General features: G+C 43.9%; 40 protein-coding genes and 1 tRNA gene. 16 read left to right on the plus strand and 25 right to left on the minus strand.

Going from position 1 to position 44,596, the window contains the following annotated elements; all coding sequences use genetic code 11:
- The first annotated feature begins 108 nt into the window (after positions 1-108).
- The gene (locus JK188_RS02600) at positions 109-537 is read left to right on the plus strand and encodes a hypothetical protein (RefSeq protein WP_211887986.1); all 429 of its coding nucleotides are present in this window, start codon (positions 109-111) and stop codon (positions 535-537) included.
- A gap of 58 nt (positions 538-595) precedes the next feature.
- Here the strand turns inward: JK188_RS02600 and actP are convergent, their stop codons facing one another.
- From actP to acs, 3 genes are all read right to left on the minus strand, one after another.
- Positions 596-2,245: a cation/acetate symporter ActP gene (actP, locus tag JK188_RS02605; protein WP_036950135.1), complete on the minus strand. Its 1,650-nt coding sequence runs from the start codon at positions 2,243-2,245 to the stop codon at positions 596-598.
- Positions 2,242-2,553 (minus strand): DUF485 domain-containing protein, encoded by a 312-nt coding sequence (locus JK188_RS02610; protein ID WP_006663518.1) that lies wholly within the window; start codon positions 2,551-2,553, stop codon positions 2,242-2,244. The genes actP and JK188_RS02610 overlap by 4 nt, the downstream gene beginning before the upstream one ends.
- A gap of 204 nt (positions 2,554-2,757) precedes the next feature.
- Positions 2,758-4,713 (minus strand): acetate--CoA ligase, encoded by a 1,956-nt coding sequence (gene acs, locus JK188_RS02615; protein ID WP_211887985.1) that lies wholly within the window; start codon positions 4,711-4,713, stop codon positions 2,758-2,760.
- A 397-nt stretch (positions 4,714-5,110) separates the two neighbouring features.
- On the opposite strand from acs, the gene sodA reads away from it, so the two are divergent.
- The 3 genes from sodA (at position 5,111) to JK188_RS02630 (ending at position 7,500) form a co-directional block, all read left to right on the plus strand.
- A complete protein-coding gene (gene sodA / locus JK188_RS02620; protein WP_132497200.1) occupies positions 5,111-5,737 on the plus strand; it encodes a superoxide dismutase [Mn] in 627 nt (208 codons plus the stop codon).
- A gap of 140 nt (positions 5,738-5,877) precedes the next feature.
- Positions 5,878-6,558 carry a 6-hydroxyaminopurine reductase gene (yiiM, locus tag JK188_RS02625; RefSeq protein WP_211887988.1) on the plus strand — a complete coding sequence of 227 codons (681 nt, stop codon included), beginning with the start codon at positions 5,878-5,880 and terminating at the stop codon, positions 6,556-6,558.
- A 36-nt stretch (positions 6,559-6,594) separates the two neighbouring features.
- Positions 6,595-7,500, plus strand: coding sequence for a LysR substrate-binding domain-containing protein (locus JK188_RS02630; protein ID WP_211887984.1), 906 nt, complete (start codon positions 6,595-6,597; stop codon positions 7,498-7,500).
- 32 nt (positions 7,501-7,532) lie between these two features.
- Here the strand turns inward: JK188_RS02630 and JK188_RS02635 are convergent, their stop codons facing one another.
- On the minus strand, positions 7,533-8,411 hold the full coding sequence (locus tag JK188_RS02635; protein WP_211887983.1) for a pirin family protein: 879 nt from the start codon (positions 8,409-8,411) through the stop codon (positions 7,533-7,535).
- Between the two features lie 261 nt (positions 8,412-8,672).
- Between JK188_RS02635 and JK188_RS02640 the strand changes: the two genes are divergently transcribed.
- Positions 8,673-9,218 carry a toxin-antitoxin system YwqK family antitoxin gene (locus JK188_RS02640; RefSeq protein WP_211887982.1) on the plus strand — a complete coding sequence of 182 codons (546 nt, stop codon included), beginning with the start codon at positions 8,673-8,675 and terminating at the stop codon, positions 9,216-9,218.
- Between the two features lie 78 nt (positions 9,219-9,296).
- On the opposite strand, the gene trpS is transcribed toward JK188_RS02640, so the two are convergent.
- The 11 genes from trpS to pilM all read right to left on the minus strand — a co-directional run bounded on the left by trpS (position 9,297) and on the right by pilM (position 19,056).
- Positions 9,297-10,340 (minus strand): tryptophan--tRNA ligase, encoded by a 1,044-nt coding sequence (trpS, locus tag JK188_RS02645; RefSeq protein WP_154602131.1) that lies wholly within the window; start codon positions 10,338-10,340, stop codon positions 9,297-9,299.
- A gap of 80 nt (positions 10,341-10,420) precedes the next feature.
- Positions 10,421-11,107 carry a phosphoglycolate phosphatase gene (locus JK188_RS02650; protein WP_211887981.1) on the minus strand — a complete coding sequence of 229 codons (687 nt, stop codon included), beginning with the start codon at positions 11,105-11,107 and terminating at the stop codon, positions 10,421-10,423.
- Positions 11,104-11,778 (minus strand): ribulose-phosphate 3-epimerase, encoded by a 675-nt coding sequence (gene rpe, locus JK188_RS02655; protein WP_108479679.1) that lies wholly within the window; start codon positions 11,776-11,778, stop codon positions 11,104-11,106. Before rpe ends, JK188_RS02650 begins: the two co-directional genes overlap by 4 nt.
- A 36-nt stretch (positions 11,779-11,814) precedes the next feature.
- Positions 11,815-12,651, minus strand: a complete 837-nt coding sequence (gene dam / locus JK188_RS02660; protein WP_211887980.1) for an adenine-specific DNA-methyltransferase — start codon at positions 12,649-12,651, stop codon at positions 11,815-11,817.
- Between the two features lie 83 nt (positions 12,652-12,734).
- On the minus strand, positions 12,735-13,664 hold the full coding sequence (locus JK188_RS02665; RefSeq protein ID WP_211887979.1) for an SPOR domain-containing protein: 930 nt from the start codon (positions 13,662-13,664) through the stop codon (positions 12,735-12,737).
- A 284-nt stretch (positions 13,665-13,948) separates the two neighbouring features.
- Positions 13,949-15,037, minus strand: coding sequence for a 3-dehydroquinate synthase (gene aroB, locus JK188_RS02670; protein ID WP_132497192.1), 1,089 nt, complete (start codon positions 15,035-15,037; stop codon positions 13,949-13,951).
- 40 nt (positions 15,038-15,077) lie between these two features.
- Positions 15,078-15,599 carry a shikimate kinase AroK gene (aroK, locus tag JK188_RS02675; protein ID WP_036950109.1) on the minus strand — a complete coding sequence of 174 codons (522 nt, stop codon included), beginning with the start codon at positions 15,597-15,599 and terminating at the stop codon, positions 15,078-15,080.
- 505 nt (positions 15,600-16,104) lie between these two features.
- Positions 16,105-17,148 (minus strand): transporter, encoded by a 1,044-nt coding sequence (locus JK188_RS02680; RefSeq protein ID WP_211887978.1) that lies wholly within the window; start codon positions 17,146-17,148, stop codon positions 16,105-16,107.
- On the minus strand, positions 17,135-17,677 hold the full coding sequence (locus JK188_RS02685; RefSeq protein WP_211887977.1) for a hypothetical protein: 543 nt from the start codon (positions 17,675-17,677) through the stop codon (positions 17,135-17,137). Before JK188_RS02685 ends, JK188_RS02680 begins: the two co-directional genes overlap by 14 nt.
- Positions 17,670-18,209, minus strand: coding sequence for a PilN domain-containing protein (locus JK188_RS02690; protein ID WP_211887976.1), 540 nt, complete (start codon positions 18,207-18,209; stop codon positions 17,670-17,672). Before JK188_RS02690 ends, JK188_RS02685 begins: the two co-directional genes overlap by 8 nt.
- A 1-nt stretch (position 18,210) precedes the next feature.
- A complete protein-coding gene (gene pilM, locus JK188_RS02695) occupies positions 18,211-19,056 on the minus strand; it encodes a pilus assembly protein PilM (RefSeq protein WP_211887975.1) in 846 nt (281 codons plus the stop codon).
- A 116-nt stretch (positions 19,057-19,172) separates the two neighbouring features.
- Between pilM and mrcA the strand changes: the two genes are divergently transcribed.
- Positions 19,173-21,713 (plus strand): peptidoglycan glycosyltransferase/peptidoglycan DD-transpeptidase MrcA, encoded by a 2,541-nt coding sequence (gene mrcA / locus JK188_RS02700; protein WP_211887974.1) that lies wholly within the window; start codon positions 19,173-19,175, stop codon positions 21,711-21,713.
- Between the two features lie 95 nt (positions 21,714-21,808).
- Here mrcA and nudE read toward each other — a convergent pair whose 3' ends face one another.
- On the minus strand, positions 21,809-22,363 hold the full coding sequence (gene nudE / locus JK188_RS02705; RefSeq protein ID WP_132497187.1) for an ADP compounds hydrolase NudE: 555 nt from the start codon (positions 22,361-22,363) through the stop codon (positions 21,809-21,811).
- A gap of 277 nt (positions 22,364-22,640) precedes the next feature.
- Between nudE and JK188_RS02710 the strand changes: the two genes are divergently transcribed.
- From JK188_RS02710 to pckA, 4 genes are all read left to right on the plus strand, one after another.
- The gene (locus JK188_RS02710) at positions 22,641-24,740 is read left to right on the plus strand and encodes an IgaA/UmoB family intracellular growth attenuator (protein WP_211887973.1); all 2,100 of its coding nucleotides are present in this window, start codon (positions 22,641-22,643) and stop codon (positions 24,738-24,740) included.
- A 67-nt stretch (positions 24,741-24,807) separates the two neighbouring features.
- Positions 24,808-25,248 (plus strand): ribosome-associated heat shock protein Hsp15, encoded by a 441-nt coding sequence (hslR, locus tag JK188_RS02715; RefSeq protein ID WP_211887972.1) that lies wholly within the window; start codon positions 24,808-24,810, stop codon positions 25,246-25,248.
- Positions 25,249-25,276: 28 nt separating this feature from the next.
- On the plus strand, positions 25,277-26,149 hold the full coding sequence (gene hslO / locus JK188_RS02720; RefSeq protein ID WP_211887971.1) for an Hsp33 family molecular chaperone HslO: 873 nt from the start codon (positions 25,277-25,279) through the stop codon (positions 26,147-26,149).
- A gap of 203 nt (positions 26,150-26,352) precedes the next feature.
- Positions 26,353-27,972, plus strand: coding sequence for a phosphoenolpyruvate carboxykinase (ATP) (pckA, locus tag JK188_RS02725; RefSeq protein ID WP_036950089.1), 1,620 nt, complete (start codon positions 26,353-26,355; stop codon positions 27,970-27,972).
- Between the two features lie 100 nt (positions 27,973-28,072).
- Here pckA and JK188_RS02730 read toward each other — a convergent pair whose 3' ends face one another.
- Together JK188_RS02730 and JK188_RS02735 are read right to left on the minus strand one after the other, a co-directional pair.
- Positions 28,073-28,771 carry a pirin family protein gene (locus JK188_RS02730; RefSeq protein ID WP_211887970.1) on the minus strand — a complete coding sequence of 233 codons (699 nt, stop codon included), beginning with the start codon at positions 28,769-28,771 and terminating at the stop codon, positions 28,073-28,075.
- Between the two features lie 483 nt (positions 28,772-29,254).
- Entirely contained in the window at positions 29,255-30,451 is a 1,197-nt protein-coding gene (locus JK188_RS02735) for an NAD(P)/FAD-dependent oxidoreductase (protein WP_211887969.1), read from the minus strand.
- Between the two features lie 378 nt (positions 30,452-30,829).
- Between JK188_RS02735 and pitA the strand changes: the two genes are divergently transcribed.
- Complete coding sequence (gene pitA / locus JK188_RS02740; RefSeq protein ID WP_036950148.1) at positions 30,830-32,317, plus strand: inorganic phosphate transporter PitA; 1,488 nt, start codon at positions 30,830-30,832, stop codon at positions 32,315-32,317.
- A gap of 99 nt (positions 32,318-32,416) precedes the next feature.
- On the opposite strand, the gene uspB is transcribed toward pitA, so the two are convergent.
- A complete protein-coding gene (uspB, locus tag JK188_RS02745; protein ID WP_036950083.1) occupies positions 32,417-32,752 on the minus strand; it encodes a universal stress protein UspB in 336 nt (111 codons plus the stop codon).
- Between the two features lie 433 nt (positions 32,753-33,185).
- On the opposite strand from uspB, the gene uspA reads away from it, so the two are divergent.
- Both uspA and gdhA read left to right on the plus strand, forming a co-directional pair.
- Positions 33,186-33,620, plus strand: coding sequence for a universal stress protein UspA (gene uspA / locus JK188_RS02750; RefSeq protein WP_036950081.1), 435 nt, complete (start codon positions 33,186-33,188; stop codon positions 33,618-33,620).
- Between the two features lie 268 nt (positions 33,621-33,888).
- Complete coding sequence (gene gdhA / locus JK188_RS02755) at positions 33,889-35,223, plus strand: NADP-specific glutamate dehydrogenase (protein ID WP_006663503.1); 1,335 nt, start codon at positions 33,889-33,891, stop codon at positions 35,221-35,223.
- Between the two features lie 83 nt (positions 35,224-35,306).
- Here the strand turns inward: gdhA and rsmJ are convergent, their stop codons facing one another.
- Both rsmJ and prlC read right to left on the minus strand, forming a co-directional pair.
- The gene (gene rsmJ, locus JK188_RS02760) at positions 35,307-36,077 is read right to left on the minus strand and encodes a 16S rRNA (guanine(1516)-N(2))-methyltransferase RsmJ (protein WP_211887968.1); all 771 of its coding nucleotides are present in this window, start codon (positions 36,075-36,077) and stop codon (positions 35,307-35,309) included.
- The gene (prlC, locus tag JK188_RS02765) at positions 36,070-38,112 is read right to left on the minus strand and encodes an oligopeptidase A (protein ID WP_211887967.1); all 2,043 of its coding nucleotides are present in this window, start codon (positions 38,110-38,112) and stop codon (positions 36,070-36,072) included. Before prlC ends, rsmJ begins: the two co-directional genes overlap by 8 nt.
- Positions 38,113-38,398: 286 nt before the next feature.
- Here prlC and JK188_RS02770 point away from each other — a divergent pair.
- Positions 38,399-38,493 (plus strand) — tRNA-Sec (locus tag JK188_RS02770).
- 282 nt (positions 38,494-38,775) lie between these two features.
- On the opposite strand, the gene JK188_RS02780 is transcribed toward JK188_RS02770, so the two are convergent.
- Entirely contained in the window at positions 38,776-39,138 is a 363-nt protein-coding gene (locus tag JK188_RS02780; RefSeq protein WP_211887987.1) for a YibL family ribosome-associated protein, read from the minus strand.
- 180 nt (positions 39,139-39,318) lie between these two features.
- Here JK188_RS02780 and JK188_RS02785 point away from each other — a divergent pair, with 180 nt between their 5' ends.
- Both JK188_RS02785 and JK188_RS02790 read left to right on the plus strand, forming a co-directional pair.
- A complete protein-coding gene (locus tag JK188_RS02785; protein WP_211887966.1) occupies positions 39,319-39,663 on the plus strand; it encodes a DUF7079 family protein in 345 nt (114 codons plus the stop codon).
- Between the two features lie 25 nt (positions 39,664-39,688).
- Entirely contained in the window at positions 39,689-40,012 is a 324-nt protein-coding gene (locus tag JK188_RS02790) for a hypothetical protein (protein WP_211887965.1), read from the plus strand.
- A 143-nt stretch (positions 40,013-40,155) separates the two neighbouring features.
- On the opposite strand, the gene JK188_RS02795 is transcribed toward JK188_RS02790, so the two are convergent.
- The 3 genes from JK188_RS02795 to JK188_RS02805 form a co-directional block, all read right to left on the minus strand.
- Positions 40,156-41,271 (minus strand): hypothetical protein, encoded by a 1,116-nt coding sequence (locus JK188_RS02795; protein ID WP_211887964.1) that lies wholly within the window; start codon positions 41,269-41,271, stop codon positions 40,156-40,158.
- Entirely contained in the window at positions 41,268-44,024 is a 2,757-nt protein-coding gene (locus JK188_RS02800; RefSeq protein WP_211887963.1) for a fimbria/pilus outer membrane usher protein, read from the minus strand. The genes JK188_RS02795 and JK188_RS02800 overlap by 4 nt, the downstream gene beginning before the upstream one ends.
- A gap of 81 nt (positions 44,025-44,105) precedes the next feature.
- Positions 44,106-44,596: fimbrial biogenesis chaperone (locus tag JK188_RS02805; RefSeq protein ID WP_211888624.1), on the minus strand; the 491-nt coding region annotated here is incomplete at its 5' end.

The following is a 44,596-nucleotide window of genomic DNA, read 5'->3' on the forward strand; positions in this document are numbered from 1 at the left end:
ATTTTATTATTCGTATACTATTAAAAATGGTTATTTTTAACCAATTAAGATGTTGAATTGTTAAATTTAGCTGAAAGAAGATGAGCATTCATCAAATAGGTGGGTTATATGAATAAAATGAAAAGTAACAATAGCCAGATTTTTGAGCAGATTATTTCTGTGAATAAACAGCAAGAGAATGAATTTAACAATGGACAAGATGGCGCCATTATCCTTTCACTGTTAGTGATGTTTTTTGTGCCCTTCTCTTTACTCGTGATGGTGAAAAATCACCTTGGGTTAGAGAACAATGCCATGGCAATTGTTTCAGTGGTTGTTCTTAGTATTGGGATTGCCGCTGGTTTATATAAAAGCTTTAGAATCGGGGCTAAGTTTGTTGATAAACGCCCTATGTTGGAGCAATTGCTTTCGCGTTATACCCCTAAAGATAAAGTGGAATATCAAACGTTACTGGCTGAAAAACAAAGTAACCCTCAAAGCTTTTACTCTTTAGTGGAAGATTGGCTAGCAATAGAAAAACGCGCTTACGCCAATTAAGTCTAAGCATTAAAAAAAGCGACTCATTTGAGTCGCTTTTTTGTTTCTATCGATGAATTTAGTGAGATTTGCCTTGCTCAATACCTAAGCCAATTTGTGAGCGTACAAACTGCTCTTTAAAGCGGGCTCTTTCCATTTTACCTCTCTCTGAATTATCGGTGACTGAGAATAGCCAAGATGCCGTAAACGCGACAATCAACGAGAAGAATGCTGGGTATTCATAAGGGTAAATCGGTTTTTCATGATGCAGAATAGTCACCCAGATTGTTGGGCCTAAAATCATCAGAACAACCGCTGTAATCAAGCCTAACCAACCACCTGCAAGAGCACCTCGCGTGGTTAACTTGCTCCAATACATTGATAGCAAGATAATAGGGAAGTTACAGCTTGCCGCAATAGAGAAGGCTAAGCCCACCATGAAGGCAATATTTTGTTTCTCGAACAAAATTCCTAAACCAATCGCTACGAAGCCGAGGATCACCACGGTAATTTTTGATACGCGCAATTCATCGCGTTCATCGGCTTTACCATTTTTAATCGCCATCGCATACAGGTCGTGGGAAACCGCAGACGCACCCGCCAACGTTAAACCAGCAACAACCGCGAGAATGGTGGCGAAAGCAACCGCAGAGATAAACCCAAGGAAGAAGTTTCCACCTACAGCATCGGCGAGGTGTACCGCTGCCATGTTGGTACCACCGATTAAGGCGCCAGCTGCATCTTTAAAGTCAGGGTTTGAGCTAACCAGAACGATAGCCCCGAAACCGATGATAAATGTCAGAATGTAGAAGTAACCGATAAACCCAGTCGCGTAGAACACGCTCTTACGGGCTTCTTTTGCATCGCTAACAGTGAAGAAGCGCATAATGATGTGAGGTAAACCTGCGGTACCGAACATCAAGGCCAGCCCAAGCGACAAGGCGGATATTGGGTCGGAAACCAGTCCTCCGGGGCTCATAATGGCGATACCATTTTTATGTACTTCAACGGCTTCTTTAAATAACGTATTGAAGTTGAAGCCGACATGTTTCATGACCATAACAGCCATAAAGGTTGCGCCTGCGAGTAACAAAATGGCTTTGATGATCTGTACCCATGTGGTTGCGAGCATCCCACCGAATAGCACATACAGCACCATCAATATCCCAACAATCACGACAGCAATATGATAGTTAAGCCCAAATAACAGCTCTATCAGCTTTCCTGCCCCAACCATCTGAGCGATTAGATACAGTGCCACAACCACTAAGGAGCCCATTGCAGACAGAATGCGGATAGGTCTTTGTTGTAATCGATATGATGCGACATCCGCGAAAGTATAGCGACCTAAATTTCGTAAGCGCTCGGCAATTAAGAACAGAATAATTGGCCAGCCAATTAAGAAGCCGATGGAATAGATAAGCCCATCGTATCCCGAAGTATAAACCAGAGCCGAGATCCCTAAGAATGAAGCTGCGGACATAAAGTCACCCGCAATTGCCATTCCATTTTGGAAACCCGTAATTTTTCCGCCGGCAGTATAGTAATCAGAGCGAGAGCGAGTTCTTTTTGAAGCCCAGTAAGTGATATAAAGCGTAAAACCCACAAACAGCAAGAACATCACAATGGCTTGAATATTGACAGGTTGACGCTCAACATCGCCTGTCAGGGCATCAGCGAACGCCATTGACGAGGTAAAAAACAGAATAAGTGAGAGCAAGACTTTCATTTTTCTACCTCTTTTAAGATTTCGGCGGTTAAGCGGTCAAATTCACTGTTAGCACGGATGACATATAAACCCGTTAAGATAAACGAGATCACAATCAGCCCAACGCCTACAGGAATACCGCGGGTGATATAGGAACCTTCAGTTATTGGGGTTCCTAGCCAGCTTGGATCAAACGCGATAAGAAAGATAAAACCAACATACAGAACTAACGTTATTGCAGATAACAACCATGAAAAGCGACTACGTTTTCTCACTAATTCTTGAAAGAGAGGGTTCGCCTCGACCTTTTCGTAAGCAGTAGCATTCATCAGAGTTCTCCTCTGTTATTGTATTATTGGCATACTCTGATAGCTCAAAGGCGGATTTTAGGGCGACACATGGCTACCCAAGGAATTAACTGGGTATTCGGTCAGACTCTATTTTCTGCTGATTGAGTGATGCTGAGTATTAATTTTAGGTCGCCCGAAGGCGACCTGTAGTGCCATGAGCTATCTACACAACTATTTATATAGCTACGAGATACTCATTGACTGTTTTTCTTCGAGCAGTTTTTCGACAACACCTGGATCTGCCAGTGTGGAAGTATCTCCAAAATTACTGGTATCACCTGATGCAATTTTTCGTAGGATACGGCGCATAATCTTACCGGAACGCGTTTTCGGTAAAGAATCTGTCCAATGCAAAACGTCTGGCGTGGCAATCGGACCAATTTCTTTACGAACCCAATTACGCACTTCAGTGTACAACTCTGGGGATGGTTCCTCGCCAGAAATCAACGTGACATAGGCATAGATTGCCTGCCCTTTGATGCTATGAGGAATACCCACGACAGCAGCTTCAGCAACCTTCGGATGTGAAACGAGGGCAGATTCAATTTCTGCTGTCCCTAAACGGTGACCTGAAATATTCAGGACGTCATCAACACGACCGGTGATCCAGTAATAGCCATCTTCATCACGACGCGCACCATCACCACTAAAGTACATTCCTTTAAAGGTGGAGAAATAGGTTTGTTCGAAACGTTCATGGTCTCCGAACAGGGTACGAGCTTGACCCGGCCAAGAATCCACAATGACTAAGTTACCTTCCGTTGAGCCATCGAGCGGCTCACCAAGGTTATCAACCAATGCAGGGCGAACGCCAAAGAATGGCAGTGTTGCTGAACCTGGTTTTAACATCGTTGCACCCGGCAGTGGTGTGATCATGAAACCACCGGTTTCCGTTTGCCACCATGTATCAACCACTGGGCAGTGGCTGTTCCCCATTTTCTTGTAGAACCATTCCCACGCTTCTGGGTTGATTGGCTCACCGACCGATCCCAAAATACGTAGAGAATCGCGCTGGGTACCTTCAATCGCTTTATCACCTTCCGCCATCAGTGCACGAATAGCAGTTGGTGCGGTATATAGGATATTGACTTGGTGCTTATCAACGACTTGAGCCATGCGGTTAACTGCTGGATAATTTGGCACACCTTCGAACATTAAGGTTTTTGCACCATTAGATAACGGTCCATAAAGCAGATAGCTATGACCCGTTACCCAGCCCACATCCGCCGTACACCAGTAGACTTCATTTTCATGATAATCAAAGGTGTATTTGAATGTCAGCGTTGCATAGACCAGATAACCGCCCGTGGTGTGGAGAACCCCTTTAGGTTTACCTGTGGAGCCGGAAGTGTAGAGAATAAACAGCGGATCTTCTGCATTAATCTCTTCCGGTGGGCAATCTGCGCTTACGCCTTGGATAACGTCGTGCCACCAAAGGTCACGGCCTTCAACCCAGCTTGGTGCATTACCTGTACGGCGATAAACAATCACATTCGCGACGGTAGTGACTTGTGGGTTTTGCAGTGCATCGTCCACGTTCTTTTTCAGTGGAATAGCGCGACCTGCACGCAAGCCTTCATCAGAGGTGATGATAAGCTTAGCTTTACAGTCAATAACGCGCCCAGAGACTGCCTCAGGGGAGAATCCCGCAAAGATGACGGTATGGATAGCACCGATACGCGCACATGCCAGCATCGCGACAGCGGCTTCAACCACCATTGGCATATAGATAGCGACGACATCCCCTTTGCGGATGCCTTGCTTCTTAAGAACGTTTGCGAACTGGCACACATCATGGTGCAGCTCACGGTAAGTGATATTTTTTGATTGGGTTGGGTCATCACCTTCCCAGATGATAGCGGTTTGGTCGCCACGAGTGGCTAGGTGACGGTCTAAACAGTTAGCACTCAGGTTTAAGGTGCCATCTTCGAACCAGCGGATATTGACATGCCCTGGGTCGAATGAGGTGTTCTTAACGCGAGTGTAAGGTTTAATCCAATCAACGATTTTCCCTTTTTCGCCCCAAAATCCTTCGGGGTCTTGAATCGAGCGTTGGTACTCATCGTTATACTGTTGTTCGTTTATCAGGGCATTTTTAGCAATATTAGCAGGAACGGGATGTTTAGTTATTTGTGTCATATTATTATCTCCTTGCAGATGTTAATAGTATGTCAAAAAACAGTTAACTGAAGTATGGATGGTTACTTTGTTTTTCTTTTGAGCGGAAGATCACGTATTAATAGTAATGGGATTTGCAGTATGATCATTTGATGCTAAATCCATGATTGAAATAAAAATTCAAAAATATAACTAACATTAGAATTAAAGAAAAACAAAGGCGAATTATAGTGGTATTAGTTACTGAATAATCTATTGATGATAGTTGTTGGAAAAATCCACAGAATTCACATGGATATGATAATGATTTTCATTAACACTAAAATAACTATAATGGGTGCGTGGTTAAAAACACGCAGTTACTGAAATCCTAATTCAGTCTGTGAGGTAGAAAGATAAGTCACTGGAGACAAACAATATGAGTTATACATTACCTGCTTTACCTTATGCTTACGATGCGCTGGAACCTCATTTTGATAAACAAACCATGGAAATCCATCACACCAAGCACCACCAAACCTACGTGAATAACACCAATACTGCCTTAGAAAAACTGCCTGAACTGGCGGGGTTAGATATTGATGTGTTAATCCAAAAATTAGACCAAATCCCAGCAGATCAACGTACTTTTGTTCGTAACAACGCGGGTGGCCACTCAAACCATAGTCTGTTCTGGAAAGGATTAAAATTAGGTACTGAACTGCAAGGCGAACTGAAAGCCGCCATTGAGCGTGACTTTGGTAGCGTTGATGCCTTTAAAGATCTGTTCGAAAAAGCTGCAGCTTCCCGTTTTGGTTCTGGTTGGGCATGGCTGGTATTAAAAGCCGATGGCAAACTGGCAGTGGTCTCTACTGCAAACCAAGACAGCCCATTAATGGGTGAAGCGATTTCTGGCGCTTCAGGTTACCCAATCCTTGGTTTAGATGTTTGGGAGCACGCTTACTACCTGAAATATCAAAACCGTCGCCCTGACTACATCAAAGCCTTCTGGTCAGTTGTGAACTGGGATGAAGCAGCAAAACGCTTCGCAGAAAAAACCAAATAATTTTTTGCAAACTGATTTTTTAATAAGCGCGGTTCTTAGGAGTCGCGTTTTTTGTTTTTACCGTCCGTATAACGTTGTTATCTCTATGGTCATTCTTTATGATGAAAACTCTTTCTGGCGGGGTTATCGGGAGCAAAACGGTGAAAATACATCCTCAAGTTTTTATTGGTACCATTCAAAGCACAACCCATTGTGGCGTGAGTGCGATTCATAAGCGAGCAGTGGATGGGGTACTCACCTTAAATAGCTTAGGAATTGAAGGGGATGAACAAGCAGAAACGCGTTTTCACGGTGGGCCTGATAGAGCGCTATGTCATTACCCGCAGGAACATTATGAATTTTGGCGACAACGATACCCGCAATTAGAGGATTTATTCCTTCCTTCCGCTTTTGGTGAAAACCTGTCAACTCAAGGAATGACCGAAGAAAACGTTTTTATCGGTGATATTTATGCTTGGGGTGACGCACGTATTCAAGTCACTCAGCCGCGTTCCCCTTGCTATAAACTCAATGGGTTAACGGGTGTAGAAAATTTTGCTCAAGTGATGCAGGACGAAGGTCGTTGCGGCTGGTTGTACCGAGTGATTAAAGGCGGCAGTGTCGGTGCGGATACCCCACTTAAACTACTGAGCCGTAATAGTGATGTCTCGATGCAAGAAGCGATTATGATAGCTTTCCATGCGCCGTATGATGAAGAATTGTACCGTCGATTATTGTCTGCGGCGGGGCTATCGGCGAGTTGGAGCCTGACGATGCAAAATCGGCTAGAGCATCATAAAATTGAAGAATTTAGCCACCGCTTATTTGGTCGACGCGGCTGATGGTTTATCACTGTCATTAGGATTGAGGAAAACAGCATGCAGTACGATTTAAATGACCTCTATTATTTCGTTAAAGTCGTTGAACATGGTGGTTTTTCTCAGGCTGGTGCGGCGCTTGGGATCCCAAAATCAAAACTCAGTCGTCGTATTGCCGACTTAGAACAAAAACTAAATGTCTCATTGATTTATCGCTCCACAAGGCAATTTCATGTTACGGAGATCGGACAGGTTTTTTATCAGCAATGTAAGAATGTCGTGGAAGAAGCAGATATTGCCCATGAACTGATTTGCTCAGTACAAACACATCCCAAAGGTACTATTAAGCTCTCTTGCCCCGTTACTTTATTGCAAGTGTATTTGCAGGATTTACTGATTGATTTTATGGAGAAATACCCTGATATCGATGTGCAAATTCTGGCAGTTAACCGCCCCGTCGATGTGATCAGTGAAGGGTTAGATTTAGCATTACGAGTGCGTTCATTACCCCTTGATGATTCAGGGATGATGATGAAAGTGCTAGGGTATTCTCGGCGGATATTAGTTGCAAATCCAAGCGTATTCCGTGAAAAAGGGGAACCATCAACCCCTGAACAGCTGGTGGATTACCCAGTTCTTGCCAATACGGAGCATTCACAGCGTTACACTCTATCTTTAAAAAACAGTGATGAGCTGAGTGTAACTGTGCATGTCACTCCCAAGCTAGCCACCACCGATATTTTAACGTTATACCGTGCTGCGGTAAGAGGGCTAGGGATCGCCCGTATACCCCGAGGTGTGGTAGAAAATGAGTTAAAAAGTGGTGAATTGGTGGAAGTGTTGCCAGATTGGCAATTTCCAGAAGATATCATTCATGCCGTGTACCCTTCCCGTAAAGGGTTGTTACCCGCAGTTCAGTTATTTCTCACTTATTTGGCTGAGAATATGGCGGCAGGGAAAAAATAAAGTCCCCTGAAAAAATTCAGAGGACTTTATGGTTAGCTGGCATTCGGGATCCGACCAAATTTACCGCTATTAAAATCATTTACGGCTTCGTTGATTTCTTGGCTCGTATTCATGACAAATGGGCCATATCCCACCACTGGCTCATCGATAGGATCACCGCTGAGCAGCAGCACTAAAGCCTCATCGGTGGTGGCTTCTAACAGCACATTGCTATCAGTAGCATCAAGGATCATCAACTCACCTTCATTCAATGCGGTATGGCCATCCACAAATAGGCTGCCTTTCAACATCACTAGCCCAACATTGCGACCAGTCTTAGTTGGTAATCCCACGACTTTTCCTTTATTCAGACGCAGATCCCAAACATCAAGGGCGGTAAATGTGCGTGCGGCGCCTGTGTTGCCTAGATAGTCGCCCGCTATGACCCGCAGTGTTCCCGCCTCATTCGGCAAGCTAATGGTTGGGATAGCATCGCGAGTCAGCAATTGGTAACCCGGCGCTGCCAGTTTATCTTTGGCGGGCAAGTTGACCCACAGTTGCACCATGTCCAAAGTACCGCCATTTTTCATAAAGTTATCAGACTGATATTCTTGATGAAGTATTCCTGATGCCGCTGTCATCCACTGCACATCACCCGGTCCGATAACCCCACCTTCTCCGGTAGAGTCGTGGTGAGCCACTTCGCCGTCATACACGATGGTGACGGTTTCAAAGCCTTTATGTGGATGCTCGCCAACCCCACGATTATCCCCTTCTGATGCTGGGAATGGGTGTGGCCCCGCTCTGTCCAACAGTAAGAATGGGTTCAGGTATTTCCCGTGGTTGCTATAACTAAACATGGAGCGAACAGGGAAACCATCACCAACCCAGTGGCTACGTGGGGATTGATAAATACCAATAATCTTTTTCATGGTGTGACTCCAAACTGGTTTTATAAACTGATCAGTTTTATGCACTAATCGTTTCGATGAACCAATAATAGAAGAGACAAAGCAGGGTGAGTAGAGGCAAAAATAGGTTTGATTGTTCTATAAATAGAACAATGGTCAGTGTTGAGTTCGCTAAAATCAGAGCGTTCCGCTTCATTTATTCATCTTAAACATGAACGATCAGGAATACTAAATAGGTATGATGCCTTCGAGTGAACCTGTGATTCCGTTAAAAGGATTGTTATGAAAACTATTAATATCGCTATGGCATTTTCCGTTGCCTTCATGTTGTCTGGCTGCCTTTCTCAGCCAGCACCTCAGTATGACAACAATGGCATCCAGTTAGAAGAGTTTAAAGAGCTAGAAAGCTTGAGAATGCCAGAGCTGAACATTCCTGAAGGGGCACCGGACGGGGACTATATCGAGCGTTATGGAAATGGTGCCATTCAGTTTAAATCGTGGGTGAAAAATAACTGCTTAGATAAGAGCATCACGGTTTATTATAAAAATGGTCAGCCAAAAATGTTTATTCCTATAAAAAATTGCAAAGTGGATGGCGTCATTAAGTCTTACCATCCTAATGGGAATTTAGATACCGAGATAGGATACAGCAATGACCGACTCAATGGCGATTATAAATCCTACTATGATACACCGAAAAATAATCTGCATCTTAAAACGAGTTTTGTGAATGGAGTCGCGGAAGGTGTTCTTGAAGAGCGTGGACAGGATGGCGAGCTATTAAAGCAGGGTCTGATTAAAGACGGTAAGTTATACACCGCGAAGTAAGTGGACTACAGATAAAATAAAAGCCAATTAACCGTGAGAAAGTTAATTGGCTTTTTGCTATTGAATAGCGATGTAAGATTACAGTTGTGGACGTTTTACAAAGCCGATCGCATCGTAAACCTTGTCTAAGGTTTCTTGAGCGCGAGCCGCTGCTTTGGTGGCGCCTTCATCCATAATTTGGTTCAGTAGCGCTTCATTGTTGCGGAACTCATGGTAACGGGCTTGTAAGTTAGTCAGCATGTCAGAAACTGCTTCAGCCACAGCGCCTTTCAGATGACCGTACATTTGGCCTTCAAACTCAGCTTCCAGCGTTTTCACGCTTTTGCCTGTCACGCCAGCAAGAATATCTAGCAGGTTAGAAACACCCGCTTTGTTTTCAACATCGTAGCAAATACGTGGTGGCTCTTCAGAGTCGGTCATTGCACGTTTGATTTTCTTCACAACGGATTTCGGGTCTTCTAACAGCGCAATCACGTTATTGCGGTTGTCATCAGACTTAGACATTTTCTTGGTTGGCTCTTGTAATGCCATCACGCGTGCGCCGCCATCGGTTGGGATAAATGGCTCTGGTACGGTGAAAATATCTCCGTAAATGGCATTGAAGCGCTGAGCAATATCGCGGCTCAGTTCAAGATGTTGTTTCTGGTCAATACCCACAGGAACTTGGTTAGTTTGGTAAACCAGAATATCGGCAGCCATCAGAACTGGATAGTCAAACAGACCGGCGTTGATGTTTTCTGAGTGGCGAGCAGATTTGTCTTTGAACTGGGTCATGCGGCTCAGTTCACCGAAATAGGTGTAGCAGTTTAGTGCCCAGCTCAGTTGTGCATGTTGTGGCACATGTGACTGAACAAAAATGGTGCTTTTCTTCGGATCAATACCGCAAGCTAAGTAGAGCGCTAATGTATCAAGGGTTCTTTTACGTAGTTCAACAGGGTCTTGGCGAACGGTGATAGCGTGTTGGTCAACGATACAGTAGATGCAATCATAATCATCTTGCATCTTAACCCACTGACGTAACGCACCCATGTAGTTACCGATGGTTAATTCACCGGAAGGCTGTGCGCCGCTGAATACAATAGGTTTCTGGGTTTGTTTAGATTTTTCAGTGGGTGTACTCATTTCTTTGTATGTCCTTGTAGTATTTTTATACCCTGTTAAGTTTCGAGCCACACCGTTGGTGACTCGAATTATTGGGGATTTTATTTTGATAAATCAATAACGGAGAGTAGCTCAGAAAAGTGGCTTAACACGTAGTCGGGCTCGGTAATTGCGATTGATTCACCATAGTTGTAGCCGTAGGTTAACCCTACGCTTGGGCAGCCTGCATTGTGGGCTGCGATAATATCATTACGGGAATCGCCGACAAAAAGCAATTCTTCTTTGCGTAAACCGAACTGACCCATTGTTAAATAGAGTGGCGCTGGGTGCGGTTTAGTTTTTACTACATCATCGCCACCAAGTACTAATGAAAAGTAGCTATCGATGCCCAGCTTTTCCAGTAATGGCGCCACAAATGGGGTTGGTTTGTTGGTCACAATCGCCATAGGCAAGTTGTGTTTCGCAATGGTTGCGAGGGTCTCTTTGACCTCAGGGAACAGCTGGCTACCAGTATTAACGGTCGTCGCATAATGCTCATCGAAGCGGATACGAGCTTGCTTTTTCAGCTCTGGCGTGACCGTCATACCCGCCCATTCTAGCGCACGCTCTACGAGCATATCCGCGCCGTTACCTACCCAGATGGAGACACGCTCTTTGCCTGCTGGTGGTAGGTTTAGCTCTTCAAGGGTTTTGTCGATGGCGTCGGCTAAACCGCCGGCACTGTCAACAAGGGTTCCATCCAAATCAAACGCAATCGCTTTAATACTCTCTAAAACCGCATATGTCATTGAGATACCTTTTTCAATTCTTGGCGCATTTCATCGATGACTTTTTTGTAATCAGGCTGATCAAAAATCGCGGAGCCTGCAACGAAGGTGTCTGCACCTGCTGCGGCAATTTCTGCAATGTTATTGACCTTCACGCCACCATCGACTTCTAAACGAATATCATAACCACTTTCGTCAATTAATTTACGAACTTGGCGCAATTTGTTCAGGGTTTGTGGGATAAAAGATTGACCGCCGAATCCTGGGTTAACGGACATCAGTAGGATCATATCAACTTTATCCATCACATAATCGAGATAGCTAAGCGGGGTTGCTGGGTTAAATACCAGACCTGCGGTACAACCATTCTCTTTGATGAGTTGTAAAGTTCTATCGATGTGCTCGCTGGCTTCTGGGTGGAAACTGATGTGAGTCGCACCCGCTTTAGCGAAATCTGGAATAATGCGATCGACCGGTTTAACCATTAAGTGAACATCAATCGGGGCGGTGATACCGTAATTGCGCAGGGCTTTACAGATTGGTGCACCGAACGTGAGGTTCGGTACATAGTGGTTGTCCATCACGTCGAAATGGACAATGTCTGCGCCCGCAGCAAGAACTTTGGCGGTATCTTCGCCTAAACGTGCAAAGTCAGCAGATAAAATAGATGGGGCAATGAGAAAATCTTTCATAATTGTCTCCGATTATTCGTCGTTATCTGACAGCACCTATGATTTTTTAGATGCTCCCGCTCCCGCATATAAAGCCAAAAGCTCGTTGACTTTGGCACGGTTCAAAATATTTCTACTAATGGTGCGACGCACTTTTACGATATGTAACTGTGCTTGATAATACCACTCTCGAGTCACCGGGGTCTCATGATTTGAGATAAGAACTGGGATCTTGCGCTCAGATGACAACTTATGTGCCAAAAAAGCCAGGTTCTGCTGTTCTTGCGCACTAAAGGCATTGGTGTGATAGGCCGTAAAGTTAGCGGTCTCAGACAGCGGAGCATAAGGCGGATCGCAATAGATGACTGAGCCATTCTGCGCATCGAGTAATGTTTTGCTGTAAGATTGCGTCACAAAGGTCGCTTTCTGGGCTTTTTCAGCAAACCACAGTAATTCGTCTCTCGGAAAATAGGGTTTCTTGTAGCGTCCGAAAGGCACATTGAATTCACCACTTAGGTTATAGCGGCATAATCCGTTATAACAGTGGCGGTTAAGATACAAAAAGAGAATGCTACGTTTAGCAGGGTCATCTGATTTGTTAAATGCTTGGCGCATTAAATAATACTGCTCAGAGGTATTAAATTCAGGTGTGAACAGTTGCTGAGCTTCTTCGATGAAAGCATCAGAGCGATATTTAACCGTGTTGTAGAGGTTGATAAGATCGCTGTTAATATCCGCAAGTACGTACGAATCGTAGTTGGTATTTAAAAACACCGATCCTGCACCAACAAAAGGTTCTATTAAGCAATCTCCTTGTGGAAGATACTTTTTGATCTCGTCCACAAGCGGGTATTTACCCCCAGCCCATTTTAAAAAAGCGCGTTTTTTTTTCATGCCGTCTTATTATTACAATCGTTTAAAAGCCGCCACTTGGCGGCTCTTTCAGGACAACATTATGCGCCCGGGGAAAAACGTTGTTATTTTTGATCCTGTTTAACTTGTTTCATATTACGCACCCACGGTTTTTTCGCTTGTACTGCGGCAGGTAAGGTCGCAATTGCACTTTTTGCTTCGCTCACTGAGCTGTAATTTCCGTGGATCAATACATACCAAGTTTGGCCATTACGAATGGTTTTATACACTTGATAGTTAGCAAGTTTATTCTCTTTTGCGAAAGCTTCCAGTGTATCTGAACGACTTGCGCTACTTAACTGCAATGTATAGCTTCCAGAGGGTGCTGCAACGGTACTACCACTTTGGCTTGTGCTAGTTGCTGGCTTAGTGGTTGTTTTTGGCTGAGCAGGTTGTTTTTGTTCAACAGGCTTAGTCGCTTTTGGTTGCGTTTTTTCTGGGGTGACAGGTTTAACTGTTGGCTGTTTTTCCACAGGTTTGACTTGTGGTGGCGTCAACGGTGTCACATTTTGTGGTGGCGTAGTGGTGCTTTCAGACGGCAGGCTTTGACCTTGGTTGAGAGCGTCGGCAACATCACCCGGAATTTCAATGCGTTCACCAAGACCATTTTGTTGAGTCTGAGTGTCTGCTTGAGTTGGCATTGGGTTAATTTGCTGACCATTTAACTCTTGCGCTTGACCTGTTTGAGGTTGCGTTGTGGATTGAGTATCTGAGTTGGTCAGTGATGAAGAACCTGATAAATCGATATTACGCTGATTAGCGCTATCATTTTGTAATTTCTCATGTTCTGTTGGTGCTTTTAATGCGGAACTGATTGCAATGATCAGCAGAAGCAGCACTAAAACGCCGACACCGATCATGATGTGTTGACGTGATAACGCAATTTTTGGCTTAGCTGCCGCAGCAGGACGCGCACGTCCGGTTGGTCTATCTGATGTATCAGGCCTTAAATCATTCTGCACTTGAGGCTGATTGTCTGGTTTAAATTCGTCCATTTTCCTCTCCCGAAATTAGTTCGCCTGTATAGAGATAAAATGTCTCTTATCATTACGACCTGTTCACGACTAAGCAATTGCTTCTGCTCACTTTTAAAGAATAGATTGTTTAGCAATTTCATTCCAATTTCAATGAGATTGCGACCACCTTACTTCGTTACTCGTTATAGGTGCTAGGCGTGCGTATAATTTAACGGCTTTAGTTGATATCTGCCAGTAACATTTTAAAACCCCTGAAAATATTCAGGAGCCAATTAATGATTTTTACTTAGTTCAGTAATGATTTATGGCATACAAGCCGAAATAGCGGCAATGACTGTTGAGGCATCCACATCGGAACGCATTTCTGAACTGCCGATAGTGGTTGGAAGGATAAGATGCAATTTGCCTCCCATGACTTTTTTATCTCGCATCATGTGAGGTAAATAGTCATCAGGTTGCATTTTTGCAGGACCAGTAACAGGTAGCTCGGCGCGTTTTAAAAGGGCGATGATGCGTTCTGTTTGTTCTGGGGTAAATTGGCCAATCAGCTCAGCGGTTTTTGCCGCCATCACCATACCAGCAGCAACAGCTTCTCCATGGAGCCATACGCCGTAGCCCATTTCAGCTTCGATAGCATGACCAAAGGTATGCCCTAAATTTAATAGTGCACGTAGCCCGCTGGTTTCTTTTTCATCGGCAGCGACCACTTGCGCTTTCAGTTCGCAACAACGGCGAATGCAGTACGCCATGGCTTGGTTATCTAATGCCATTAAGGCATCGATATTTTTTTCCAACCAGCTAAAAAATTCACCATCAAGAATGATGCCGTATTTAATAACTTCAGCCAGGCCAGAAGAGAGTTCGCGCTTAGGTAAGGTTTTTAAACAATCGAGGTCAATCACGACGGATGCCGGTTGATAAAATGCCCCAATCATATTTTTCCCCAATGGGTGGTTAACGGCGGTTTTTCCACCAACCGAAGAGTCCACTTGGGAGAGTAATGTAGTAGGAACTTGAATAAAGCGTACGCCACGTTGATAGCTAGCTGCTGCGAATCCAGTTAAGTCACCAATTACTCCCCCACCAAGGGCGATGAGGGTTGTGTCACGGTTATGGTGCTTTTCGAGTAATGCCGTAAAAACATCATTCATGATGAATAAAGATTTGTACTGCTCGCCATCAGGTAAGACGATGGAATCGACTTTGACACCTGAGGCTTCAAGAACGGCTTGAATCTTATGTAGGTAAAGCGGAGCGAGAGTTTCGTTAGTCACTATCATTGCTCGCTGACCCGCAGTTAGTGGCCAAAATGCATCCTTTCCTTGGTACAAACCAGGTGCAATATTGATTGGATAACTGCGTTCATCCAGAGTAACAGTGACTTTTTCCATCTTGCTTTACCTTGAATTCATGACTTCTGATGTATAAAAATTAGTTTTTTTCTAACATTTCAATGATTTGATTGGCAACAACTTTTGCGCTTTGCTCATCAGTATGAATTGTTATATCCGCTATCTCTTCATACATAGGATTGCGTTCATCGGCTAATTTTTCTAAAACTTCGCGAGCAGGCTCATCCACCTGTAAAAGAGGACGTTTTTTATCGCGTTGTGTGCGGGATAATTGCTTCTCAATGGTGGTTTCGAGATACACGACAACCCCACGAGCGGACAAGCGGTTACGTGTCTCTTTAGATTTAACAGAGCCACCACCTGTCGCTAAGACAATGCCTTGCTTTTCAGTGAGTTCATTGATGACTTTCTCTTCGCGATCGCGAAAGCCTTCTTCACCTTCTAGGTCGAATACCCAACCTACATCTGCGCCAGTGCGTTTTTCAATCTCGTGATCGGAGTCAAAGAACTCCATATTAAGCTGTTGAGCTAACTGACGACCAATAGTGCTTTTTCCGGCTCCCATTGGTCCAACCAGAAAGATATTGCGTTTCTCTGCCATGTTTTTTGGTATTACTACGATTATTCGTTAATGATCACCCGCCCCGCCAATCGAATTAGCGGCGGGACCTAAACTGAAACCTCATAAGTGATGATGTGAGATCAGATAAGAAAATTATCTCAATACATCAACCTGAATTGCAACTATATAAATATGGCACTTAGAAAACAAAGTGCCATATTCTTCGTTGCGGGTTTCTATATATTTGAGCCGTCTACATTACATAATGCACTGTTTAGCGAGCTTATTAACAGGTTGTTTATTCCACTAAATGAATGGAAGCTGTTAATTATAAAGCAAAATTTCTGTAGCTATTTTATAAGCGGCTGATAGTTTGTTCTTTCATCTACCGATAGTTAGAACACTCAATGGATAACCTTGTATGCTAAAACGACCTCAGCGTCAAATTTATCCGGTATGTTTATGGCACAAAAAGTAATAATTCCACGGTACTTTGAGGAATTAAACATTCAACTAATTGAATGTATAGGCGTTATTTTTTACGCTAAATCTTAATAAGTTTTGGTGTAATAAATACCAGTAAAACACGCTTATCAACGTGTTGTGTCTTATTGATAAATAAACTTCCTAATAGTGGGATTTGTGAAAGAAATGGGATACCTGAATCCGTTTTTTCTTGCTTCTGTTGAAAAATACCACCCAATATTAGGGTGTTATTATTTTTGATAGTCACTGACGTCGCAATTTCTTGTTTGTTGATGGCAAGATGTTGGTTTGGATTGACGGTGAGAGCGGTATCTGGGGAGTTATGGCTGATTTTTAATATCATTTCGACTCTGTCATCTCGGGCAATGGTTGGCGTAACTTCCATACCTAACACCGCATCTTTAAATTGAACGTGGCTTTTCTTATCGGAGGTAGTGACATAGGGAATTTCGCTGCCTTGTTGGATGCTGGCGGGCTGTTTATGGGATGCCACCAAACGGGGGCTCGCAATAATTGACAATAAATTTTCTTTTTCTAGTGCGTTAAGCTTCATTTCAAGTAAGCCTTCTCCGAGCCGTAATACATTTAATGCCATCTGTCCTGATTGGCTGCTGTAACGGTTATAGCGGCTATGGTGCCCATCAGTTGCTGACTCACCTAGCATTCCCCACTCTAAACCTAACGCTTGTAAAGCGGTGCGTGAACTGCTGATGATGTGGGCAGTGATTTGTACTTGCTGCTGGGGAATATCTTTTTGAACAAGCCATGTTTCAATTAATGCCAAGCGTTCTTTGGTGTCCGTAATGATCAAACTGTTGGTGGTGGCATCAAAGTGGGCTATGCCTTTATCGGATAGGAGGCGCATGTCAGGCTCCGTGATCTGTTGATGAACAGTTTGAGCGCCGATAGAGACTAATGGAAAAATTTTTTCAGTGAGAATTATTTCCGGTGCTTTAGGTGGAATGATGGTGTCTAAGAGCTGGGTATCTTCTTCTGTTGGGGATATGGGTTCAAAAGGGTCTCGGGGTGTTTGGGCATACCCGAAGAAAGCACTGCATAGCATTAACATTAATATGGGAACGAAAAAATTAGTGTTGCTCATTAGGTTGTTCATCCTTGATAAATGTGAGCGATAAATTGGCGGTCAGTTGCTGGTTTTTGGTAGTCAAAATGACATCAGAAAATTGCCAATGTTGCTGTGGGAGCGTATGGGTGAGTGATTGCATAAATTCGAGGAGATCCTTAAATTTCCCTTGGATCTCAAGTTGGTAATGAGAATTCAACGGATCCGATGGCTGAAGCTGATTTAAGACAATATTGTTATTCGCAAGCAGCTGCTGTAAGTGAAGAACAAAGAAATGAGGGTCTAAGGGCGTTTCCTCATTAGAAGGGAACGAAGCGAGTTCCTGTTCTAGCCAAACGCGAGTCGGATTTTGGGCGAAAAATTGGCTACTGGCTTGGTTTTGTAGGTGCAAGGCAGAGCTGTTTTGTTGTAAATCTGCCCATTGATTTCGCTTGTCTTGCCAAATGAAGGTATAGCTAGCGGCAATGCCCACCACCAAAATCAGCGGTATCGTTAGATATTGCTGCCAAAGGGGGCGATACCAAAAAGCGGCAAAGTGGTTATTCATCAATGACACCTCGATAATCGGCAATAAGGTGTAGTTGGTTAACGGCAGCAACCCGCCGTAACGTGCGCAGTTGCACGTTATCGACCTGAGGTGTTTGGCTAAATTGAGTTAACAGCAAATTCAGGTCTTGAAAGCGATAACTGAGTGCTTTGATTTCTAAACGCCCTTCACGTAGCTGAAAGGTGGATAGCCAACTTTTAGGTGGCGTGAGATTGGATAGCGACCTTAATAGGCTGAGTAAGGCATGGTTATGTTGCGCATAGGATTGACGCTGATTTTGCTGAAATGTGAATTTTTCTAGCTGTTGTTGCTGCGCTTGTAATTGTGTTTTTAGCTGTTCAATGTGCTGTTGATGTTTCTGTTGAGCCGCAAGGTATAAGTGGGCTTGCGATATATCCTCTAGAAGCAAACTGATTAAATAACCAAAGATAACGATAACAAAAATACAGCTGAGCCCCGTCACCATTAAAAAATAGCGTCGCTGGCGAGTGAGCTTATCGGTTCGCCATGGTAGGAAGTTAACCTGATACATATTAAAGATCCCCATGACGCAGGGCCAGCCCTGCGGCAATCACAAAACTCCCCAATTGGCGGGGTAATTTGATGGGGTATTGATGAAAAGCTTGCAGTAAATCCCATCGATACTCTACGCCTTGAATATCGTGGTCACTAATGCAGTAAATCGGTAATTTTAAGGCTTCAGGATCGTCCGTTAATAAGGATTGAATTTGGTTAATGTGCACTGATTGATTATCTTGGGTCGGGTTATCGCTTTGAATATGACTATAACTTGCAGGTTGGCTGATAGGCCCTGACCAGAACCATTCGTTTTGGCGATAGTAAACAAGCCAACATTCGTTAGGCAACTGAGCATGTCGAGCAAGGTAACGCAGTGCGATGGGGGCAATATCTACAGCTAGTAGGTGATAACCACTCTCCAGTAATAAATCTTGCCAGAAGGTAATATCAGATTGGCGTGCGGCATTGAAGTAAACTTGTTGCCCAATGATCCGATAATCTACAGCAAGCTCTTGGGCTTGCATGGGAAAAAGTTGGTCAACTTGCGCTTGTAAATACCAACTTAGCTCGGGTTGTTGCAAGCTCATTTGGTTGGGAAGAGTGACCTGTTTTTGGAGCGACCTTAGTGAGGGTAATGCGATAGAAACAGAGCAGTTTTTAGGTAATTTCTGACGCCATTGTCGCAAAATATTGCGTAAAATTACGCGGTGTTCATCAAGGGTATGTGATGCGCTGTCAAAAGGTAGCGCTTGTTGCCAACATTCACATAACGACCAGAGTTTGCGATGTTTTTTTGCTGCAACTAACTGAATGTGGTGCTGAGATAGCTCAATTCCGATGTGCCATTTTGGTGAATACATACATAATATCCTTATCATTAACAATTAAATTACGTTTTCTATTGTGCTGTATAAGCTTTATACTATGCAGCAGTGATATCTAAACCCGCCTGTCAGTTGCATATGGGAATTCTTCGGTGAAGTTCGTAAAATATTTTTTAATTCTGGTTTTCTGTTGCATTTTTTTGGGAAGCGCCTCGATTTATGGCATGTACAAATATGTCGAAGGTGAGCTGCCTGATGTCGCAACAATGAAAGACATTCGTCTGCAAACGCCAATGCAGGTATTCAGTGCAGATAATGAACTGATCGCCCAATATGGTGAAAAGCGCCGTATTCCATTGCCATTAACTGACATTCCTCCAATGTTAGTGCATGCCTTTATTGCAACAGAAGATAGCCGCTTCTATGAGCACCATGGTATTGATCCAATTGGTATTTTCCGTGCTGTGACTGTGATGGCTTCATCGGGTCATGCATCGCAAGGGGCGAGTACCATTACTCAGCAGCTGGCGAGAAACTTCTATTTAAGTCCAGAAAAAACCTTGATGCGTAAAGCAAAAGAGGCATTTTTGGCGATTCGTATCGAACAGTTATTTACCAAAGATGAAATTATGGAGCTGTACCTGAATAAAATTTATTTAGGTAACCGTGCTTATGGTGTGGGTGCAGCCGCTTATGTTTATTTTGGTAAAACAGTCAATGAGTTAACGCTAAGTGAAATGGCAATGATTGCCGGCTTACCGAAAGCGCCATCAACATTCAACCCGCTTTACTCTTATGACCGTGCGGTTAACCGCCGTAACGTCGTATTAATGCGGATGTTAGAAGAAAAATACATCACGCAAGATCAGTACGAGCAAGCGAAAAGTGAAAAAATTGTCGCTTCTTATCACGCACCAAAAGTGGATTTTTCTGCGCCTTATTTAGCGGAAATGGCACGCCAAACGATGTATGAAAAATACGGTGAAGATGCCTATACCGATGGTTATAAGGTGTACACCACGGTTGTGCGTAAAGACCAGTTAGCGGCGACCGAAGCCGTACGTAATAATTTGATAGATTACGATATTCGCCATGGTTATCGCGGTCCTGCAGAAGTGTTATGGAGCGGTAGCCAAGCCGCATGGGATAAAGAACAAATCGTTGAGAAACTGAAAAAATTACCAAACTATGGTTCATTGGTTCCAGCCGTTGTCACGTCTGCGAGTAGCAGCGATGCGAAAGTGATGCTGGCGGATGGCTCGGACATCCAAATTACGATGGCGGGTGTGCGCTGGGCGCGTAAATTTATTTCAGATACTCAGCAAGGTGGTACGCCATCTGCCGTGAATAAAGTTGTGCAGCCCGGTGAGCAGATTTGGGTTCGTCAGGTTAAAGATAGCTGGTGGTTAGCCCAAGTCCCTGATGTGAACGCAGCATTTGTTGCATTGAATCCGAATGATGGGGCGGTGATAGCCCTTGTGGGTGGTTTTGATTTTAATATGAGTGAATTTAACCGCGTGACGCAATCATTGCGCCAAGTGGGCTCAAATATTAAGCCATTCTTGTACACGGCTGCGATGGATAAAGGCTTAACGTTATCGTCATTACTCAATGATGTGCCGATTAGCCGTTGGGATGCGGGAGCTGGTTCAGACTGGCGTCCGAAGAACTCACCACCGCGCTATGATGGTCCTATCCGTTTACGTCAAGGTTTAGGTCAGTCGAAAAACGTGGTGATGGTGCGTGCGATGCGCGCCATGGGTGTGGATTATGCAGCGGATTATTTAACGCGTTTTGGTTTCCCGAAAGAGAATATTAACCGTACAGAAGCGTTGGCGCTGGGTGCTCCATCATTTACCCCAATGCAAATGGTGCGTGGTTACGCCGTGATGGTGAACGGGGGATACCTTGTTGATCCTTACTATATTTTGAAGATTGAGAATCACAGCGATGAAGTGATTTTCGAAGCGAAACCAAAAATTGCATGCCCTGAGTGTACAAATATTCCGGTCATTTATGGGGATACGGCGCGTACGATTGCGCTGAGTGACTCTGAAGGCGAAGATGCAACAGAGGAAGTGACTCAATCGAATAATAATGTGGTGGAACAAGAGCCAACAATGGCACTGTCTACAACCGCAGAACAGCAGAGCCCTGAAGACCAATATGCCCCGCATGTTATTAGCACACCGCTGGCGTTCTTAATTCGCGATGCGATGGTGACAAATATTTATGGCGAGCCAGGTTGGTCAGGTACCGGTTGGCGTGCGGGTCGTGATCTGGGCGGTCGTCGTGACATTGGCGGGAAAACAGGAACCACGAATAGCTCGAAAGATGCGTGGTTCTCCGGTTATGGCCCTGATATTGTTGCCTCAGCATGGATTGGCTTTGATGATAACAAGCGTACATTAGGCCGTACAGGAATAAGCGGTGGTGAAGCAGGTGCGAAGAGTGCTCAGCCGATTTGGGATGACTTTATGAAAGCCGCCCTTGACGGCGTTCCAGTGAAAACTATGCAACCACCAAAAGGAATTATTTCAGTCTCTATCGATACCCGTACAGGTAAACTCTCATCCGGTGGACCTTCTCGTAGTGAATACTTTATCGAAGGAACTGAGCCGAAAGAGCGCGCGGTACAAGAGGTTGGAACGACCATTTCAACGGAAAATGGAGCCAGCCAAGAGCTATTCTAATGAGCTGTTTTGAGTGTAAATAAACTGCACCCCATCGCCGTTTGGCATGGGGTGTACTTATTTAGGGTATTGGATAGATTGAATATCGAGTGGCGTTATTTCGCGTTATTTTTTAAGTAACGTTCCACATAAAACAACGCGCTAATATTGCGGGCTTCATTGAAGTCAGGGTGGTCGAGGAGCTCCATCATACGTGCAATCGGCCATTTGACTTGTTGGAGCGGTTCTGGCTCATCCCCCTCAAGTTTTTCGCTAAATAGGTCGTTAGCTATAAGTATGTTCATCTTGCTGGAAAAGTAAGATGGGGACATGGTGAGTTTTGCCAAAGGGGTAATTTGGCGAGCCCCATAACCGATTTCTTCTTTGAGTTCTCGCTGAGCTGCCTCAAGAGGGGCTTCTCCTGGGTCTACGGCTCCTTTAGGGAAGCCTAGCTCATAGTTTTCGATACCCACGGCGTATTCACGGATCAAAATCAGGTGATCATCAATGATGGGGACGATAAGAACTGCTTCACGCTTTGCGGGGCGCATTCTTTCATAAACACGTTTTTCGCCATTACTAAATTCGAGGTCAACAGATTGGATACTGAATAGTTTAGATTGAGCAACATCTTGAATATTCAGGATTTTTGGTTTTTTTAACTCTGTCATAACGATTTCCGAATCAGGTGAATGGGATCCATGAGGGCAAGCATACATTGTCTTTAACTATGACGCATATCAAAAAAAAATGATAGAGATTATAGGGTGGAGAAAATGCTGTTAGTATAATCTACTTATGAAAATCGCACTGATTAATAAGTAAAACATTTTATTTACAACATATTGTAAAATAAAACAAAAACTGAAAGAGAATAGGAATTGGCTTATATAGTGAATAGCATTACGTTGCTATGCTTTTTAAGTAGACAATTCTGTTGAGAAAAAAATGCTAAACACCGTCATTATACTGGCTCTGATAATAGCTAGCCTAATTATAATGGTTTCCGTTCTGTTCTTCCGGCGGGGACGGCGTTCTAGTGTCTATCAAATACCCTCTCTAGCAACACCCGCGTTTAAAAAAATGATTGAGTCTGATTTCCAGACTATCACCCAGTATCTTAATCACAGTGCATCTAAAAACCTTCATTCGCCTTCCCAAGCTGTATGGCAAATACGAAAAAATGCCACTGTTGCCACTATCTGTAATGCGATTACGCGATTTAATTTGCGTCAGGAGCAAGGGCAGGGTTGGCGCTATTTTATTGATACGATTGAAGTTCAGTTACCTTCTCAACTAGAACCGTTCTTACAACGACAAAATGCCATGGAAATTGTAGAAACGGATCATCTGCCTTTAATTGTGGCTCTCAATGGTCACTCATTGAAGGAATTTAGCTATGAATGGGAAGTCCCTTCAGAGGAGCCTAGGACTCAACCTGAGGCTGATATCCATGAAGGTGAACCGAACACCATTCAATTGCTGAAGATGCGTAAGGAAAGTAAAGAGGAGCATCGACTCCATAATTCTTCCGGGTGGTTAGGGGCGATTGTGGTGAGCCTCAGTTTTTTTATCGGCTATCTGACGATTGTTTCTATTCCCATTTTTCAAGGATGGGGGCTGACATTAGCTGCGGTGGTTTTTATCCTCGGAATGTTTTTATTATTCCGTTTACGTCTTTTTCCTAGACCCTATCAAGATGTGCAATGTATTTATGGGCAAGCCAAACGCTGGGAATTGTACGGAGAGTTAGATAAAAAATACTCATCCACCATTTCGATAGGGGGCGTAGATTTGCACTACCCCACCTATTGGCTCCCTTACCTAAAATATGAGCTAAACCATCCTACGAATATTGACCTCTATTCGACGGGAGAAGTGCTACGGTATGGTCGATATCTCTCAGTTCATGAAGAGGAACGCTATTACCCCTATAAACGATTTAAAAAGAATGTGCTGATGTTTTTCAGTGCATTGCTCGTTTTGGCGATGGTGTTTTCTTATCAATCGATTAGTTTGCCAGTAAAATTAGGTTTTGCGTGGATTGAAGGTGCGAAAAAAGTCAGTGTTGTTGACCCTTCAGATTTAACAGCGCGTAAAATTAGAGTTGGAGATACATTATCAGCGAAGGGAATGGGGATGTGTTATCGCCCACCTAATTTGAACGATGCCAACCAAGCGTTGTTTGTGCCTTTCGATTGTTCGGGTGTGTATTGGAATAATATTAACCTGATTACTGAGCCACAATCCGAGATTGTGAATCGAGCAATCGATTTATTGAATAGCATAAAAAATCAATTACATCCAGATAAAGACGCCCCAGGAATTAACCCAAGATTACAGCGTGAAATCATGAAATCGGGAATGAATATTATTTTCGATTTTTCAGAAATCGTATTAAAAACCAACGCATTGTGTGATCAACAAGATCATTGCATTAAACTCAAAAGCGCATTGTCTAACTTGGGTGGTAGTGTGGATGATTGGCCGGGGTTGGTAAATAAAGCGTCTTCAGGAAAATTAAGTGGTGCGCATGTTTTATTACGTGCAGGAAGTGCTGATGCCTTGGAAAACTTAGTTGAAGACACCACATATGATTTCATCAAGAAAGAACTTGAGAAGGAAGTTCGTAAACTCAATAGTCCACCACCGGGTGGGGTATTGTTGATCAGCGATGAAAACCACCCGCTGGTAGACATAATGCCAGTAAGTTCACTGAGCGAAATGAACCAAGTTCAGCGATGGTATGAGTTAAAGCGCTTATCTAGCATTCTGATTAATACCCCATTTGATGTTGAAGGGGTTATCACGAACATTTCGACAGATGCCAATGGCACATTGCAAGTGGTGGTTCATGAACGCTTGGATGACGATGTGTTATCAGAATATGTCTGCCGTTCAATGTTGGTTTTCTTCTTAATCATTTGTACCTTGATAAATGGAACATTAATTATTATTCGAGTTTTGAATAACAAACGGCGTTTGCGTAAAATCACTGAATATTACGATAAATGCTATGAGGCAGATAATCCTTCCGAGTCTAGATAGTATTATCCTTCCCTGACCATGGAGCCTCATTTTGGTTTGGCATTCAAACTAAGTGTGAGGAGGCACCATGAAGCCGTTATCGATAAATCAATCTTCAACAAAGCCATCATCCGCTGAACAAGTTCGCCTTGATAAATGGCTATGGGTTGCACGTTTTTATAAAACACGTTCAATTGCTCGTGAGATGATTGATGGCGGAAAAGTCCATTACAATGGGCAAAGAAGTAAGCCGGGCAAAATTGTTGAACTGGGTGCGATGATAAAAGTACGTCAAGGAAATGATGAGCGGATTATCGAAGTACTCGAGATCAGCAATCAACGTAAAGGCGCACCAGAAGCTCAATTACTCTACCGTGAAACCGTAGAAAGCCTTGAACAACGTGAAAAGATGGCGATGGCGCGTAAGATGAATGCACTCACGATGCCACATCCTGACAGACGTCCCGATAAAAAAGAGCGTCGGACTCTGCTAAAATTTAAACACACGAATTCCCATGAATCGTCTTAATAGACTGCCTGAGTAATAGAGAGAAATTATGGCTAAACAAGACCAACTCCACCGTTTCCTGTTCGAACAGCATGCGGTACGTGGAGAAATGATTACTGTCGATGAGACTTTTCATCATATTCTAGAAAATCATGATTACCCAGAAGCCGTCAAAATGCTGCTGGGCGAACTGCTGGTTGCGACCAGCTTACTTACTGCTACCTTAAAATTTGATGGTGATATTACCGTTCAAATCCAAGGTGATGGCCCCGTTAAGTTAGCTGTGATTAATGGTAATAACCTACAACAAATGCGCGGCGTTGCTCGTGTTGAGGGTCCTGTTGTCGCGGGAAGTACGTTACAGCAAATGATTGGTAACGGATTTATTGTTATCACGATTACACCAAAACAAGGTGAGCGTTATCAAGGTATTGTGGCGATTGAAGGCAACAGCATTGAAGAGAGCATTGATGCCTATTTCCGCCAATCTGAACAGTTACCAACCCGCCTGTTTATCCGTGTTAGTGAACAAGATGGCAAAGCGATTGCTGGCGGGATGTTGCTGCAAGTTTTACCTGCTGCAGGAGAGACTAGCCACGAGTTTTTTGATCACTTAGTGCAACTGACTGCGACTATCAAAGGCAAAGAGCTTAGCGAATTAGATGTGAAAGAGGTACTTCATCGTCTGTATCATGAAGAAGATGTCACGCTGTATGACCCGCAATCTGTTGAGTTCCGTTGCACTTGTTCACGTGAACGTTGTGAAGCGTCTTTAGCGACATTAACCCATGAAGATGTTATGGATATTTTGCACAAAGATGGGAAAATTGATATGGAGTGTGAATATTGTGGCTCGCACTATGTATTTATTGAATCCGATATCGTCGGGTTAAATAATGAGCAAAATCAGCAACTTCACTGATACGATTTAGCAACCTAATTATGTGACGAGGGTGCAATTTTGCACCCTTTTTTTATAATTTTAAAGGATTATAACGTGCTCTAAGTCTCATTATGAATTAAAAAAAATTATACATTTTCAATTCTTTGATAACTATCGCTGTTAATTAGTCGTAAAGATTTATGATCGTCGGCAGAATAGCTATGTTTACCAGGAGCAATATAATGAGCGCTAAAAGCATTACCCTGAAGGATCTCGAAAAGTACGGCATTCATGACGTCGCTGAAGTTGTTTATAACCCAAGTTATGAGCTGTTATTTCAGGAAGAAACCAAGCCAGGTCTTGAAGGTTATGAACGCGGTACCGTTACTACATTAGGTGCTGTTGCTGTTGATACCGGTATTTTTACAGGACGTTCCCCAAAAGATAAATATATCGTTCGCGATGATGTCACCCGTGATACCGTTTGGTGGGCTGACCAAGGTAAAGGTAAAAACGATAACAAACCAATGAGCCAAGAGGTTTGGAGCAGCCTGAAACACTTAGTGACTGAGCAGCTATCAGGCAAACGTTTGTTTGTTGTAGATGCATTCTGTGGTGCGAACGCAGATACTCGTCTGAAAGTCCGTTTTATCACTGAGGTTGCATGGCAAGCTCACTTCGTGAAAAACATGTTCATTCGTCCATCTGATGAAGAGTTAGTTGGTTTTGAACCAGACTTTATCGTGATGAACGGTGCAAAATGCACTAACCCGAATTGGAAAGAGCAAGGTTTGAACTCAGAAAACTTTGTTGCTTTCAACTTAACTGAGCGTATGCAGTTAATCGGCGGTTCTTGGTACGGCGGCGAAATGAAGAAAGGTATGTTCTCTATGATGAACTACCTGCTGCCATTAAAAGGCATCGCATCAATGCACTGCTCTGCAAACGTTGGTGAAAAAGGCGACGTTGCAATTTTCTTCGGCCTGTCTGGTACAGGTAAAACCACATTGTCTACAGATCCAAAACGTAAGTTAATTGGTGATGATGAGCATGGTTGGGATGATGACGGTGTATTCAACTTCGAAGGCGGTTGCTACGCGAAGACTATCAACCTGTCTAAAGAAGCTGAGCCAGACATCTATGGCGCCATCAAACGTGATGCGTTATTAGAAAACGTCATGGTATTGGCTGACGGTTCAGTTGATTTCAATGACGGTTCTAAAACTGAGAACACGCGTGTTTCTTACCCTATCTATCACATCGAAAACATCGTAAAACCAGTTTCTAAAGCGGGTCATGCGACAAAAGTTATCTTCCTAACGGCAGATGCATTCGGTGTGTTACCACCAGTTTCTCGCTTAACGCCAGAACAAACTCAGTACCACTTCCTGTCTGGTTTCACGGCGAAGTTAGCAGGTACAGAGCGTGGTGTGACTGAACCAACTCCAACATTCTCTGCATGTTTCGGCGCAGCATTCTTATCTCTGCACCCAACTCAATACGCGGAAGTATTAGTGAAGCGTATGGAAGCCGCAGGCGCGAAAGCATACTTAGTCAATACTGGTTGGAACGGTACAGGCAAACGTATCTCTATTAAAGATACGCGTGCAATCATCGATGCAATCTTAAGTGGCGATATCGAAAAAGCGGATACCATCAAGCTGCCAGTGTTTGATTTAGAAGTCCCAACAGCATTACCGGGTGTGGATACTAATATCCTTGACCCACGTAATACTTACGCTGATAAATCTCAGTGGGATGAAAAATCTAAAGACTTAGCGGATCGTTTCGTGAAAAACTTCGATAAGTACACGGATACCCCAGCAGGTGCAGCACTGGTTAAAGCCGGTCCTAAACTGTAATTTCGGGTAGTACAGATAAAAAAAGGCTCTACAACGATTGAAGATAACATCATCGTGTAGAGCCTTTCCCATTGGTGTTAGCGTTTACTTACCTGAAAAGTTATTCCGCAGCAGGCAAGTCAAAAACTAAAATTTCACTGTCTTCATCAGCTTTTATCGTTAGTTGATTTTCTTGCCAAATGGCTAAACCATCGCTAGTCGTTGCTTTCTGCCCATTAACTTCAATGTTGCCTTTAACGACTTGGATCCAAACAACGCGCTTTTCTGCGATGTCATAGGTGCTTTGCTCATTAGCTGGCAATGCCCAGCGCCATAAGGTCATGTCTTGGTTAACTTTGAGCGAACCATCGCGTGCATCTGGTGATAACACCAATTGCTTACCACTTGTCGAATCAAAGCGTTTTTGCTCGTAACGTGGTTCGATGCCATTTTTATCTGGAATGATCCAGATTTGATATAAACGCAGCTCTTTTTCATTGCTTGGGTTGTATTCAGAGTGACGAACACCTGTTCCCGCGCTCATGATTTGGAACTCACCCGCAGGGATCTGTTCCATATTGCCCATGCTGTCTTTGTGCTCAACGGCACCATCCAGCACGTAGGTTAATATTTCCATGTCTTTATGAGGGTGAGTACCAAACCCTTGTCCCGCAGCGATGTAGTCTTCATTGATGACTCTTAACGCTGAGAAACCCATAAATTTTTCATCGTAATAGTTAGCGAACGAGAAAGTGTGCCAGCTGTCCAGCCAACCGTGGTTTGCGTGTCCACGTTCATTTGCTTGGCGTAAATAGATCATTGAGTCATCTCCTTAAAAGCGGATATCCAATTTTCATTGGGCTCTTGCTTAACTTGTTGATGACAGTTTAGCCAAATTGTAGAAAGAGAAAAGTAGGCGGTATTAACCATAGGATCCAAAAAATTTGAATAAGATTCTGGGGTATCACCAAGATGATTTACGGTATGAAATGGTAAGTTTGGGCGGGTGAGAATATGTGCATCAATAGCGAGGGGTAGATAAAAAAATAGCCAGCATACGCTGGCTAAAGTAAACACTGGAAGCAATGTGAGCAATGTCGTACCTCCTACAAGAGACTGACTAAGTTAAGTCGCCTGCGGAAGATGTGATAATGATAATAGTTATCACTATCGTTTGTAAAGAGTTATTTTTAACCAATTTTAGATTTATTTAAACTCAATGCTCAACTGCCTGATTTGGTTGAAATTAAATAATATCCATTATTTTTCAATGGATTAAATAATTTCATAAAAGTATGTGCGATTAAGCTTGATGGGGTAAGTTTTCCGCACAAGCAGAAGCGGAACTCCACGCCCATTGGAAATTGTATCCCCCTAACCAACCTGTCACATCCATAACCTCTCCAATAAAATAGAGTCCAGAAGACTTGAGCGACTCCATGGTTTTGGATGAAATTTCATGGGTATCAACGCCGCCAAGGGTGACTTCCGCAGTACGATAACCCTCTGTGCCGTTGGGTTGTACTTGCCAGTTATGCAATAAGTCATCGAGAGCATCAATCTGTGCGTGGGTGAGTTGCTTGAGTGGACAATCTGGAATCTGTCCAAGTTGTTGTAAGATCTCAATTAAGCGTTTAGGTAACAGTGTCGCTAAGGTATTTCTGAGTGATTGATTAGGGCGCTGTTGTTTCTCATTGGTCAGAAATTCCCCCAATGAAAGCTCTGGAAGTAAGTTAATACTCACATACTCGCCGGGTTGCCAGTAATTCGAAATTTGTAAAATTGCCGGGCCTGATAGCCCCCTGTGGGTGAACAGGATATTTTCTTTAAATAGCACACCGCTGGCGGATGTGACGGTTGTCGCCACGGAAACCCCGGAAAGGGCTTGCAGTGCCTCAAGTAGAGGTTTGTGTAAGGTAAAAGGAACGAGTGCAGCACGGGTAGGGATGATGCTGTGCCCAAATTGCTCGGCAAGTCGATAACCAAACGGAGTTGCTCCTAAGCCTGGCATTGAAAGTCCGCCAGTTGCAACCACCAATAAGCGAGTATTTACTTGATCTCCGTTCACCGTGACAACATAGCCGTCATCCGTTTTGTCGACTTGGGTGACTTCACTGCGTAGCTTGATAGTGACATTGGGCTGATCACACTCACTTTTCAGCATATCGACGATATCTTGCGCACTATTATCGCAAAATAGCTGTCCTAGGGTCTTTTCGTGATAAGGAATCTGATATTTGCCAACAAGCTCAATAAAATCCCATTGTGTATAGCGAGCAAGTGCTGACTTACAAAAATGAGGGTTAGTCGAGAGATAGTTATTGTGATCGGCGTACATATTGGTGAAATTACAGCGTCCACCGCCGGACATCAAAATTTTACGCCCTAATTTTTTACCGTTATCCAGTACAAGGGTATTTAAACCGCGCTTACCAGCGAGTGAAGCGCAAAATAATCCGGCCGCGCCTGCACCTAAAATAATAACGTCAATATTTCTCACAATCAGGGTTCTCTATATATATTTGATTTTTATCGTAATTACGAATATTTGTGCCGCTATTTTACGCGATTTAACGTAGGTTGTAATGCAGCGGATCATCGAAGAATTAATGAAAAGTATGGTAGACGTATTATAATTAGGAAAAATCGCGAAAAAAGACTATTTCCCCCAGATTTTCACAAATTATCATAAAAAAAGTTTCAAAAATTCAGAATAACTTTAATTGTGGTAACTGGATGATATTAAAGGGATAGTTTGTATTTGATGATTTTTTGATTGGTATTTAAATCAAAAAAAGGTCAGATTTCGCTTCCACCGCTAGCGTTTGTCACTGATAATGCGCCGCGTTCATGTCCAACCAATAATGGCTTAACGTCTATGCTACATCTTTTTACAGGTTTAGAATTTTACACAGGTCTATTGTTAGTTCTAGCACTGTTATTTGTGCTGTTCTATGAGGCGATTAACGGATTCCATGATACTGCTAACGCGGTCGCAACGGTGATTTACACCCGAGCAATGCGCGCTCAGTTCGCGGTTGTCATGGCCGGGGTATTTAACTTTTTCGGTGTCTTGCTGGGAGGGCTGAGCGTGGCATATGCCATTGTTCATCTTTTACCAACAGACCTTCTCCTTAACGTGAGCTCTGCTCACGGCCTTGCAATGGTCTTTTCATTGCTACTGGCTGCTATCATCTGGAACCTTGGAACCTGGTATTTAGGTATTCCAGCATCAAGTTCTCACACGCTGATCGGTGCCATTATCGGTGTTGGTTTAACCAATGCGATAGTGACTGATACATCGGTGGTTGATGCGCTGAATATTCCTAAAATGATCAGTATTTTCATGTCCTTAATTCTTTCTCCGGCTATCGGTTTTGTGATTGCAGGACTGATGATTTTCATGTTACGCCGTTATTGGAGCGGAACGAAAAAACGTCGCCGTATTCACTTAACGCCAGCTGAGCGTGAGAAGAAAGATGGTAAACGCAAACCACCATTTTGGACGCGTACTGCATTGATCCTGTCTGCTGTCGGCGTGAGCTTCTCTCACGGCGCGAATGATGGGCAAAAAGGTATCGGTCTGATTATGCTGGTGTTAATTGGTGTTGCACCAGCAGGCTTCGTCGTTAACATGAATTCAAACGGTTATGATATCGCGAGAACACATGATGCGGTGGTTCATCTGCAACAATACTATGAAACACATAAACCAGCCTTAAACCACGCAATTGAAAATACGCCTATGATGGCGGAGAACAAGCCAGAAGAAGGCGAGTTCCATTGTGACAGTTCGCGTACGCCAATTATCTTAAATCAAGCTCAGAAGATGCTCAGCGGCATTCAGAGCTATGATGAGTTAACACCTGACCAGCGCAACCAAACTCGTCGCCTGTTAATGTGTATCTCCGATACTGCGAATGCCGTGGCGAAGTTACCAGAAACTAGCGCAAAAGATGCGAGCTTACTGAAAAAGCTGAGTAATGACCTGCTGTATACTGTTGAGTATGCACCGTTATGGATTATCGTTGCCGTTGCGTTAGCACTGGCACTGGGTACCATGTTCGGTTGGCAGCGTGTTGCGGTGACTATCGGTGAGAAAATCGGTAAGAAAGGTATGACTTACGCACAAGGCGTATCGGCTCAGGTCACTGCGGCGGTATCTATCGGTGTGGCAAGTTATACAGGTATGCCTGTTTCAACAACCCAAGTTCTCTCTTCTGCGGTAGCGGGTACGATGGTGGTTGATGGTGGTGGTGTTCAGAGTAAAACGATTAAGAGCATTGCGCTTGCATGGTTACTGACGCTTCCTGTTTCCATCATTCTGTCTGGTGTACTGTACTGGATTGCGTTGAAGATTATCTAATCAACGTTAGATAAGACAAAAGCATTCTAGAATAGTGATGATCGGTTTCCGGTCATCACTATTTTTTTGCCTTGAATAAAGGGGATAACAAACGTGAGGTTAATTGGCTATCACCATATAGACCAAACTCACAACGACTAAAATGCTTAATCGGCTGATCAACATAAACTGCTTGCGAATACGTTCACAACGGAATATCACATCAGGATCGTAGTGCTCAAGATATTGTTTGGTATTGATATAGCGGACAAGGCGTAATTGCTTGTTAAGCTGGCCGTGAGTCGTGAAAAAGCCATTACCATCAACGGATTGATAAAGTAGAGGATCCGAATCCCTCAGAATAGATAATAAAACGCGAATAGAAGAAAAATAGCGCATCATATTTAAGATGCACAAAATGCAGAGTGCCCAAAATAATGCAATTACACTGAACATAATCCCCTCCTTAGAACGAACCTAAATTGCCCCGTTGTCACTAAAGGAAATACCGCCAAAATATTGCACTAACATCATTTATTTTCATTGTAGGGCATGTCGTTACTTAAACACAATTCATTGCTTAAAAAAAGTGCAGATGGTTCAAATTTTGACTTCAAAAAAGTGGGCATCATAAACTGTTAATTTACAGATTGTTGATTACACTTACTGGCATTGCGGTAATTCGAATTTTGAACCGATATATATTAATATTGAATGAATGATGTTATTGTTTTATCAAATGTTCTGTCTTCTAATCCTTAAAAATTAATCTGCTAGATGTGATCAAAACGACACTTAGTTATCGCGATTAGCAGGTATAGTATATTCATAAGATATTGGTGAACGTCGTTAACCACCAGTTAAATCAGCATTTGGAAGGAGTTTACTTATGGCTTATAAACATATTCTTGTCGCGGTTGATTTATCACCTGAAAGTAAAGTTTTACTGGATAAAGCAGTTTCTATGGCGAAACCGTACGGAGCCAAAGTCTCTATGATCCATGTTGATGTTAATTACTCGGATCTGTACACCGGCCTTATCGATGTGAATTTAGGTGATATGCAACAACGCATCACTGACGAAACTCGTAATTCACTAAGAGACCTTTCCGCAGGTGCGGGTTATGACATCCAAGAAACCCTTAGCGGTAGTGGTGATTTAGGTCAGGTGTTAGTGGATGCTATCAAAAAATACGATATGGACTTAGTTGTTTGCGGACATCACCAAGATTTCTGGAGCAAGCTGATGTCTTCGGCTCGCCAGTTAATCAATACCGTTCATGTGGATATGCTGATTGTGCCACTGAATGACGAAGAAGAATAATTCGTCACAGGTAAATTGAAATATTATTCACTGAAAACGCCTGCTTATGCAGGCGTTTTTTTTGTGACAAAATAATCGTCTGAAGGGAGTGATTGGCAGGTCAAGCAATTTTTTTTTCAAATGAGTAAAAAAAAACCTTGAATTGAGAATATAAACTAATGATATATTCAATAGGCAAACACAAATCGACCTCACATTTCCTAAAAAAAAAGATAAGAAATAGTGAGGCACCTCACAACAATATCCACATTGAAAAAGGAAGACAAAGATGGCGCAAACACTATCTTCATTCTTGGAGTCTGTCCAAAAAAGAGATCCTTCACAGCCTGAATTCCTACAAGCAGTGCGTGAAGTATTCACTTCTCTTTGGCCTTTCATTGAACAAAATTCAAAATATCGCGATCAAGCACTTCTCGAACGCTTCGTTGAGCCAGAAAGAGTGATCCAGTTCCGCGTATGTTGGATGGACGATCAAGGAAAGGTGCAAGTTAACCGCGCATGGCGTGTTCAATTCAGCTCTGCGATTGGTCCATTCAAAGGCGGCATGCGTTTCCACCCATCCGTTAACTTATCCATCCTGAAATTCTTAGGCTTCGAACAAACCCTCAAAAATGCACTCACAACCCTACCAATGGGCGGAGCAAAAGGCGGTTCTGACTTTGATCCTAAAGGAAAAAGCCATGGTGAAGTGATGCGTTTCTGCCAAGCATTAATGACAGAACTTTATCGCCACTTAGGGGCTGATACTGACGTTCCTGCTGGTGACATCGGTGTGGGCGGTCGTGAAGTTGGCTTTATGACTGGGATGATGAAAAAATTGTCTAATGACACCTCTTGCGTTTTCACCGGTAAAGGTCTGTCATTTGGTGGTAGCTTAATTCGTCCAGAAGCAACCGGTTACGGTCTTGTTTACTTCACTGACGCGATGCTCAAACGCCACGGTTTAGGCTTTGAAGGCATGCGAGTAGCCGTTTCAGGTTCGGGTAACGTTGCTCAATACACCATTGAAAAATGTATGGAATTAGGCGCGAAGGTTATCACTGCATCTGACTCTAGCGGTACTGTAGTCGATGAAGCCGGTTTCACCCCTGAAAAACTAGCACGCTTAGAAGCTATCAAAAACAACTACGGCCGTGTTGAAGAATACGCGAAAGAGTTTGGTTTGACTTACTTAGCAGGCAAGCAACCTTGGGGCGTTCCAGTGGATATCGCACTGCCATGTGCAACACAGAACGAACTGGATGTAGAAGCGGCTAAAGTGCTGATCCAAAACGGCGTTAAAGCTGTCGCGGAAGGCGCAAACATGCCAACCACTATTCCTGCAACTGAGCTATTCCTTGAAGCAGGTGTTCTATTTGCTCCAGGTAAAGCAGCTAACGCTGGCGGTGTTGCAACTTCCGGTCTGGAAATGGCGCAGAATGCAGCACGCTTAAGCTGGAAAGCAGAAAAAGTGGATACGCGTTTACACCACATCATGTTGGACATTCACCACCACTGTGTTGAATTCGGTGGCGAAGCCAAACAAACCAACTACGTCCAAGGCGCGAACATTGCTGGCTTTGTTAAAGTCGCTGACGCTATGTTTGCACAAGGCGTTGTGTAAGGTTTAACTCAAAACGTAAGCGAAAGGGCGGTCGTGCAAGTTTGTCTGTGATAAACCGTACAAACGCCCTTCGCCGTTACGTTTTAACCGCTGTGTTTAATACAGGGATAGATATCAAATCGATGGCTTTTGGTTGTGACTGCTGAAGGTGCTTTTTGCCCCGCAAGCGGTTCGGCGTAATCCGGTCGCTTAACCACAACACGGCGTTTTGCCAGCGCAATGGCTGGTGCCAGTAAAGAATCTGCATCATCATCAGCCCCGACCAATGACTGAAACACCCGCATCTCTTTTTTCACTAATGCACTTTTTTGCCGATGTGGGTACATCGGGTCGAGATAAATCACGTCCGGCGCTTCAGTAATTTCGGCTAATGCCGTAATGCTCGATGCGTGGATCAATGACATGCGTGATTGTAGCCATTCCCCAATTTCAGGGTCTTGATAACCACGTTGTAAACCATCATCAAGCAGTGCAGCTACCACTGGATGACGCTCTAACATTCGCACTTTACAGCCCAAAGCCGCCAGTACAAAAGCATCGCGCCCTAAACCTGCTGTCGCATCAATCACATCGGGCAGATACTCTTTTTTGATCCCCACCGCTTTAGCAACCGCCTCACCGCGTCCACCACCAAATTTACGGCGATGTGCCATCGCGCCCGAGACAAAATCCACAAAGATACCGCCTAATTTGGGCTCATCCATTTTGCGTAATTGCAGGTTTTCGGGGGTCAACACCAATGCCATCAAGGCGTCAGGTGTATGTGTGAGTTGCCATTTTTCAGCAAGTTGGTTGAGGATACCGATATCGGCACCCTCTTCACAGATTAATTGGATAGCAATCTTATCAGCCATGAATACCGTAGCTCTTCAACATCGCATCTAACTCTGGTTTACGACCACGGAAACGCTCGAACAGTACCATAGGCGCTTCAGAACCCCCGCGACTTAAAATATTGTCGAGGAAGGACTGGCCAGTTTGGCGATTAAAAATGCCTTCTTCAGAGAAGCGAGAGAACGCATCAGCAGCCAACACATCCGCCCATAAATAGCTGTAATAACCCGCTGCGTAGCCGCCGGCAAAAATGTGACTAAATGCGTGCGGGAAACGTCCCCATTTTGGTGATGGTACCACGGCAACTTTTTCTTTGATGGCGTACAGCGTTGGCATCACTTGCGCGCCTTTTGCTGGGTCATATTCCGCGTGTAAGGTGAAATCAAACAGACCAAACTCAAGCTGGCGCAGTACAAACATCGCCGACTGGTAGTTTTTCGCGGCTAACATGCTTTGTAGCATATCGGCTGGTAAGGATTCACCAGTTTCATAGTGACCAGAGATAAACTCAAGGGCTTCAGGTTCCCAGCACCAGTTCTCCATAAATTGGCTTGGTAATTCAACGGCATCCCATGGAACCCCATTGATACCCGCCACATCGGCCACATCAACCTGGGTCAGCATATGGTGCAGACCATGACCAAATTCGTGGAACAGGGTGATGACTTCATCGTGGGTAAATAAAGCAGGCTTATCCCCTAGCGGCTTATTAAAGTTACAAGTTAAATAAGCCACAGGATTTTGCAGCGCACCATCTTTATGCACCATACGGCCCACGCAATCATCCATCCATGCACCGCCGCGTTTGTGCTCGCGAGCATATAAATCGAGATAGAAGCTACCGCGCAGGGTATTAGTATCATCATACAGCTCGAAGAAACGGACATCATTGTGCCAAGTTTCAACATCATGGCGTTCTTTAGCCGTTAAACCATAAATACGGTGAACCACTTCAAACAGCCCATTTAATACGCGCTGCTCTGGGAAATAAGGGCGTAATTGCTCATCATTAAGTGAGAATTTATGCTGTTTTTGTTTTTCGCTGTAATAGGCTAAATCCCAAGATTCGAGGGTTTCAACACCATAATTTTCTTTCGCGAATGCGGTCAGTTCCGCGAGTTCTTCTTTACCTTGCTGATGAGCGCGGTTAGCTAAATCATTCAGGAAACCTAAAACTTGCTCAGGGGATTCTGCCATTTTGGTGGCGAGGGATTTTTCGGCAAAGTTTTTAAAACCAAGCAGTTGAGCCAGTTCATGGCGTAACGCCATTAACTCATCGATAAGTTCGCTGTTATCCCATTTACCTGCATTAGGGCCTTGGTCTGAGGCGCGAGTGCTATAGGCATAGCTCATTTCGCGGCGTAGCTCTGCATTATCGGCGTAGGTCATGACTGGCAGGTAGCTTGGCATATCTAAAGTCAGTAAATAACCTTCTTCACCTTTAGATTCCGCCATGGCTTTTGCTGCGGCGATGGCGCTTTCTGGCATACCTGCCAGTTCGCTTTCATTTTTAATGAGTTTTGACCAACCCATTGTGGAATCTAGGACGTTGTTACCAAACTTAGAGGCGATCTCCGATAAACGTGCGACGATTTCACCATAACGTTGCTGTTTTTCAGCAGGTAAACCAATACCGGACAGCTCAAAATCACGCAGGGTATTCTCAATAGATTTACGTTGAGCTTGGCTTAATTGATTAAATCCAGCGTCTTCTTTGAGGGATTTATAAGCTTGATACAGTGGCTCATGTTGTCCCATCCATGTACTGAATTCGGACAGTAATGGGAGGCATTGCTCATAAGCTTCACGTAGTTCAGGGCTATTTTTAACAGAATGCAGATGGCTTATTGGGGACCAAACGCGGGAGAGTTTATCGCTCGCTTCTTCTAATGGTTGGCACAGGTTGTCCCAAGTATAGTGGCTGTTGGCTGCCAGAATATTTTCAACGGTTTGGCGATATTCGCCTAAAACATGCTCAACTGCCGGGAAAATATGTGCAGGTTCAATATGTTCAAAACGGGGTAATGCGGAATCGGCTAATAATGAGTTTGTCATAAAAAAACATCCTTGAATGCAGGCTTGCGCTCGGGAGCCAAGGCTTACTGTGCTGACAATGAAAGTGTTGGCGGGGTGACTATTTGTGAAATCAGCGCGCCGTATGTAGACATGAATAAGTATATGGGGGCAATTGTACAAACCTCAATATCACATTTGTGCTTTTTGTTATCAGTTTTTGAGAATGGTTGGCATTATTGGCGTGCATCAATAATTTGAATGGTTGTTCTCACAATACCTTGGAAAATAAATAATTCAGTTTATAATCGAACACCTACCAAATAGAGGAAGATCGTCGTCTCCGGTGAGGCGGCTGGATTTCAAATCCAGTTGGGGCTGCCAGCAGTCCCGGGCAGGTTCGACTCCTGTGATCTTCCGCCACTTTTCTCCCTTCGTATTAATACCATTTTTTGTAGTTTGTCTTAATCTATAAAGACTTGCTCAAAACTCAATCATCCTGAAGTTCCGGATAGTTTGATTAGAGGGAAATGGCCAGGTTTCCAGAGAGGTCGATTGCTATAGTTTACTTGCCATTCTTATGGTTGGTTATCGCGTCCGTTCTGTTCGCAGCACACAATTTGTCAGAGAACTGCACGCTTTCCAATATAGAAACCGCGCATTTTTTAATCTAGGCAAAACACGATCTAAGACAAATTTTTCTTATTAAAAATCAGTCTTAGAAAAACCGGTCATAGTATCCAACTCCATTTCGCGACCTAATGCTGTCATTGGGTGGACAATAACGAGGCCTCGTACGGATTTCTTCAGTTTGCCCATATCCGCTTGCTCTTTCTTTGTGATAGGGCGCTTGAATGGCATATCCATCAATTTCTGTGCTTCTTTACTTAGCTTCTTGTTACGCGTTTCTTTCAGACGAGCGATTTCAACTTCCAGCGTCGCTTTTTCTTTCTCGAGCTCGGCGTATTTTTCCGCTTGGGTCGACAGTTGCATACTTGCCATTTGGTGACGAATAAGGTCTAAGCGGTCGCTCAGCGTTTTAATTTGTGTTTTTTCAGTTTCTTTCATCATTAATTAACCGTGAATAAATTTCCTGCCGGCAAGTATACATCATTCTGGATTAGAGGGGGAAAGGGATACTATTTGCTGATTATCTTATCTTTGAGTTCAACATAGTATATGGTGGGATTAAAACTCTTCTCAGTCAGTTCAAACAAAGGCAATTTGGCGATAGCGAAAACAATCATCATGAATAGACAGTTTACCGACAAAGACCTCTGCGCCGCTTTATCGGACATATTTGTGGATAACCTGACGGATTATCAACATATCGCCTCTGTCGCAAAACACTTTCCAATTGAATATGTTGAACGCATGCTGACCCGATATGTTGCACCTGTCTGTTACACTAATATGCTAACGCCAGTGCCGCCCGTTTGGCTCTATTTTGATGAAGATGAACTGTGGAATGATATCTGCGTATTAAAAGTAAAAGAATGCGGTTTCTTGGGAAGATTTAAGAGAGATCTTTGTGCGTTATATTTTAAAAATAATCTTAAACACGAATGGCGGGAGTTAGTACAGTTTTTGTGAAATCAGCCTGTTTAGGGATAACCCAATGAAATATAAAATTATCAACAAAGATCAAATTATTGGGATGAGCGAACTTGAAAAAAGTGACCCGCCAATGGGATTTGTCTTTGGTGAATTAGTACCAACACCGTTTTATAAATCCAATATCAGTACCGTGAGCTGCAAACTGTATTGCAGTGATGCCCATGAAGAGATCCTTTGTAAATCTATCATGATTGAAGATCATTCAGACAAGTTTGGTGAGCAATGTATCGAGGTAACGGTTTTAGTCGAGTCAGCAGAAGAGTTCGAGAAATTTTTTAAGCATCATCTAGACGCTTATGAAGAACAATTTATCTCAGAAAAATAGTGGAGAATGAACGTAACCATCTCTTTAGATGCAATTTAAAGAGATGGTTAATTTTTAAAGGGAAGGAAAATAATTTAAGTGATGATCAGCCGCTTTAGTTATTATTTAGAATAATCACTGTTTGACCAGAAAACTCACCTGGGTTATTCCCAGTCAATGGTGACGGTAGCAGTGGCGGAGGCTGCGCCAATTTTAAAACCTTCTCCAAGCGCACAGAGGCTAAAACGGTAAGGGACTTGATGTGAACCAGTGGTGAGGTCACCTAGATCAACGACATTTCCTGGCTCAGTGTTTGTGCTGGGATCAAAATATATTCCGTCGGAGCTGCATGCTGATTTGATTGATTTAATTGACGCTCGTACGGTTGCAGGAGCAACTTCACCAGTGGCATCCATCGTCATTTTTAAGTCATTTGAATAACCTTGATAGGTTCCCTTAAGTGTTAATTTAGCGGGAGAATGAGCGCCATTATCTCCAGTGCAGTTGATCATGAAATTCCCATCAGCTACCCCTAAAACATCCTTACGATTCCCCCCTGGTGTACCGGAGGTATTGCCTTCCCAATCCCAAACATTCACTTTGCCGAAATCAATCTTAGGTGGTGTAGAAATAGAGCAGGATAACGGCGTTTTTACTGTGATAAATCCTGCTGAAGAAAGGGGGATCCCAGTTTCCATATATAGGCCAGCATAGAAAGCAGGGACACTATACTTCCCTGGCTGTGCATTAGGCCCCACATAAATAGCAACAGTTCCATTAAAAGAGAGGCTTCTTCCTGCCCCCATCGGGTTAGGAAAACTATTATAAGATGTCCCTGTAACACAATATGTAAATGGGGATTTTTGGATCACTGCTCTACCCGTCGCAGTCGTCTTTCCATAAGAATTAAACGTGGCTCCACCATTATCCCCTCCTCCTCCATAAGTATTAGCAGTCGCATCCTTTACAATAAAAAGAATGTCTTCAGCAATTTTTAAGCCTGTATATTTACCATCTGAGGATGTATATGTTGTGCTTGCACTATTAAACACAGAATTATTATCTGCACTGCGAATATTAAAGGCAAAACAGCTTTGATCCATCAGAGTTTGGTACCCCCAACCAGTTGCTGAACGATATGTATCATTAACAGCATCGCTCCATACTAAACCACCTCCTATATCATATTCACCAGAAGGCCCGCTAAGAGATAACGCTTGAGGCTGACCTAGCAAAAAGAAACAAATACTCCCAATTAATTTATAAAAATAATATTTCATATTTTATTAATCCTTTTATTACTCATAGTTTGTCCATTGTGAAAATGGAGATTTTCTTCATTCGCTAGGTCTTCTAATGTCTGTATTTCTGAAGTAAAGCTAACGGGCTCTTTCGCTGGTAACACCGTTTCTGTTTTACTTTCAGTACCGCAGGTATATGTCACTTGGCGGATTGGCATATCGGTGGAAACGTCAACATGGCGTAAATCGAACTTCACCTGACATTGCTGTGCGGCTGTTTCTCCCCATTTCACTAACAATTCCCCGGTTTCAGGTAAACCTGTGAGGTACACTTGTCCTGCATCCCCCACAATGCTGCTGATATTTTCAGTGCTGTTATCGGAAGTTAAGGTGGTAATCGCCCCAAATGGCACATATTTGGCACCCTGTTTTAAGGTCATCAACACTTGGTAGCCGATACGGGTACGGAAACTGGCTTTCACCACCGCGCCTTTGGTTGGGTAAACGTTGGTATTGGATTGCGGTAAATCGACGTTTTCAGGCAGTGTGCTTGGGTCTAAGCCAATGCTGTTTTTGTTATAGTCGGAAAGATAAGGCGCCACCGCATAGCCGCGCCAATCGGTCACGGCGGTTCCGCCATTAACACTGACCCCTTCGGCGCCCGGCGCACTGATCAGCGCGACTGAATCCCCCATGGAGCGGCTTAAAGTCAGGCCTTCGGAATGGAGTAATGCACCGCCGCTGGCGTTCATATTGATTGACTGAGAATTATTGCTGTAGCTATAACCCGTACTGATGCTGCCTTTATCACCTTGGTAGCCCGCATTCAGGTTGGTGTTGGCGATTTGCCCTTTATTTCCCCAGCTTTGTGATGCGCCATAAGACAGCTTGCCATCCATAATGCTGCCGCTCAGGCCGCTATTATTTTGCGTGCGCCCATTTTGGTCATGGCTCATGGAGTAAGTGGCATAAATGGACTGCAAATCACGGTCTTGGGTAAACACACTAAACGGCACGCTTAAGTTAAAAGAGAGCTGGCGGTTTTCCGGCCAGTGATTGCGGCTGTCTTTTACGCGGTCGATATTGTAGTTCACACCGTAACTGACCCCTTTAAAGCTGTTGCTGTAGCCCATGGATAAACCCGTTAAGGTTCGGCTGCTGCCCCAGTAATCATCACGGTTAGCGCGAAAATGCAGTGAGCCATACTGTTGCATCTGTTGGCTGAGTTGGGTTTGGAAGCTGCTACGACGACGCTGTAACGTCCACGGGCTAAGACCCTCTTCAAGGCGATAACCTTGGCTGTTAAATTCGCTGAAATTATAGAAATGCTCTGTGGAGTAACGTAATGCGGTTAAATCCACCGACGTGCCTGTTGCCATTAAGCTTTTTGAGTAACGGATACGGTAAGATTGCCCCGTTTTTCGCTCACTGGCGCTGGCCACTGGGTTGGAATAAGTAAATTTAGCCGATGAGTGAGTGACGTCCGTGGAGACGGCACCGAAGTCACCTAAAGAGACCCCCGTTCCCAAACTCAGAGATTGATAATCTTTTGCCAGCAAGGCGCCGCCATACACCGTGACATCGTTATGCAGCCCATAAACAGCGGTACCGAGAATAAAGTCAGAACGACGCGAGCTGGTGGTCAAGTTACCGTTATAACGACCGGAGGCCACTTCGTATTTCCAGCCGCCGGGGCGCAGCATCACGGGTAAAGATGAGTAGGGCACCACAAACTGGCGTTCAGCGCCATCGGCTTCGGTGACCGTGACGTCATAATCTCCGGATAAGCCTGCTTGTTGGATATCATTGATATAAAAGGGACCCGGAGCCACATAAGCTTCATACACGATATTGCCATTTTGGCGAATAGTGACGCGGGCGTTGCTGTTGGCAACACCACTGATCGCCGGCGCATAGCCGCGTAATTGGCTTGGCAGCATCTGCTCGTTGGAGGTTAGCTGCACGCCCTTAAAGGGCACACCATCAAACACATCGCTGCCCGTGCTGCTTTCGCCGACTAACAATGTTGAGCGCAATGCACGAATATCCCGTGATAGGGTGGTATTGGAAAAGTAGGTTTGGGTATTGGTTGTCGCCGATTGGTTCTCGCTTCCGCTGTATTCGAAACGCGAATGGGTGAGGTTACTGCGCAGACGCCACGGCCCCGCATTGGCACCCAATCGTGCGGACGCAAATACGTTGGTATTTTGATTTTTTTTGCCGTGATCATAGCGGCTCGTGGTGCGACCCGCACTGACGTTATAGTTCGCCATGAGTGCAGGAATACCATCATCCCATAATGACGGATCGGCATTACGATTGACTTGAGATTGCATCGCCACTTGCGGCACGCTGATGTTTAATCGTAATCGTGACAAATCTAATCGCGTTGTCGCTTGTGGGATCAGCGCGCCTAAATCTGAAATAAACTCGCCGTTAGGTAAGTCTTTCAGGACAGGAATTTGCGGCACATTGACCCCAAATGTGTCGAGTTGCTCAGGGGTTAATTCCGGTGCGATTTCACCGTGGGCATTTTTGATAAAATTCAGCGTAAATTGCCCCACGTCCTGTTGGTTAACAAACACGGACACCGTGTATTCCCCTTCGGCAACACCACCGGCTTGTGAGAAGGCGGATAAATCCACGTCTGTGTTTTCACCCACTACCCCTAAAAAACTGGGATCAAAGTAATCTTCGGCCTGTGTTGGAGCGACCGCCAATAGCAATACACACGCCAGCGGGTGATAACGGAAAAAAGGGGTTTTTGGCTGAATATTATGGGCTTTTTTCATGATCTTCCTTTATCTTGCGAACGCAAGAATCCCCCCGTTGCCAATGCGCATCGGGTGAATATGTTTATCTGTCGGTTGTGGTTACATTGCTGAGAGTTGGCGTGTTCTCATTTTGTCGGTTCCGCCATCGTCGTCCATGAGCTGCCAATGAATGTCGTTTGCGACATAACTGGCCTCAAGGGGCCATTGCGCCTCTCCAAAGGGAGGGATCATTCGTGAGGAACTTAAATTTAGGGCATTCTTCCCCACCGACAGTGACGCTAACGTGACATAAAAAGGCGTTGGGTTTTTCAGGGTTAGCGTGTTTTTTGTACGCTGAAATTGCAGCTGCTCAGCGATATTGTCGAGATGATGTTCTGGTAATCCCGCAGGGCGATAAAACAGCTTCAGATTATTTTGTACGGCAAGGATCATTTGCGCGCCTTCAGCCGCCTCTTTTGATTGCGCGGGGATCGCCGTCAGTGACAACTGCGCAATCGACTCTTTATCTTGCGTGAGTAAATTATGCTTTTGAAGAATACGCAATGTGAGCGTTTCGCCCGGTTCGAAGCGCTGTAACGGTGGCAAGGCAA

The organism is Providencia sp. JGM181, assembly GCF_018257375.1.
In the GTDB taxonomy this organism is placed as follows: domain Bacteria; phylum Pseudomonadota; class Gammaproteobacteria; order Enterobacterales; family Enterobacteriaceae; genus Providencia; species Providencia lanzhouensis.

What these genes read in the sequence shown, in the direction of transcription:
- JK188_RS02690 (WP_211887976.1), bottom strand. Translation starts at nt 18,209, where the DNA reads ATGTATCAGGTTAACTTCCTACCATGGCGAACCGATAAGCTCACTCGC.
- actP (WP_036950135.1), bottom strand. Translation starts at nt 2,245, where the DNA reads ATGAAAGTCTTGCTCTCACTTATTCTGTTTTTTACCTCGTCAATGGCG.
- acs (WP_211887985.1), bottom strand. Translation starts at nt 4,713, where the DNA reads ATGACACAAATAACTAAACATCCCGTTCCTGCTAATATTGCTAAAAAT.
- rsmJ (WP_211887968.1), bottom strand. Translation starts at nt 36,077, where the DNA reads ATGGCTGATAAGATTGCTATCCAATTAATCTGTGAAGAGGGTGCCGAT.
- uspA (WP_036950081.1), top strand. Translation starts at nt 33,186, where the DNA reads ATGGCTTATAAACATATTCTTGTCGCGGTTGATTTATCACCTGAAAGT.
- JK188_RS02640 (WP_211887982.1), top strand. Translation starts at nt 8,673, where the DNA reads ATGAAAACTATTAATATCGCTATGGCATTTTCCGTTGCCTTCATGTTG.
- JK188_RS02685 (WP_211887977.1), bottom strand. Translation starts at nt 17,677, where the DNA reads ATGAATAACCACTTTGCCGCTTTTTGGTATCGCCCCCTTTGGCAGCAA.
- pilM (WP_211887975.1), bottom strand. Translation starts at nt 19,056, where the DNA reads ATGTATTCACCAAAATGGCACATCGGAATTGAGCTATCTCAGCACCAC.
- nudE (WP_132497187.1), bottom strand. Translation starts at nt 22,363, where the DNA reads ATGACAGAGTTAAAAAAACCAAAAATCCTGAATATTCAAGATGTTGCT.
- JK188_RS02795 (WP_211887964.1), bottom strand. Translation starts at nt 41,271, where the DNA reads ATGAAATATTATTTTTATAAATTAATTGGGAGTATTTGTTTCTTTTTG.
- sodA (WP_132497200.1), top strand. Translation starts at nt 5,111, where the DNA reads ATGAGTTATACATTACCTGCTTTACCTTATGCTTACGATGCGCTGGAA.
- hslO (WP_211887971.1), top strand. Translation starts at nt 25,277, where the DNA reads ATGGCTAAACAAGACCAACTCCACCGTTTCCTGTTCGAACAGCATGCG.
- gdhA (WP_006663503.1), top strand. Translation starts at nt 33,889, where the DNA reads ATGGCGCAAACACTATCTTCATTCTTGGAGTCTGTCCAAAAAAGAGAT.
- JK188_RS02665 (WP_211887979.1), bottom strand. Translation starts at nt 13,664, where the DNA reads ATGGACGAATTTAAACCAGACAATCAGCCTCAAGTGCAGAATGATTTA.
- JK188_RS02610 (WP_006663518.1), bottom strand. Translation starts at nt 2,553, where the DNA reads ATGAATGCTACTGCTTACGAAAAGGTCGAGGCGAACCCTCTCTTTCAA.
- hslR (WP_211887972.1), top strand. Translation starts at nt 24,808, where the DNA reads ATGAAGCCGTTATCGATAAATCAATCTTCAACAAAGCCATCATCCGCT.
- pitA (WP_036950148.1), top strand. Translation starts at nt 30,830, where the DNA reads ATGCTACATCTTTTTACAGGTTTAGAATTTTACACAGGTCTATTGTTA.
- pckA (WP_036950089.1), top strand. Translation starts at nt 26,353, where the DNA reads ATGAGCGCTAAAAGCATTACCCTGAAGGATCTCGAAAAGTACGGCATT.
- JK188_RS02790 (WP_211887965.1), top strand. Translation starts at nt 39,689, where the DNA reads ATGAAATATAAAATTATCAACAAAGATCAAATTATTGGGATGAGCGAA.
- JK188_RS02780 (WP_211887987.1), bottom strand. Translation starts at nt 39,138, where the DNA reads ATGAAAGAAACTGAAAAAACACAAATTAAAACGCTGAGCGACCGCTTA.
- JK188_RS02635 (WP_211887983.1), bottom strand. Translation starts at nt 8,411, where the DNA reads ATGAAAAAGATTATTGGTATTTATCAATCCCCACGTAGCCACTGGGTT.
- JK188_RS02785 (WP_211887966.1), top strand. Translation starts at nt 39,319, where the DNA reads ATGAATAGACAGTTTACCGACAAAGACCTCTGCGCCGCTTTATCGGAC.
- prlC (WP_211887967.1), bottom strand. Translation starts at nt 38,112, where the DNA reads ATGACAAACTCATTATTAGCCGATTCCGCATTACCCCGTTTTGAACAT.
- JK188_RS02680 (WP_211887978.1), bottom strand. Translation starts at nt 17,148, where the DNA reads ATGAGCAACACTAATTTTTTCGTTCCCATATTAATGTTAATGCTATGC.
- dam (WP_211887980.1), bottom strand. Translation starts at nt 12,651, where the DNA reads ATGAAAAAAAAACGCGCTTTTTTAAAATGGGCTGGGGGTAAATACCCG.
- JK188_RS02710 (WP_211887973.1), top strand. Translation starts at nt 22,641, where the DNA reads ATGCTAAACACCGTCATTATACTGGCTCTGATAATAGCTAGCCTAATT.
- JK188_RS02800 (WP_211887963.1), bottom strand. Translation starts at nt 44,024, where the DNA reads ATGAAAAAAGCCCATAATATTCAGCCAAAAACCCCTTTTTTCCGTTAT.
- uspB (WP_036950083.1), bottom strand. Translation starts at nt 32,752, where the DNA reads ATGTTCAGTGTAATTGCATTATTTTGGGCACTCTGCATTTTGTGCATC.
- aroK (WP_036950109.1), bottom strand. Translation starts at nt 15,599, where the DNA reads ATGGCAGAGAAACGCAATATCTTTCTGGTTGGACCAATGGGAGCCGGA.
- JK188_RS02730 (WP_211887970.1), bottom strand. Translation starts at nt 28,771, where the DNA reads ATGATCTATTTACGCCAAGCAAATGAACGTGGACACGCAAACCACGGT.
- rpe (WP_108479679.1), bottom strand. Translation starts at nt 11,778, where the DNA reads ATGAAAGATTTTCTCATTGCCCCATCTATTTTATCTGCTGACTTTGCA.
- aroB (WP_132497192.1), bottom strand. Translation starts at nt 15,037, where the DNA reads ATGGAAAAAGTCACTGTTACTCTGGATGAACGCAGTTATCCAATCAAT.
- trpS (WP_154602131.1), bottom strand. Translation starts at nt 10,340, where the DNA reads ATGAGTACACCCACTGAAAAATCTAAACAAACCCAGAAACCTATTGTA.
- JK188_RS02600 (WP_211887986.1), top strand. Translation starts at nt 109, where the DNA reads ATGAATAAAATGAAAAGTAACAATAGCCAGATTTTTGAGCAGATTATT.
- JK188_RS02650 (WP_211887981.1), bottom strand. Translation starts at nt 11,107, where the DNA reads ATGACATATGCGGTTTTAGAGAGTATTAAAGCGATTGCGTTTGATTTG.
- JK188_RS02630 (WP_211887984.1), top strand. Translation starts at nt 6,595, where the DNA reads ATGCAGTACGATTTAAATGACCTCTATTATTTCGTTAAAGTCGTTGAA.